The following is a 56,891-nucleotide window of genomic DNA, read 5'->3' on the forward strand; positions in this document are numbered from 1 at the left end:
CTGGTGGTGGGACGTTGGCGGCGCCTGGTACTATTATCCGGAGCGCATGGACGGCCCTCCCGCCTACATCTCCGAAGAGTACATCGATGATGTGCCGGTGGCCTATGCGCCGCCGCCCCCGGCTTATGCACCGCCTCCGCCGCCGCCTGCTCCGGCAGACCCGGGCGCGAGTGCGCTCGGCGGGGCCATCGTCGGTGGCGTGCTCGGCGGGCTGATCTCCGGCAACGCGACGGGAGCTGCCGCCGGCGCCGTGCTTGGCGGCGCAACGGGTGCGATCGCCGGCGCAACGGCCGCATCGCAGCCGGGCTATTATTGGTCGCAGGGCAGTTGCTACTACCGCTATCCGAGCGGCCAGTACGTGCTTGCCGATCGGCGCGCGTGCTACTGATCAGCCGATCGATCACGATCTGACCGAGGCGGGCCCAAGGCCCGCCTCTTTCATTTGAGACGCCGTTTCGGATTGCCGCGCGATCGCGCGGCGGACCTGCCAACAAGCGTTGTTAACTGGCCTCGGCTATCAAGCGCCGATGAGGCCTTGCAAGCGCATTCCTTGGATACTGCACGCCGCGCCGCTCTGTCTGGTGGCTGCGCTGGGGCTCGCGGCCAGTCCAGTGAGCGCTGGCGCAGCGGATGATGCTGCGGCCGACGTCACTGGCGCGGTCACGTCGGACAGTGTCGAGGCTGCATCAGTTGCGGATGCCGAGCCGTTTCCGGCGCGTGCATCCGTGCGCGCGCTGATCGAGAAGGAAGCCGCGAGGACGAAATTGCCGCCCGATATCGCAGAAGCCGTCGTCTTCGTTGAAAGCCGCTACGATTCCACGGTGATCGGCCGCGTCGGCGAGATCGGGCTGATGCAGGTCAGGCCTGAAACGGCGGCCATGCTCGGCTTCAAGGGCACCACGGCCGAACTCGCCAGACCCGAGATCAATATCCACTACGGTGTAACCTATCTCGCCAGGGCCTGGCGGCTGGCGCAGGGCGATCTCTGCCGCGCACTGATGAAATACCGCGCCGGGCACGGCGAAGAGACCATGACGCCGCGCTCCGTGATCTACTGCAATCGCGCGCGAAACCGCCTCATTGCGATGAACTCGCCGTTCGCGACACCTGGTGCGACGACAGCCGTAGCGCCGGATCCCGAGCCCGCGCGGGCGCTCGTGCGCGCGCAACCGCAAGCACGGCCATCGCCGGTCAAGCCGACCGACGTCTATGCGACCTACAAACACGGCACGGCGGCGGCCAGCCGCGCATTCTGGGCCGCGCATGAAGCCCGTGTCCGTGCGATCAAGGCGCGCGTCGAGGCCAAATGGCGGCGCGTGGCGACACGTTAGGCAATCGGCGGAGCTGCCTACGTCTCAATCATTTTCGGGCACGCGGACACGGCCACTCGACGCGCGCTGGGCTTCCTGTGGCGGCGCACAACAACTGCCTGAAATTTTGTCTGGCGCTCCCGGCGCGTTCGCGGTTTTGATCAAAGAAAAAACAATTGAAATTGATTCGCGGGGAAACGGGACATGCTGGACGCTATCCAGATCAGCGTTGCGCTTTGGGGAATGATCGTGTGCGGCAGCATCAAGGCCGCGCAACTGGCGCAACATCTCTTCTAGAAAATCAGCCAACTCACCACTGCTACTCCGGCCCAGATCAGGCCACCGATCCAGGCGACCATGACGACGCCTATGGTCGCGAGATAGGCTACGCCGAGCAGATCGCGGCTCCGGCGCGGCGCCTGTGCGTCCGCGTGCGTGGCTGCTGCTTCGGCGTCGTGCGTCATGGCGGGCAGGGGTGTCGGTTGATGCGTCATTGGCGTGCCCCGCGGCCGCAACATCGCGCGGCCGCACGGCCCGCCTTTTAGCCGAGGAATTGCTCCGCCACTGTGATTAAATTCACATTCGCGGTCGCAATCCGTGAACCGTCGTCCACACGAGCGGCCGGCTTCAGGCGGCCCGGCCCCAGTCGGCCGGGGCAAGGGCCTCGAGCTGCCGTTGCAGGGTCGCAACCGTCGCCTGAAGGTTGTCGCGGCGTCCCCGCAGCGTCTGGGCCAGCATCGGATAGGCGAGGCTGGCGGGATCGAACTCGCCGGCCTTGCGCTCCTCTTCCTTGATATCGGCATCGAGGAGTTGAGCCCTCCATCGCAGGTCGGCGATCAAGGCATGGAGTTGTGTGGCGGCGGTCGCTTCGAAGCGGGACATCGGCTGCATGGCTTGCCTCACTGTGAAACAGACCCACGGCGGGTCTGGCTGATTGGGCATGCCTGAGCAAAGCGAGTGCCAGTCCGACAGAAGGGCCTGACGGCCGCGAGGCGTCATGGCCGAAATCTTGCTGCACCCGGCGTTAACCAAACATACCCAGGAGGCGGAACCCGGGCGGGGACGCAGGCTTATAATCCCTGCCAGTCGCTCTGCGCGGGTCGGCCGCGTTGTGAGCTGGGGGTATGCGTCATGTCCAAGGCCATCGAGCTGATCGTTGAAGGTTTTACGCGAATCAGGGATCGCCAGTCGCTGGAGGATCTGCGGATGCACAGGCGGCGCCTTGTCGTCGATCTCAAGTCCATCAGGGGATTCGACTGTCGCCAGTCGATCGCGCAGATCGACGACGATATCGAGGTGATCGATCGCGGCTTGAGAAGCCTCGACGAGCCCGTCGAGGCGATTGCGAAACAGCTTTAGCCGCCGCGAGGGGCGTCCTGCGCGGCCTCCGACTGTTCCGATTATCCGCAGGATGGCCGCGGCGACCCCGCGTTCATACGGGGGCGAATTGTCACGCTTTGTCCACTTCCTCGGAGCATCATCGCCGTCATGAGTTCGGAGTATGACCCCGAGAGTGAAGCCGCGGCAGCGATGAAGCGCGCTGCGGCCTCCGAAGGTGCCGACCGGCAACGGCTGATCCAGCTGGCGCTGGCCTGGCATCATCTCGCGCGGGAGCGGCGTACGAACGACGCGGCAGAGTAGGGCGCTTCGCCAGCGCCTACCAAAAATCCGGAAAACAACCCCATGCAAAGGAGCGGGCGGCCCCCATCGGCAGCCTCAAGGGCGGGCTCTCGCGCGCTGAGACGCGCGGTCGCGGGCCGGCCCGTTCGGCGCTGTGGAACCGTTGGCTCCTGACCGACTTGCCTTGCTGTGCCGACGACCGCCGACTGTCGGCATACGTGGGAATGGCGGCCTCGGTGTGATGCCCCCCGTACCAGCCGAGGCCGTTTCTGATCGCGACGACGGACGCCGATCATGCGGCGATCTTCAATTCGATCACTCCGCTCAAAGCGGGCGCGCATGAGCGTCGCCTGGATCGCGCTCGTTGCGGTTGCCGGCTTCGTACTCTTCCTGTGCATTCATTTTGGCGAACTGGCGCAGCAGGCGGCGCTCGAACGCCTCTCGACGCATCCTTCGCAATCGGTTGGCCAGCGAAATTGATCCCCGCGCCGTTCGCTCTGCGCAAACGCGCCTGCATCATGTTACCATCGCCAGGGGCTCACCTGGGCGAACGCGACTTCGTCGGCGCGACGTTACCGAAGCGGGTCAAGGCGAAGGGTAGGGTCGAAGCGGAACGAGATCCTGGCGCAGCGGTCATTCGCCACGCGTCGGCTCGTGAAAAACGGCAGGGCTTCCGCCGCCGCGGAAGGGATGCCTGTCGTGGACCTTTCGAAAGTCTCTTGTTCGACGCCTGCGTCCTGTCTGTTTACGCACCGTTCTGTTTACGCACCGTAGAAGATCTTGATTCCCCACAACACGATGACGATACCCAAGACCAAACTGGCTGCCGCCAGTACACTTTCCAAGGAAGCGACTCTCATTTTACTCTCCGCTTCCCAGCCCCGCTTCCGATCTAGGTGATTCGCGGATTCCCCGGCAATTGCGGGAATCTCGGGCTTTGACGTTCTTTCTCGGATCGTTGTTTGCGCGCCACAACCGTATTTTCACGGACCGAAGGCCGCGGCATGCCGCCAGGACCTTGAGGAGGCCGCCGGGCAGGCCCCCCGGGGCGGAGCGCTGGAAAAGCCGCCAACAGCATCAGGCCAAGATTGAGGCCAATCGCCGATGTCGGGGGAGGCGAACGACGCTGATGCAGTCTTGATCACTTCAAATTCCGCTTTTAGTCTGGTGGCTTTCCTCAAGATATTTCAGTCGAGAGCATATTCATGGACACCAAGAATCTGCGCTTGCGCGCGCACCAAAGGAATATCGATCGGTACGAGGGCCTGCTCAAAACCCAGCTAACCGATGCCGAACGAAAATTTGTCGAAAGGCGCTTATCCGAAGAGCGTTTCTCGATTGCAACTTTGGAACATACGGGACCAGCCCCGAGCTGATTTTCCATGTTCAGGTCCCCCGGTCACCACCCGGACACCGGGAGCCCTGCTGGACGGTCGCCGACCGGTGACCGGGCCGAAACCCCATTTGAGCGAGATGGTGACCTGATGTCGTCTGTAGAGGAGACAGACTTGGCTCGGTGATGCGCCTCTAACTTTATCGCGACTGGCTTCCGGCCAGCGGCGAGGAAGCACGCGACTTCCCGATCTATTGCCAGCGGCTGAGCTTGTTCCCGCAGGTGCCGGAGCATGAGGCGGTCGCGGAACTATTTTTGTCGTTGAGATAGCGCGCTCCAACGGCGGCCTGTCCCTTCCGATCGAAAGACACGGACAGCTGCAGCGTCTCTTGCTTCGCTTTAAGCGTCATGGAGTGCGGACCTGTGGAGCTGACGCGTGGCTTTACTGACAAAATTCCGCCCGGGTGTATCCTTCCGCAGGCGGAGCTTGAGTCGTCATGCTGGAAGCCATTCTCATGTTGCTGGGAATCGGGGCCGCAGCTCTTCTGCTGATCGCGTTCTGGGGATTGCACAGACACGTATAGGGCGCCCGAGAATTTCGTTTTGTGCTCGGCTCAGCCAAACCTTACGCGTGAAGCGGGGAATGGTCAGGCCCGGCGTCCATCACCGGACGCGCGCCGCGCCGTGAGCGTTTGATTGCAGATAACCAAACGCCCGTCAGTCAGGCCACGCTGGTGGCCTTGTTTCGCTAGGCCTCAAGACACGGGACGGCGAAGTGTTCGCAGATCGAGGCAAAGGTCTTTTTCGCTTCGGCATCCTCGAAGCAAAAGCGCATCCCCTTGTCAGCCCGCTCGATCGACCAATCAATCTTGCTTCCCCGTGCAATTCGGGACGCCTCGGCACGCAATTGATCTAGCTGCCTTCCGTAAACCCGGACGATGACGCTGTTTTCCATGGTTTGAAACTCATTTGGCTGAAACGTTCCAAGAATTACGCCACCACCACGAAATGAAACTTACCTGGCGACGCTCGATCAAACTGGGCTCCTCTAAATTCCCAGCGACAACAGCTTATCAATCCTGATGCCATGCCCGTGTGAAGAGGATCACAGCGGTCTCGGCCATGCTGGCGAGTCTTGTCGTCCCCAAAAAGGCCGCAGCGACAACCGCGCCGCTGCGGCCCCGCCGGGTCAAAAAAATAGGTGAAGTATTCGCCAGCCCCGGTGTTGCTAAGCCTACGCCGACGTTGCTACCCCGCAAATTAAAACTGCTGTTTCCCTTAACGGAACCGAGTCACCTGTTGCGCACGCACGACAGATCGTTGGGGAATAGCTAGCGGAATACCGCTGCACGTTGCGAGCCTAAGGAGCGCCCCCAGCCCTTGCCCATTTGGTGCGGATAAGTTTGGTTTTGTTATTCACTGTGTCGATCGCGGTACACGGCATCGGCCGGAATCGCTGTAGGTTTCAGATGCGTCTCTCATGGCGCTCCTCCCTGCACTTGAGCCCGCCGGGAATGGCGGGCTCCCTTCGATGCACCAGGACATGGCCCTCGCATTGTGAGGCCGGGATCCGAACGAGCGCAGGACGAGACGCGATCTCGCTCGCTCCTATGTCCGGAATCGAACAGTCAAGGCATCCGTGGTTAGGCTACGCTCTACTTTGCGAGATACTTTTTTGATTCGGAGATTTGACCTTGGCAATGGGTAAAGTGAAGTGGTTCAACGCGACCAAAGGCTATGGCTTCATCCAACCTGATGACGGCGGCTCAGACGTCTTCGTGCACATTAGTGCTGTCGAGAAGGCCGGCTACACGGGCTTGGCCGAGGGCGCGCGGATTAGCTATGAGTTGATGGCGGGGCGCTCCGGTAAGATGTCCGCGGAAAACCTGCGGATCGGCTGATGGGGAGTGCGGCTCTTCGGTAAAGCGCTCCTAGACACGCGGTCTCAGGCTGACGCCCGCTTGGTGCGCAGCGGCCGGTACCACTTTGCGACATACGAACCTCCTCGGGGTTCGAAAAACAATCCCACACCTCTGGCTAGCTCGCGATTGGGGCGGCTCTGGTTCACACCTCGCGCTGAGTCCAGCCAGCGCGAACCGGCCTGCCTCGTTTTCATCGCCTCAGCCGCCGCACATGGTTCCCTCTGGAGCTGTTTAGGACCTTTCGAGCGCGACGAGCGTTGAGACGATAGCACCGGGGCAGGACCGCAATCCCCGGAGTTCGGATCATGAGCACGATCCCTACGGACCTCGAAAGAAAGTTCGAACAACGGTGGGCCGCCAGATTGGCGCGGTCCATTCCACCGGCTCCATTTACGCGCCCCGTCTGTCCGAAGTGCAACGCCCAGATGATGCTCGTCAGCATCGAGCCAGAAAGCCCAAGCGTGGACTTGCAGATGTTTCGATGCGCTGTCTGCAATCACGCACTTACAACCTTCGCGGCCCATGAAGATCCCATGCATTCCAAGGCCCTTGGTCGCTGGCTTCAAGGCGATTTGCACCCACCGAAGTAACCCGCGCTGCAAGTGGTGACCAAAGGCGAGACGCCGCAACTGCCAGAAGGTTTCAGGGGCGAACTCGACAAGGACGGCTGGCGGCACAGACGCGCGCGAAGCGGCGGTAGCCTCAATGCATCTGTCGCTCTAACTGATCTTTCACTACTCCGCCGGCCGGGTATGGCATGACCATGTCCGATGACTGGACCAAACGAGCGACAAACATCCTTCGAGAACTTCATGCTGCTGAGACGGAGCTAATCGGCAGGGGTGTTATCCTGACCGACGGTAAGGCGGGGACGGTTGATCACGTGTTCCTTGACGAGGTGCACGGGCTCCGGATCTCGATCGGTGGCCACGACGGCAGGTGGCCGATTTCGACTGTGAAGCTTCTAACCAGAACCTAGACGTGTCCAGAATTTTCCGACACCACCTAATCCCAAGGGCCTCGCTGCGTGAACCCGGCGGGGTCCTTTTTCTTGCGGTGGGTTGCGTGGACGTGGGCGTCAAGAGTGCGGTTGGCGACCACATCGCCAGCACCTCAACTCACCCGATTATTCTTTGAAGGGCGATGAGGGACGCAAAGACGAGCACGACGACTCCGATAAAGGTGATGCCAAGGAAGACATTGTGCATGACGCCGCATCTCCTCCTAGCGGCTCAGAATGACCGCGAACGGATCGTTGATGTGGATAAGCACCATTGAAAGAGGCCGCCAACTGAGGCGGCAGGGTCAGTGAATTTTGATTTCCTGCAGGGGGAGCCGCAACTCCGTAGCTCGCTCCTCTCTGTCCTTTTTGCGAAACTCAATCTCTCGCCGCTCGAATTCAACTAGTTCCTTCCGAACTGCCTCTAGGATGAGGTCGCGCGGCGTCATTCCTAGTTGATCGCGTTCCGTCATCACTCGCTCCCCGTCTCATACTACAGACTACAAAAGGCCTGGAACCGCAGAAAGGTTCATTTCCGTAAGATTACGGATTTATGACGACGGCCGGATCATCGGCCGAGATAGAGCACAATGACCGTTAGAAGCAGCATCAACCCAATGGCGGGGACAATGATCCAAGCTGCTTCATTCCTCATGAAGCGATCTATGGCAGTTCCTCGCTTTGCGCCGATAGTTATACGTTGGGATGCTTTGACCCGATTGCGCCGACCCAGCGACCGAGAGCCCGAGCCGTTGGAGGATGACATTTGCGCCTGATCGCTGGCCTACGGCTTGCAGCACGCCTGAAAGTTATCCGGCTGAGCTTGTGGCTCAGCAAGCGCATGGCCTCGGTCAGAGCGGTGCTTGGGTTGTGGGCGCACGAGCGGCTGCGAGCGCTGGAAAAGATCTGTAAGGCGGTTGATTGCTCAAAAGATCAAGGCCCCGCCGGTTCACGCTGGCGGGCCTTCTACTCGGCGTGGATCAAAAATGAATACATCGAATGCTCTATTCGCGCCGGCAGTCGCAACTCGCGCGAGCGTGCGGCATAATCGCACCTAGGTTGCTTTTCTTTGCGAAACCTCTGAACAGGGTATGTAATATTGGTTGAACTCTGAAGGTGTAGCATTTGGGGTTTAACGTCATGCGTCACTTTTCGAGACGACGACACCCCCAGAAACCCAAGCCACCCTTCAAGGGGGTCGTCGTGTACGGAGGCATGTCCGTTGAGTGTAGCGACGAGGCCGGCGCGAAGAAATTAGCGACCAAGCTGCGCCGGAAAGGTTACCGGCTGGCGGCTCGAACAGCGGATGGCGTATCGCCCTCTTGGAGAATCGACCCCGAGGAATTGGACGAGTGGCTGAGCCGGGAAACCAAAGCCAGCTGATGTAGCCCAGGCTGGCGCTCCAGCAGGTTGCGACGCTCTATTGGGTCCGCGGTGCCGCCGGTTCACGCTGGTGGGCTTCTGTTTCCGTCGACAGTGTTGCATCCAAGCCCTAGCGGTTCAGTCACGTTGTCGCCATGATTTGCTCCAGCCGGTCGGAATCGACCAGCGCGCTGACATGGCTAGGCTCGGCACACCTTCGGCGGGGGCTATGTGCCGGGCCGCCAGCGTGTTGATAACCCGATGGATATCCGGTGCAAAACTAAAGCGTGAGGGCTTCGGTCCCGCGCTCACGCCCCTGATCACAACGCCGCTGAGGCTTAAGAGACTTAGAGAGACCCGCCTCCGAGTCAGGGGGAGAATGGAGGGGTCAAAGTAGCAATGCCCAACGTTTTGAATGTGTCCGAAGGCAGGACAAGGAGCTTGCCAAATTCGGAACATGGTGTTCTGTTGGAGGAACACCGGGGGAGGGATTTTAGTATTTAAACCTTTTCCGCTGATCCGGTGCGGGGCCGCGGGAAGTGATGCTCCTCTGCGGCCTCCTTTTATTTCCTGCGGTTGAGAGCGCGCATCACACCAATCCTCGCAAGCATCATCCGCACTTGGCAATTGCGCCAAGCAAGAGGGGCAACGAGTAGAGGAACGGCGCGTTGATCTTCTCGATATGGATGCGGCCGTCCTGCACTGGCTCAATGCCGCTGGCGATCTCGATCAGCTTGCGGGCGGCGGCTTCCGGGTTGCCAAGGGACGTTCTGCGGTATGCTTCATCGATATCCCATAGCTGGGACTATAGGCTTATTCCAGTTGAAGTCCGGCCTGACGTCGGCGCCGCGCAGACCGCAGATTCGGCACACAAACCGCGGCTCGATGTCTGACAGCCGTAGATCATCGGGCCAGCGATCTGCGCTCAGCGCAACGTTATGGCTGCAACGATAGTCGGCGCAATAGACCAGGACACCGCGCACGCCCATCTCGCGCATGTCGCCGAAGGTGATCTTTTGAGGCCGCATGATGCGCTGACGCGCTGACTAACCCGGATCTGCCCGTGCGATCAGAAGCGGCGATGCAGGCGATGAATCTTATACCATTCCCACCCGGAGACGGTCGCGCGACCGTCAGTGTAAGGCTGCCCGGGGCCATCGCTGGTGGTGATGCATTGCGGCTCGCCATTGACAGAGTACCCAGCGGATTTGCACGCGCTTGCCGGCCCAGAGAATGCCAGAACCGGCACTACTAGCGTGAGCCAAAGGCACTTCTTCATGTTCGTTCTCCCGTTTGGGCCGCACCGTGCAACTCATGGTGAGGGACGATGACGAAGATGCCTCAATTGATCCGTGATATGGCTAACACAGTGACTCGGGCCTGAACGGGACGGGCGCTATGATCTCGCGCCTGGCCGAATAGGGAGGGCGACTCATGACCGATTTGGTACAACGATTGAAATCCGAGCGGTCCCCGCTTTGCCTGGAGGCAGCACGCGAGATCGAGCGCGCCGCCGCGATGCTGCGCGAGGCAAAGGCCGAGATCATTCGTCTGCGCGATGCCAAACGCCGCGCGATGCAGGTCGCCGACGAGCGCGCGAAAGAGGTGGTCGCCTTGCGCATGGAGCTAGCCAAGAGCTTTGGGGTCGACGCTGCGATGATTTCGCGGCTGAGCCGAAAGTCTACGGATCGTTAAACAGCGGGTCGGCAGCGCGATCACCGCCAGCGGCTCGGTCTTCCTCTCTCGTGATACGCATCACAGCGCCTGCGTTGAGCATCGGGCGAAATTCGGAGCGCCGGGCGGAATGGTCCGCCGCACTCGAAACGAAGGCTGATCCATGACCGCTGCTGCTCCACTGACCTCGCTCGAGGACCAGATCGAGAATGTGCGGCTAAAACTCAAGCGCATGGGCCACATCGCGGAGACCGGCCGCGATTTCGCGGCGATTGCCGATGTCGAGGCCCGTGAGCTGATGCCGCTGCTCACGCAGCGCTCGATAACGCTCAGCGCCCGATTTTCATCCGGCTGAGTCAGTGGTCTGATTCAGCGACCTTACGGGATTGCTCGAACAACCAGCCCAACGCCTGCGCGGGGTTCGACCAGCGCACCTCATCGATCTGTTCGGCGATCGTCAGAGCATGTGAAGTCAGAACCTCTACGTCGTGAGGATTGGCGTGGGCTTTTTCCAGGACCTCTATGCACCGATTGAACGCCGCCAGATCTAGCTGGAGTTGCTCGATATTTGACTCACGACGTTTGGCCCCCAAGACCTTCCATGCTCTTCTCTGTCCGCTCATTTTTCTCCCCCTACGCGGTCACGCATTCGTGAGTTCTGTTTGTGGCGGTAACAGGAGGATGGGGAGACCGAATTAGGGATGTTTGCAGCCAAGGCGCCAAAGGTGGGGCAGGGTCGGTTACCTCAGGCGAGTTATGCGCCCGCGTGGGCCATTCCTCGGCCTCAAAGGGGGCTGCTGTGGCTGATCGGGACTGGGGCGGCCTTTCGATGATCCAATAGAGATTGGCGGCTGCAAGTTGGTGACGCTGCGCGATGCCGGCGAGCACATCGCAGCACTGCCGAAGGCCATGCACGGTCGGCCAGAATTGGCAGGCGGCAATGGGGGCGCCTTCCTGGTGGCCGAGAAAGGCGGGCCAACGGTGCGTGCGCGCGTTGGCGTCATGCGGGCGCTGAACCGTAAGAACCAGGTCAGCATGACCGGCTGGCGTTTCAGACCTTGCAAACTTGTAACGAAGTGAACACCAAGGCGCCGCCGGCTCGGCCAAATGCTGGCAAAATGTGACAGCTTATAAGCGGCTCACCCTGGGCCCACAGAAACCACTCCGATGTTATTTCAAGCCGCAATTGTTTGCCTGATCGTACTCAGCATTAGCATTCTCGTCGCCCACGCGGTCGACGCTCTTAGGACGTAGCGAGCCCGCCGGCGTAAACGGCTTGGTATTGCATTCATCGCCTCAGCCGACGGGCATGCGTTGCCAGATGGGGGAGCCTCATGCCGGCGCTACCGTGTATTTTGAACAAACGCTTGGTCTAACCGCAGCGGACTGAAGCGGCTGGAGAGCCTTGTGCCTGAGGTGAAGCAGGCAGATGGGGGAACGGCACGGCCTCCAGCGCGGACGACGTGGGCAAGCTATTGACTTTCGGGCTGAAAAATTGGCGATCCCGGCAGGACTCGAACCTGCAACCCGCGGAGTAGAAATCCGCTACTCTATCCAGTTGAGCTACGGGACCGTCTGGACGGCCCCGGGGTGGGGCCCGGCGACGTCTTTAACACGCCAAATATGAAAAATCCGCACGTCCGCCAAGTCCGGATCGAACCGTTTTCCTCAAGTCAGCGACAAAGCAAAGCGATGGACTTTTCACGGTCCCGTTCTGCGCTAGCTGCGCTTCAGACGTAGCACCCGCGTCCGGGACCCTGTCCACCGGCTGATTTTGTCCGGTGCTGCCACAGGCTGAGGCGGCGCCAGGGGCGGCACTTCGGAGGCCCATTCGGGCTTGCTTGCCAATGGCGCATGCGACGTTTTGCTATTCTGGTTCCATCGCCTTGAGTCTGTCACCTTTCCGCGCATTTCATCGCGCACGCGGCGCTTGTCCGCGGTCCCGGGAGTCCATCATGATCGGTTTGGTTCGCGCTGTCGCAATCTGCGCAACGCTGGCGCTCGGCCTGGTATCGGCGCAGGCCGCCGACAAGGCCTTCAAACGCGACGATCTCGCTGACGCCGCGATCAAGCTGGAAGCCCAGATCAAGAGCGAGGCGGGGCCGGTCGCCAAGACCAACGCGACCCTGCGCACAGATGCGGATGCCGCCTTCAGGCGCAACGATGGCCGCACGGGCCTGTCGATCCTCGGCCAGATCGCCGCCACCACGCCCGAGGATGCCGGCAACTGGCTGCGTCTTGCGCGCGTCATCTTCCAGATCGTGCCGAAGAGCTCGAGCGAGCAGACTTTCCTGCTCGAGCGCGCCTCGACCGCCGCCTACATCGCTTACATGCGCGCCGGCAATCCGGGCGAGGAGGCCGATGCGCTCGCAGTCCTCGGCAAGTCGCTCGCCCAGCGGCATTTGTTCCGGCCGGCGCTGGATGCGCTGCGGCTGTCGCTCGACATGCGCGAGGTTGCCGATGTCCGCGGCCAATACGAGAAGCTGCGGGACGAGCACGGCTTCCGGCTGCTCGACTACACCGTCGATTCCGACTCGGCGAGCCCGCGCGCCTGCTTCCAGTTCTCCGAGGAATTGGCCAAGCGCACCGATTTCGCGCCGTTCCTGGCGCTCGCAGGCACAGACAAGCCGGCGCTGTCGGCCGAGGGCAAGCAGCTCTGCGTCGACGGCCTGAAGCATGGCGAACGCTACAACATCAATCTGCGCGCCGGGTTGCCGTCGACGGTGAAGGAGGGGCTGCCGAAATCGGCCGAGTTCAACATCTATGTGCGCGACCGCAAGCCGTTCGTGCGCTTCACCAGCCGCGCCTATGTGCTGCCGCGCACGGGCCAGCGCGGCATTCCCGTGGTCAGCGTCAATACGCCGGCGGTCAACGTCAACGTGTTCCGGATCGGCGACCGCAATCTGATCAACACCGTCGTCGACAGCGACTTCCAGAAGACGCTGTCGCGCTACCAGCTCTCCGATCTCGGTGGCGAGCGCGGCGTAAAGGTCTGGTCCGGCGAGCTCGCGACCGCGATGACGCTGAACCAGGACGTCACCACCGCATTCCCGGTCGACCAGGCGCTCGGCGATCTCCAGCCCGGCGTGTACGTGATGACGGCCGCGGCCAAGGGGCCGGGCAGCGACGACGATTCCCAGCTCGCGACGCAATGGTTCATCGTCTCGGATCTCGGCGTCACCGCCTATTCCGGCAATGACGGCATCCATGTCTTCGTGAACTCGCTGGCGTCGACCGATCCGGTGGCGAAGGCCGAGGTGCGGCTGGTCGCCCGCAACAACGAGATCTTGGCGACCCGCAAGACCGACGAGGCCGGCCACGTACTGTTCGAAGCGGGGCTGGCGCGCGGCGAGGGCGGGCTGTCGCCGGCGTTGCTCACCGTCAGTGGCGAGAAGACCGATTATGCCTTCCTCAGCCTCAAGACCTCTGCCTTCGATCTGTCCGATCGCGGCGTGGCGGGACGCGCGGTGCCGGCTGGCGCCGATGCCTTCGTCTATGCCGAGCGCGGTGTCTACCGCTCCAACGAGACCGTGTACCTGACCGCGCTCCTGCGCGACGGGCAGGGCAACGCCGTGACCGGCGGGCCTCTGACTCTGGTGATCGAGCGCCCCGACGGCGTCGAATTCCGCCGCGCCGTGCTGTCGGACCAGGGCGCCGGCGGCCGCACGTTCTCCGTGCCGCTCAACTCCGCGGTCCCGACCGGGACCTGGCGGGTGCGCGCCTTCACCGATCCGAAGGGCTCATCGGTAGGCGAGACCACCTTTATGGTCGAGGATTACGTCCCCGATCGGATCGAGTTCGATCTCACCGCCAAGGACAAGCTGATCAAGGCGAATGCTCCGGTTGAACTGAAGGTCGACGGCCATTTCCTCTATGGCGCGCCGGCCTCGGGCCTCCAGCTCGAAGGCGACATGCTGGTCGCCACCGCCTCCGAGCGGCCAGGCTTTGCCGGCTACCAGTTCGGCGTCGCCGACGAAGAGACCACCAGCAACGAGCGCACCCCGCTCGAAAACCTCCCCGAGGCCGACGCCAATGGCATGGCGACCTTCCCGGTCACGCTCGACAAGCAGCCGGCCTCGAGCCGGCCGCAGGAGGCGCAGATTTTCGTCCGCATGGCGGAGACGGGCGGCCGCGCGGTCGAGCGCAAGCTCGTGCTGCCGGTCGCACCCGCGGCCGCGATGCTCGGCGTCAAGCCGCTGTTCGGCGACCGAAGCGTTGCCGAAGGCGACAAGGCCGAGTTCGACGTCGTGTTCGTTTCGCCCGACGGCAAGACGCTGCCGCGCGACGGCCTGCGTTACGAGCTCCTGAAGTTGGAGTCGCGCTACCAGTGGTATCGCCAGAACAATTACTGGGAGTACGAGCCCGTCAAGTCGACCTCGCGCGTCGCTGACGGCGATCTCACCATTGCCGCCGACAAGCCGTCACGCATTTCGCTGAATCCCCAGCCGGGCCGCTACCGGCTGGACGTGAAGTCGAACGAGGCGGATGGTCCGGTGACGTCGGTGCAGTTCGATGTCGGCTGGTATTCGGACGGCAGCGCCGACACGCCCGACCTCTTGGAGACCTCGATCGACAAGCCGCAATACGCCTCCGGCGACACCATGACGGTGTCGGTGAATGTGCGCAGCGCCGGCAAGCTCACCATCAACGTGCTGGGCGATCGCCTGCTGACCACGCAGACCGTCGACGTCAAGGAAGGCACCGCGCAGGTCACGATTCCCGTCGGCAAGGACTGGGGCACCGGCGCCTATGTCGTAGCGACCTTGCGCCGGCCGCTCGATGCGGCCGCCCAGCGCATGCCGGGCCGGGCGATCGGGCTGAAATGGTTCGGCATCGACAAGCAGACGCGCACGCTCGCCGTGAAGCTGACGCCGTCGGCGCTGATCCGGCCGAATTCGACGCTGAAGATCCCGGTGAAGCTCGACGGGCTCAATCCCGGCGAGGACGCCAAGATCGTCGTCGCGGCGGTCGATGTCGGCATTCTCAACCTCACCAACTACAAGCCGCCGGCGCCCGATGATTACTATCTCGGCCAGCGCCGCCTGACCGCCGAGATCCGCGATCTCTACGGCCAGCTCATCGACGGCATGCAGGGCACGCGCGGCCAGATCAAGTCCGGCGGCGACGCCGGTGGTGCCGAGCTCCAGGGTTCGCCGCCCACGCAAAAGCCGCTCGCGCTCTATTCGGGCATCGTCACGGTTGCCGCTGACGGTACCGCGGAAGTGAGCTTCGACATTCCGGAGTTCGCCGGCACCGCGCGCGTCATGGCGGTGGCGTGGACCGCCACAAAGCTTGGCCGCGCCAATACCGACGTCGTGATCCGCGATCCCGTGGTGCTGACGGCGACCCTGCCGCGCTTCCTGCTCAATGGCGATCACGGCACGGTCAATCTCGAGATCGACAACGTCGAAGGGCAGGCCGGCGACTACACGATCTCCGTGAAGACGGGCGGTCCGGTGAAGATGACCGGCAATCCCGCAACCAGCATCAAGCTCGCCGCCAAGCAGCGCAATTCATTCTCGCTTGCGCTCGATGCGACGGCGGCGGGGCAGGCGACGCTCGACGTCGATATCAAGGGGCCGAACGGGCTGGCGCTCGCGCGGCACTATGCGCTCGACGTCAAGGCGGCCACGCAGGTGCTGGCGCGTCGCTCGATCCGCACCCTGGCGAAGGGCGAGAGCCTGACGCTGACCTCGGACATGTTCTCCGACCTCGTGCCGGGCACAGGCAGCGTCTCGGTCTCGGCAAGCCTGTCGACCGCGCTCGACGCCGCGACGATCCTCAAGGCGCTCGATCGTTATCCCTATGGCTGCTCGGAGCAGATCACCAGCCGCGCCATGCCGCTGCTCTACGTCAACGAGCTCGCGGCCGGCGCCCATCTGGCGATGGATACCGAGATCGACCAGCGCATCCGCGATGCCATCGAGCGGCTCCTGGCGCGCCAGGGCTCGAATGGATCGTTCGGGCTGTGGTCGGCTGGCGGTGACGACGCCTGGTTGGATGCCTACGTGACGGACTTCCTGACCCGCGCCCGTGAAAAGGGCTTTGTGGTGCCGGACGTGCTGTTCAAGAACGCGCTCGACCGCATCCGCAACTCCGTCGTCAATGCCAACGAGCCGGAGAAGGACGGCGGCCGCGATCTCGCCTACGGCCTCTACGTGCTCGCGCGTAACGGTGCGGCTCCAATCGGTGACCTCCGCTATCTTGCCGATACCAAGCTGAACAATCTGGCGACGCCGATCGCCAAGTCGCAGCTTGCGGCGGCACTCGCGCTGGTCGGCGATCGCAACCGCGCGGAACGGGTCTACGGCGCAGCACTCGATAGCCTCGCGCCGAAGCCCGTCCTGGAGTTCGGCCGCAGCGATTACGGCTCGCAGCTCCGCGACGCCGCAGCACTGGTCTCGCTCGCCAGCGAAGGCAACGCGCCGAAGGCGACGCTGACCCAGGCCGTGTCCCGCGTCGAGACCGCGCGCGGACTGACGCCCTACACCTCGACGCAGGAGAATGCGTGGCTGGTGCTGGCGGCGAAGGCGCTGGCGAAAGAGAATATGTCGCTCGATGTCGACGGCCAGCCGGTCAAGACCGCGCTGTACCGCAGCTACAAGGCGGCGACGCTGGAGGGCAAGCCGCTGAAGATCACCAACACCGGTGATGCTCCAATACAGGCCGTGGTCTCGGTCTCGGGCTCGCCGGTCACGCCGGAGCCTGCGGCTTCAGCCGGCTTCAAGATCGAGCGCAACTACTTCACGCTCGACGGCAAGCCCGCCGACATCAGCAAGGTCAAGCAGAACGACCGCTTTGCGGTGGTGCTGAAGATCACCGAGGCGAAACCGGAATATGGGCACATCATGGTGTCTGACTATCTGCCGGCGGGTCTCGAGATCGACAATCCGAAGCTGGTCTCGTCGGGCGACAGCGGCACGCTGGACTGGATCGAGGACGGCGAAGAGCCCGAGAATACCGAATTCCGCGACGACCGCTTCACCGCGGCAGTCGATCGGGCCTCGGACTCCAAGGCGGTCTTCACCGTCGCCTATGTCGTGCGCGCGGTCTCGCCCGGCAAATACGTGCTGCCGCAGGCCTATGTCGAGGACATGTACAATCCCTCGCGCTACGGCCGCACGGGGACGGGGGCGGTCGAGGTGCGGGCGGCGAAGTAGAATGGCTCGAAACCTGAGCTAGGTCTTATGAGCGAAGCGGAGCCACACATACAGTCGTCATGCCCGGGCAAAAGCGCGAAGCGCGTCTTCGCGCAGATGACCCGGGCATCCACGGCCACGCGTGCCGTGGGTGGCGACGTGGATGGCCGGGTCAAGCCCGGCCATGACGGAAGGAGAGGGCAACGCGCCTTTCGCATCCTCTCGGCCTGTGCTTTTGCCTTCATCCTCACCATCTGCGCCTTCGTCGCCTGGGTGATCTCCCTCGGTCCTCTCCCACTCGACGAATCCCGCGCAGTCTCCACCACCATCGTCGACCGCAACGGCAAGCTGCTGCGTGCCTATGCGATGGCCGACGGGCGCTGGCGGTTGCCGGTCGATGCCAAGGCCAACATCGATCCGACTTACGTAAAACTGCTGCTCGCCTATGAAGACCAGCGCTTCTACGCGCATGACGGCGTCGATCCGCTCGCGCTCGGGCGCGCCGCGATCCAGCTTGCGACGCGCGGCCATATCGTTTCGGGCGGCTCGACCATCACGATGCAGCTCGCGCGGCTGATGGAGCCGCGGCGGCAGCGCTCGCTCTATGCAAAGCTTCGGCAGATCGTGCGCGCGATCGAGCTGGAGCGCGGCTTGAGCAAGGAGCAGATCCTAGATCTCTATCTCACGCTGGCGCCCTATGGTGGCAATCTCGAGGGCATTCGCGCAGCGTCCATCGCCTATCTCGGCAAGGAGCCGAAGCGGCTGTCGCTCGCTGAAGCCGCGCTTCTGGTCGCATTGCCGCAATCGCCGGAAACGCGCCGGCTCGACCGCTATCCCGAGGCGGCGCGCATCGCGCGCGACCGCGTGCTGGACCGTATGGTCGAAGAGCATCAGATCAGCGCTGACGACGCCAGGCAGGCGAAGGCCGTGCCCGTGCCGAAGCTGCGCAAGCCGATGCCGGTCCTGGCGCCGCATGCATCCGATACCGCGCTCGCGACGATCAAGGACACGCCGGTCATCAAGCTGACGCTGGACGCCAATCTCCAGAAGGTGCTGGAGCCGCTCGCGCGCGACCGCGCCATTGCGCTGGGTGCGAACATCTCGGTCGGCATCATCGTCGTCGATAATGAGAGCGGCGACGTGCTGGCGCGCGTCGGTTCCGCCGATTATTTCGACGAGAGCCGGGCAGGGCAGGTCGACATGACCCGCGCGCTGCGCTCGCCGGGCTCGACGCTGAAGCCGTTCATCTACGGCCTCGCTTTCGAGGACGGCTTCGTCCACCCCGACAGTCTGATCGACGATCGCCCGGTCCGCTTCGGCTCCTATGCGCCTGAGAATTTCGACATGACGTTCCAGGGCACGGTGCCGGTGAAGAAGGCGCTGCAATTGTCGCTCAACGTGCCGGCGATCGTGCTGCTCGACCGTGTCGGCTCCAGCCGCCTGGCCTCGCGGCTGCGGCAGGCCGGCGGGAACCTGGTGCTGCCCAAGGACGAAGCGCCGGGGCTCGCCATGGGCCTCGGCGGTGTGGGTGTCACGCTCCAGGACCTTGCGCAGCTCTATTCGGGTCTCGCCAGGCTCGGAACCACGCGCCCGCTGCGCGAGGTCATGACCGACAGGGACGCACGCGAGCCGCTGCGGCTGCTCGACCAGGTGGCGGCCTGGCAAGTCGGCAACGTGCTCCTGGGTACGCCGCCACCCGAAAACGCCGCCCACAATCGTATCGCCTTCAAGACCGGAACCTCCTACGGCTATCGCGACGCCTGGTCGGTCGGCTTCGACGGCCGCATGACCATCGCCGTCTGGGTCGGCCGTCCCGACGGCGCGCCGGTTCCAGGCCTGATCGGCCGCACGGCCGCGGCGCCCATCCTGTTCGACGCCTTCGCCCGGAGCGGGAAGTTGCCGGTTCCGCTGCCCAAGCCGCCGAAGGGAACCCTGGTCGCCAGCAACGCCAAGCTGCCGTTACCCCTGAGGCGGTTCCGCCCCGTCGGGGAACTCGTCCGCACCGGTGGTGAGCAGGCTCCCCACATCCAGTTCCCCCTGAACGGCTCCCGGATCGACGTCGACCGCTCGGCCGGCGTGGAGGCGGCCGCCATGCCCGTGAAGGTCGCCGGCGGCGTGCTGCCCATGACCATTCTGGTCAACGGAACCGCGCTCGGCGAGATCGACGGACGGCGCCAGCGCCTGATCGATCCGCCCGGGCCGGGCTTTGCGCGGCTGACCGTGATCGATGCCACTGGCGCCGCCGACACAGTCGTCATTCGAATTCAATGATCCCGGCTTAAGCGGTTGTAGGGGTGGCGGTTTCAGCGTATGCGGAACCAATGGTCGAGACCTATGCCCGCCCCCGTTTCGGAGAGCCGCGCGAGCCGAAAACCCCCGTAAATCCGGGCAACCGGTTCGTGCGCGTGATCGATGCCGCCACCGGCAGCCACGCCCGCGCAATCGGCTTCCTGCTCGTGTGTGCGCTGCTTCTGCTGTTGCCCGGCTTCTTCACGATTCCACCCGTCGACCGCGACGAGGCGCGCTTTGCGCAGGCGACCAAGCAGATGGTCGAGACCGGCGATTACGTCGACATCCGCTTCCAGGACGACGTCCGCTACAAGAAGCCGGTCGGCATCTACTGGCTGCAATCGGCCGCCGTTCATACCGCGTCCGCGCTCGGCCTGCCACGCGCCCAATTGCGCATCTGGGTCTACCGGTTGCCGTCGCTGGTCGGCGCGATCGGTGCCGTGCTGATGACCTATTGGACCGCGCTCGGCTTCGTCACGCGCCGCGCCGCCGTGCTTGCGGCGCTGGTGATGTGCGCATCCGTCCTGCTCGGTGTCGAGGCGCGGCTTGCCAAGACCGATGCGGTGCTGCTCTTCACCGTGGTTGCGGCCATGGGCGCGATGGGGCGGGTTTATCTCGCCTGGCAGCGCGGCGAGGACGAGGCGCATCCGCGGTGGAGCTATCCCGCGATCTTCTGGACCGCGATCGCCGTCGGCATCCTGATCAAGGGGCCGCTGATCCTGATGTTCGCCGCGCTCACCATCATCGTGCTGGCGATCCAGGACCGCGACGCCTCCTGGCTATGGCGGCTGCGCCCGCTCTGGGGCCTGATGTGGGTGCTGGTGCTGGTGCTGCCCTGGTTCATCGCGATCTTCTGGCGCGCGGGCGATGCCTTCTTCGCCGATTCCGTCGGTGGCGACATGCTGAGCAAGCTCGGTGCGCAGGAATCCCACGGCGCGCCTCCGGGTGTCTATCTTGCGCTGTTCTGGATCACCTTCTGGCCCGGCGCACCGCTCGCCGCGATGGCGGCGCCGGCGGTGTGGCGGGCACGGCGCGAGCCCGGCGCGCAATATCTGCTGGCGTGGCTGATCCCGTCCTGGATCGTGTTCGAGGCGGTGCTGACCAAGCTGCCGCATTACGTGCTGCCGTTGTATCCGGCGATCGCTATCCTCACGGCCGGTGCCGTGGAGCGTCGCGTGCTGTCGCGCTCATGGCTGGCGCGCGGCTCGGCCTGGTGGTTCGCTATCCCTGCGGCTGGCTCGATCATCGCCGTGGTTGGTGCCGTGATGCTCACGCGCCAGCCGGCTTTCGCCGCGTGGCCGTTCATCGCGGCGTCGCTGATCTTCGGCCTGTTCGCCTGGTGGCTCTATGACAACAACCGCGCCGAACGCTCGCTGCTCAACGCGCTGGTTGCGGCGCTGATGCTGGCGGTCGTGGTCTACGGCCTGGTTCTGCCGTCGCTGACGCCGCTGTTTCCGAGCGTCGAGATCGCGCGCGCATTGCGCAACGTGCGCTGCGTTGCTCCGAAGGCGGCTTCCGCGGGCTATCACGAGCCGAGCCTGGTCTTCCTGACGGGGACGTCGACACTACTGACCGATGGCTCGGGTGCTGCCGACTTCCTCAGCCAGGGAAGCTGCCGCTTTGCGTTCATCGAGCAGCGTTCTGAGCGCAGCTTCGTCCAGCGTGCCGAGGCGATCGGGCTGCGTTACCGCGTCGGTTCGCGCATCGACGGCTACAACTTCTCGCAAGGGCGCGCGATCTCGATCGCAATCTACCGCTCGGAAGGGTCCGAGTAAGATGCCGGCCGACGTCGCACATCGCTCCGGCTATGGCGCGCAGTTGCTGCTGCTGTCCGGCCGCGCGCTGACACAGCTCGTGCGCGCGCCCTCGCATTCGCGGCGCGCGGAGGCGGCGCGCCGGCTGGCGCGCCATTCACTCTGGCTGAGTGCTGCCGGCGCGGCCGTGATCATCGCGCTGATGCTCGCGTTCGATATGAGCGAGATCCAGATGATGCCGGCGCGCGGCACGCCCGGCCTGTGGCCAATCAAAATCCTCACCGATTTCGGCAAGGACGAGTATGTGCTGACGGCGCTCGCCGCCGCGCTCGTGACGGTAGCGCTGATTGCGGCAGGCCGGCACGGCACCTCGCGGGCGCTGCTGCTCGGCTTCGGCACGCGGCTGCAATTCATCTTCTTGTCCGTGCTGTTCTCGGTGCTGGTCGCCGAAATCCTCAAATTCGTCATCGGCCGCGGCCGGCCCTTCGTCGGCGGCAAGGCCGATCCCTTCAACTTCATTCCGTTCAACGGGACCGAGGCCCATTACAGCCTGCCGTCCGCGCATGCGGTGACGGCGTTCGCGCTGGCGTTTGCGGTGGGCGCGCTCTGGCCGCGGCTGCGCGTGTTCATGTTCACCTACGCCATCGTGATCGCGCTGACGCGGCTGGTGCTGCTCGCCCATCATCCGAGTGACGTCGTGGCCGGCGCCCTGGTCGGCATCGTCGGCGCCATGGCGATGCGCTACTGGTTTGCGGCACGGCGGCTCGGCTTCGCCATCCGCAGCGACGGGGCGATCGTGGCGCTTCCCGGGCCGGTGTTCGCACGCCTCAAAAGGGTTGCCCGCGGGGCATCCGCCCCATAAAAGCGGCTGCCTGCCGACCGGACCGGTTCCCGCCGCGGGCCCATTCCAACCACGAGCATCGATTTGTCGTTCCAGCCCTCGGTTTCCATCGTCGTCCCCGTGCGCAATGAGGCGGACAATATCGCGCCTCTGATCGAGGAGATCGGCGCTGCGCTCGATGGCCGCTGGGCCTATGAGATCGTCTACGTCAATGACGGCTCGACGGATGCAACCGGCGAGCGGCTGTCGGCCATCATGAAGCAACGGGGCAATCTGCGTCAGCTCCGCCATGCCAGGTCGACCGGACAGTCGGCGGCCGTGCGCAGCGGCGTGCGCGCGGCGCGCGGCGCGATCGTGGCCACGCTCGACGGCGACGGCCAGAACAATCCGGCCTTTCTGCCGGACCTCATCGCAGCGGTCGAGAAAAGCGAGGGCATCGGCCTCGTCGCCGGCCAGCGGGTCGGGCGCAAGGACACCGGCTTCAAGAAGTTGCAGTCGCGCATCGCCAACGGCGTGCGCGGCACGATCCTGAAGGATGGCACGCGCGACACCGGGTGCGGTCTGAAGGCCTTTCGCCGCGAGGTGTTTTTGATGCTGCCCTATTTCGACGGGCTGCATCGCTTCCTGCCGGCGTTGGTGCGCCGGGAGGGTTTCGAGATCGCCTATGTCGACGTGATCGACCGGCCGCGCCGCGCCGGCGTTTCAAACTACGGCTTCTTCGACCGGCTATGGATCGGGATCATGGATCTTGCCGGTGTATGGTGGTTGATCCGCCGCAAGAAGCCGACACCAGATGTGACTGAGGTGAAGGCATGATCATCCAATACGGCCAGGCGCTGAGCAACTATCTCTACGACGTCTTCGTCGCCAAGTTCGACTTCTGGCTCGCTTTCGGCCTGGTCGCGCAGCTGTTCTTCACGGCGCGCTTTCTCGTGCAATGGATCGCGAGCGAACGTGCCGGAAACAGCGTGGTGCCGATGGCCTTCTGGTTCTGCTCCATGGGCGGCGGGCTGATGACGCTGGTCTATGGTGTCGTGAAGCGCGAGCCGGTCATCATCCTCGGACAGGCGCTCGCGACCGTGATCTATATTCGCAACATCATGTTGATCTGGAAGAACCGCGGCAGCGCCCCGAAGACGCAGGACCGCTGATCCTTTGGTGCGCCCACCTTCGTTGCGGCGCGTTTGTTGAGCGCGATGCCCAATGCGGAGGCTCACATTGCCGCTTTGAAGGCAGCAAAGCCGCGATCGAGATCGGCCTTGAGGTCCTCAACGCTCTCGAGCCCGATATGCAGACGCAGCGTCGGACCGCCCGGCGCCCACTTCGTTGCCGTGCGATAAGCGTCGCAGTCGAAGGGAATGGCAAGGCTCTCGAAGCCGCCCCATGAATAGCCCATGCCGAACAGCTTGAGGCTATCGAGCATGGCATCGACGGCTTTCTGCGGCGCGGGCCTCAAGACGAGGCTGAACAGGCCCGAGGCGCCGGTGAAGTCGCGCTTCCAGATCGCGTGGCCGGGATCGGTCTCGAGCGCGGGATGGAGCACGCGCGCGACCTCGGGCCGCGTGGCTAGCCAGCGCGCGATCTCAAGCCCCGAGCGATAATGCTGCGCCAGCCGTACCGACAGCGTGCGCATACCACGCAGCGCGAGGAAGACGTCGTCGGGACCGGCGCAGACGCCGAGCAGGCGGATGGCTTCGGTCACGAGCGGCCAGGCTCTGGCATTGGCGGAGATGGTGCCGAACATGATGTCGGAGTGGCCGCCGATATATTTGGTCGCGGCCTGCATGCTGATGTCGACGCCCTGGTCGAGCGAGCGATGATAGAGCGGCGTCGCCCAGGTGTTGTCGTCGATGACGAGCGCGTCGCGGGCATGCGCGACCTCGGCGATCGCGCGAATGTCAGGCATCTCGAAGGACTGCGAGCCCGGCGCTTCCACCAGCACTGCGCGCGTGTTGGGCTTGAACAGCGCCTCGATGCCTGCGCCGATCAGCGGATCGAAATAGGTGGTTTCGACGCCGTAGCGCACGAGCAGGCCGTTGCAGAAATTACGGGAGGGCCGATAGACGTTGTCGCAGACGAGCAGATGATCGCCCGTCTTCAGCACCGCGAGCAGGGTGGTGGTGATCGCAGCGAGGCCCGACGGCGCGATGCCGACGCCGGCGCAGTTCGGTCCCTCCAGCGCCATCAGCGTCTCCTGGAGCGCTTTGGTGGTGGGGGTGCCGTGGCGGCCATACTGGAACTCGCCGCGATGGGCGTGCAGGTCCGCGGCGGTCGGGTAGAGCACGGTCGAACCGTGTACGACCGGCGGATTGACAAAACCCTTCTGCGCCTTGGTGTCGCGGCCGGAGGTCACCAGCCGGGTGTCGGGATGTTGCGAGAAGGGCTTTGCGCCCGCAGATGAATCCATGCGTGTGCTTTCAAAACTGGGATTGTCGGCGCGGAAAGTCCCCGCGCCGGACGGCGGATCGACCGCAACTGGTAATAACAGATCACAGAAGAGTCCCGTCAACCCCTTGACCCGGCACGCCAGTCGTTCTGTGATGCGCAGGTGCTATTCTGTCGCTGCATGTTGAGGGGCTTGCCGCGACCTTCGATCCACCGCGTGAGGGACCATGCCTGACAGCCAGGCGTCCAAAGGTCTTAGGCAGGGGATCAACGGGGTTGGCCCACAGCTTGCACGATGTTCAGCGAAAGACGTTCAGCGAAGGATGTTCGACGAACGTTCCCATACGCCCTTAGAGACGACCGCGCGTCGCCCCCAACGCGACGCCCTTGAAAGGCTTCAGCCCATGAAACGCGTAACTCTGGTTCTCACCCTTGCTCTTGCCGCCGGCCTGTCCGCCTCGGCCGCCCATGCTCAAACGCTCAAGACCATCAAGGACAGGGGCATGCTGTCCTGCGGCGTCAGCCAGGGCTTGCCGGGCTTCTCGTCGCCGGACGACAAGGGCAACTGGACCGGCCTCGACGTCGACCTCTGCCGCGCGGTCGCGGCGGCCATATTCAACGATGCGACGAAAGTCAAATACGTGCCGACGTCCGCCAAGGACCGGTTCACTGCGCTCCAATCCGGAGAGATCGATCTGCTCTCGCGCAACACCACCTGGACGATCTCGCGCGATACCTCGCTCGGCGCCAATTTCGCCGGCGTGAACTACTATGACGGCCAGGGCTTCATGGTGAAGAAGTCGCTCAAGGTGAATTCGGCGCTGGAACTCAACAGCGCCTCGGTCTGCGTCCAGACCGGTACCACCACCGAGCAGAATCTCGCCGACTACTTCAAGGCCAACAACATGAAGTACGAGGTGATCGCGTTCGCCACCAATGACGAGACGGTCAAGGCCTACGAATCCGGGCGCTGCGACGTCTTCACCACGGACCAGTCGGGCCTCTACGCCAACCGCCTGAAGCTCGCCAATCCCAACGACCACATGGTGCTGCCGGAGATCATCTCCAAGGAGCCGCTCGGCCCGATGGTGCGCCACGGCGACGATCAGTGGTTCGACATCGTGAAATGGACCCTGTTCGCGATGGTCACGGCCGAAGAGCTCGGCGTCACCTCGAAGAACGTCGAGGAGAAGGCGAAGTCGGACAATCCGGAATTGAAGCGCGTCCTCGGCAGCGACGGCAATTTCGGCGAGCAGCTCGGCCTGACCAAGGACTGGGTGGTCCGGATCGTGAAGCTGGTCGGCAATTACGGCGAGGTGTTCGACCGCAACGTCGGCGCCGGCTCACCGCTCGGTATCGCCCGCGGCCTCAACGGCCTCTGGAACAAGGGCGGTCTCCAGTACGCGCCGCCGATCCGCTGATTGGCCAAGCCCACGGCTTGCGGCGATGAGCACTGAGGCCCGTAAACCACCGCCGCAGATCGCGCTGAAGCTTCGGCGCGCTCTCGGGGGTAAGGCTGGCTGGAACGGCGTCGCCGTCCAGCTTGCCTTCGCCGCGATCCTGGGCTGGATAGCCTTTGAGATCATCTCCAACGCCCGCACCAACCTGGCAAACCAGCATATTGCGGCCGGTTTCGGATTCCTGAGGAATAATGCGGGCTTTGACGTCAATCAGAGCCTGATCCCCTACACGGGCTCCGACACCTTTCTGCGCGTGTTCGTGGTCGGACTCCTGAACACGCTGGTGGTCTCGGTGGTCGGCATCGTCTTTGCCACCGTGATCGGCTTCATCATCGCGTTGTGCCGGCTCTCGCCCAATTGGCTGTTGTCGCGCGTCGGCGAGATCTATGTCGAGGTCATCCGCAACCTGCCGCTGCTGTTCCAGCTTTTGTTCTGGTACCTCGCGGTGCTTGCAGCCTTGCCCAACCCGCGGCAGAGCATCTCGCTGCTGGGCATCGCTTTCATCAGCAATCGCGGATTGGTCATCCCCAGCCCGATCGGGGAGAGCGGATTCGCGCCGTTCCTGGCGGTGCTGACGTTCGGTATCGTCGCTTCGCTGGCGCTGCGGATCTATGCGCGGCGGGCGCTGTATCAGTACGGTCACATGATCCGCATCTGGCCTTACGTGCTGGGCCTTTTGTTCGGGCTCCCGCTCGTCACGACGCTGATATTCGGGTTGCCCTTCACCTTCGAGCTGCCGCAGCTCAAGGGCTTCAATTTCGCCGGCGGCTCGCGGATCATCCCGGAATTCGTGGCGCTGGCAGTGGCGCTGTCGACCTATACGGCGGCCTTCATCGCCGAGATCGTGCGCGCGGGCATCCTGTCCGTGCACAAGGGACAGATGGAGGCGGGGTCCTCGCTGGGCTTGAGCCGTGGCGCCACGCTGCGGCTGATCGTCGTGCCGCAGGCCATGCGCGTCATCGTCCCGCCGCTGACCAACCAGTACCTCAACCTCACCAAGAACTCCTCGCTGGCGGTCGGCATCGGCTATCCGGACCTGGTTTCCGTGTTCGCCGGCACGTCGCTGAGCCAGACCGGGCAGGCGATCGAGATCATCGCCATGACGATGGCCGTCTATCTCCTGATCTCGCTCCTCACCAGCGCCGTCATGAGCGTCTATGGCTGGCGCATCAACCGGAGCCTGGGAGCATGACGGACATCACCGCGTCATCCTTCGTTCGCCAGGATCTGGTTGCCGAGCGTCCTGCTCCGGTGAGGACCACCGGCTTCATCGGTCTGGTGCGCACGCGTCTGTTGAACTCGCCGACCAACATTCTCTTGACGATCCTCGGGGCATTGCTGCTCTGGTACACCGTCATTCCCGCCCTCAAATTCCTGCTGGTCGACGCCGTCTGGACCGGTACGGATCGAACGGCCTGCCTGCCTGAAAAAGCCGGATTCGTTGTTGGCGCCTGCTGGCCCTATATCCAGGCGAAGCTTCCGCAACTCATCTACGGCTTCTATCCCGAGGCTGAACGTTGGCGGGTCAATCTGACCTTCATTCTGGCGGCGGTGCTGTTGCTCCCACTGCTCATTCCGCGCCTGCCGGCGAAAGGACTCAACTCCGGCCTGTTCTTCTTTGCCTTCCCGGTGATTGCATTCTTCCTGCTGCACGGCGGCGGCATCAACGGTTTCGGCCTGAGCTGGACCGCGGGCCTGCTGCAACTGTTCGACGACAGCGTCATCGGCGCCGGCCAGGGGCTGGTCGGTCTCAGCAAGAGCTCGGCCATCGGACCGCTTCTATGGGTCATCGGCAATTTCATCGTGCTGGTCGGCACCGCGATCCAGTGGCTGATCTTTCCGCTGACCTGGCTGCGCGGTCAGCTCCAGGCCGGTGGCCAATCCATCTGGATCGATTTCGCGATCACGACCATCGTCATCTCACTGATCCTGTTCTACCTCGGCGGCGGAATGCGCACCGGCTGGCGCGCCCTCGCATCGAGCATCGCGACCTTCATCGGCATTGCGATCGTGATCAAGCTGATGGGGCTCGATCACGGCGGCCTGCCGATCGTCACCACGAATCTCTGGGGCGGCCTTCTGGTGACGTTGGTGGTCTCGGTGACCGGCATCGTCACCTCCATGCCGATCGGGATTGCGCTGGCGCTCGGGCGACGCTCCACGATTCCCTTGATCCGGATATTCTCGATCGCCTTCATCGAGTTCTGGCGCGGCGTGCCGCTGATCACAGTGCTGTTCTTTGCCACCTACATGCTGCCCTTGTTCCTGCCGGGCAATTTCAGCGTCGATGGTCTCATGCGCGCGCTGATCGGGATTGCGCTGTTTACTGGCGCCTATCAGGCCGAGAACGTCCGTGGCGGCCTTGCTGCGATACCGCGCGGGCAGGGGGAGGCCGCCTCTGCGCTCGGCCTGTCATGGTGGAAGACCACCTCGCTGATCGTGCTGCCGCAGGCGCTGCGTCACGTCATTCCGAACCTCGTCAACAGCTTCATCTCGCTGTTCAAGGACACCTCGCTGGTCTCGATCGTGGCGCTGTTCGACCTGCTCGGCTCGCTGCGGGCGTCATTCTCCGATCCCGTCTGGTCGACGCCGTCGACGGCGTTCACCGGCTTTGCCTTCGCCGGGATCATCTACTTCATCTTCTGCTTTGGAATGTCGCGCTACTCGCTTTTCGTCGAGAAGCGTCTCAACGTCCATCGCCGCAACTGAACAGGGTCACCATGTCCACTAGCCCGATCGTCAAGATTTCCGGCCTCAACAAATGGTACGGCGACTTTCACGTCCTGCGCGACATTGATCTCGAGGTCGAGAAGGGCGAGCGCATCGTGATCTGCGGCCCCTCGGGTTCGGGCAAGTCGACGCTGATCCGCTGCATCAATGCGCTGGAGGAGTTCCAGGAAGGCGAGATCGTCGTCGACGGTATCGAGCTCGGGCCGAACCTGAAGCACATCGACGCGGTGCGGCGCGAGGTCGGCATGGTGTTCCAGAGCTTCAACCTGTTCCCGCACCTCACAGTGCTCGACAATTGCACGCTGGCGCCGATCTGGGTGCGCAACATCCCGAAGAAGGATGCCGAGGCGACCGCGATGAAATTCCTGGAGCGCGTGAAAATCCCGCACCAGGCCAACAAGTTTCCGGGCCAGATGTCCGGCGGCCAGCAGCAGCGCGTCGCGATCGCGCGGGCGCTCACCATGAATCCAAAGGTGATGCTGTTCGACGAGCCGACCTCGGCGCTCGACCCTGAGATGGTCAAGGAAGTCCTCGACACCATGGTCGACCTCGCCAAGGAGGGCATGACCATGTTGGTCGTCACCCACGAGATGGGCTTTGCGAAGGAAGTCGCCAACCGCGTCGTGTTCATGGACGCCGGTCAGATCATCGAATCCAACACGCCGCAGGAATTCTTCGCCCACCCGCAGCACGCGCGCTCACAGCTGTTTCTGAGCCAGATCTTGCGGTAGGCGCGAATGTGAATGGCGAGTAGCGAATGGGGATTTCTACTCGCTATTCGCTACTCCCTGTTCGCTCGCCTTAGACAAACGGCGGCTTGATGTTGCTGCGCTTCTCCAGCCAGGTCGGCACCGGTAGATTCTTGGCGCGCATGAAGTCCGAATTGAAAAGCTTCGACTGGTAGCGGCTGCCGGAATCGGCGAGCACGGTGACGATGGTCTTGCCGGGGCCGAGCTTCTTCGCAAGACGAATGGCGCCGGCGATGTTGACGCCCGTCGAGCCGCCGAGGCACAGGCCCTCGTGCTGGAGCAGATCGTAGATCAGGTTGACTGCTTCCTCGTCGGGAATGAGGAAGGCATCATCGACCTTCGCGGTCTCCACGATCGCGGTCGCGCGGTTGAGCCCAATGCCCTCGGTGATTGAGCCGCCAGGCGTCGCCTTGGCATCGCCGGTCCGGAAATACTCGTACATTCCCGCACCATGCGGATCGGCGCAGGCGATAGTGACATTCTTGTTCTTGTCCTTCAGATAGCGGCTGACGCCGGCGAGCGTGCCTCCGCTGCCGACCGAGCAGGCGAAGCCGTCGACCTTGCCGCCGGTCTGCTCCCAGATCTCGGGGCCGGTGGATTCGAAATGCGCCTTGGCATTATCGAGGTTGTTCCACTGGTCGGCGAACAGCACGCCGTTCGGCTCGCTCTTGCGCAGCTCGTCCGCGAGCCTGCGGCCGACATGCTGGTAGCTGTTGGGATTGGCGTAAGGCAGCGCCGGCACCTCGACGAGCTCGGCGCCGCATAGCTTCAGGAAATCCTTCTTCTCCTGGCTCTGGGTCTCCGGGATTACGATCAGGGTGCGGTAGCCGCGCGCGCTCGCCACGACGGCAAGGCCAATGCCGGTGTTGCCGGCGGTTGCCTCGACCACGAGGCCGCCCGGTTTCAGCTCACCGCGCTTCTCGGCCTCCAAAATCATCCATTTGCCGGCGCGGTCTTTCACCGACTGGCCCGGGTTCATGAATTCGGCCTTGCCGAGAATGGTGCAGCCGGTCTGTTCGGACGCACGCTTGAGCTTGATGAGGGGGGTGTTGCCGATGGCTTCGACAACGTCGTTATTGATGGTCATGTCAGGCAATTACCGGCTGTTTCTGTGAATTGGACGAAACCCTAAAGTAGGGTCTGCGGCCACACAAGGCGAGGGCGCAAAGTCTTAATGCTGCTTTGCGAAGACGACCTGCCGGACGTCGATATTCCCGGAGAGGAAACCTGCCTCACAATAGGAGAGGTAGTACTCCCAAAGACGCCGGAACCGATCGTCGAAGCCGAGCGGCACGAGGTTCGGCCAGGCGCTGCGGAAGTTATTTCGCCAGGTGGCAAGCGTCTTGGCATAATCTTGCCCAAAGATGCGCTCCCGGATGACAGGCACGCCAAACGTCTCCCCCAGCGACTTGAGCACGGCGGGCGAGGGCAGCATGCCGCCGGGAAACACGTAGCGCTGGATGAAGTCGACCTCGCGCCGATAGGTCTGAAACAGCCCGTCCTGGATGGTGATGGCCTGAATGCCGGCAAGGCCGCCCGGCAGCAGGCGATCACGCAGTTGCGCGAAATATTTCGGCCAGAACTGCTCGCCGACCGCCTCGATCATCTCGATCGAGGCGATGCGGTCATACCGGTCGCGCTCATCGCGGTAGTCCTGAAGGCGGATCTCGACCTTCTCGGCGAGCCCGGCGTCCTGGATGCGCTTCTGCGCAAAGTCGCGCTGCTCGGTCGAGATCGTCAGCCCGACAACACGCGTGCCAAAATTCTTGGCCGCGTATTCGGCAAATCCGCCCCAGCCGCAGCCGATCTCGAGCAGCTTCTGTCCAGGCTTCAGATCGATGGCTTCGGCGAGGCGGCGGTATTTGTTGGTCTGGGCCGCCGTGAGATCGGTGGTGTTCTCTTCGAACAGCGCCGAGGAATAGGTCATGCTCGGATCGAGCCAGGCCGAATAGAAGGCGTTGCCGATGTCGTAATGCGCATGGATGTTCCGCCGCGCCTGTCGCCTGGTGTTGCGGTTGAACCAGTGCTGGACCACCTGGACGAAGCGCATCAGAGGCTTGTCGCGGAGCATGGCCTGGATCAGGTCGTGGTTGACGCAGAAGAGATAGAGGAACTGAGTGAGATCGGGCGTATCCCAATCGCCGGCGAGATAGGCTTCCGCAATTCCGATATCGCCGGCATTGATGAGGCGCGACGCAAAACCGTAATTGTGCAACCCCATCACCGCATTTGGGCCCGGCTCGAGGCCGCCGAGCCGGATGACGCGGCCGTCGGGCAGGATCACGTCGAGCGTCCCGCGCCTCAGGCGTGAGCCGAAGGCGAGCGCGAGGCGAACCAGCCGTGGCAGGTCGGCGAGGACCGTCTCGACATTGTCGGGGGTGACCGGAATCGCGTTCGACATCGGCATCACCTGAACTGGCACTGTCCGACCGCTCAGGGGGCCGCGCCGGTCCCGGTTCTCGCTGGACCCGAGAGCGCCCCCACAGGCAGTCAGCGACGTATAGTATAAGCGCGCGTTTCGGCTGGCGCCAAGCGGGTTTGCAGGCCGGTTTGCAAGGGGGTTTGCAAGGGGGGTTGAACGGCAGGTCCGTCGGCGGGCCGCCCTGGGACATTCGGTCGTGGTATCAGCCGCGCGCCCTTGAACCAGAGCCGCAAGGCTTCCCAATGGATCGCCGCCATCACCTTGAGGGGCACGAGCGGCAGCGCAACCAATGACCGCACCAACGCGCGCGATGTCAGCGCGCGGCGGCGGCCGCTGAAGGTCGCCGCGAGCAGTGGGCCGTCCCGGTCGGTTTCGAGGATACGCAGGCGGACGGTGTCGGACGGCGGACGGAGGCGGAAATGATAGCGCGTCTCCATATCGATGAAGGGTGAGACTTGGAACTGCTTGTCCTGCTGCTGCCGCAGGCCGGCGGCGCTCATCTCGCCTGATACGACCGGCAGGACATAAGGATGGATCTCGCCAAAGGTGTTACGCACCTCGTAGATGACGAGCGCGAGTTCGCCGCCTGCGCGGTAGCAAAAATACACCGACAGCGGATTGAAGCCGTAGCCGAGCAGGCGGGGATAGCAGAGCAGCATCACGCGGCCGCCGGTGAGATCGACATCGTGCCGCACTGCGCAGCGCTGGGCATAGGCGCGCAAGGAGGAACCGTCGCGCTCGCCGTGATCGGCCTCGTGGAAGCTGTAGAGGCCTGCGCGATTGACCCCGAAGAGGGCCGATTGCCGGCCTGCTTCCTCGAGCCGGTCGAGATCGATCAGGAGGCTCATGACGCGATAGCTGAAGCGGTGGCCGATCGGCTTCAACCGCGCATGCATGACATCGCCGACATAGAGCGATGCGGCGTCCTTTGCGGGCAGGGCGGTCTCTGTCGCCATCGCGCTACTCCGCGGCTTGCGCCAGCTCGACCGGCACCTCGCGCCAGGGGGCGACCACGCCAAGCGCCTCGGCGACGCGAAGGCCCGAACGCAGGCCGTCCTCGTGAAAGCCATAGCCGGTCCATGCGCCGCAGAACCAGGTATGCCGGCGTCCCTGGATCTCGCCGAGCCGCTTCTGGGCGGCGAAGGCTTCGGCATTATACTGCGGATGCTCGCAGACATGTTTGCCGAAAGTGAGCTCCGGCGCCGGCGCGAAGGGCGGGTTGAGGCTGACGAACAGCGGCTTGTCGCGATCGATCCCCTGAAGCCGATTCATCCAATAGGTCACGGCGACGTTATTGGCGATCGTGTCCTCGCGCTGCCAGCGCAGGAAATTCCAGGACGCCCAGGCGCGCTTCCGCTTGGGCATCAGCCTGATGTCGCGATGCAGATAGACCGTGTTCGGCGCATAGCCGATCGCGCCGAGGATGTGGCGCTCGTCCGCGTCGGCATCGGACAGCATGGCGAGCGCCTGGTCGCTATGGGCAGCGATCACCACGTGGTCAAAGCTGTCGTGCCGGCCGTGGCTGTCATGGACGATGACACCGTGTGCGGTGCGCTCGATAGCGGTGACGGCGCAGCCAAGCCGGATGTCCGCGTAGGTCGCCGTCAACTTCTCGACATAACGCCGGCAGCCGTCCTTGACGGTGCGCCAGACCGGGCGGTCGTGATGCAGCAGGCGATGATTGTCGAAGAAGGCGACGAAATTCTCGGCGGGAAAGTCGAGCATCTCATCGGCCGGGGTGGACCAGATCGCGGCCCCCATCGGAGCGAGGTAGTCGGCCAGCAGCCGCTGCGAGAAATGGCGTTGCGCGAAATAATCGCCCAGCGTCAACCCGGCGAGGCGCCCGGCATGGTAGTCGGCAACGCTTTGCCGGTTGAACTTCACAATGTCGGCGAGCATCCGGAGATAGGACGGCGAAAGCAGATTGCCGGGCTGGGCGAAGAGTCCTGCACCCGTCGACCACCAGTCGTTGCCGCCCCCGCGCCACTCGAATCGCCCGCTGTCGGCGGATACGGCAAAGCTCATGCAGCTCTCCACCGTCTCGATGCCGAGATGGGCGAACATCGCGGTCAGGTCGGGATAATTGAGCTCGTTGTAGACGATGAAGCCGGTATCGACGGCGATCGGCGTGCCGCCATAATCGACCGTGACGGTGTGGCTGTGCCCGCCGGCGCGCAGCTCGCGCTCATAGACCGTCACCGGGTAGCGTCGTGAGAGCGTCCAGGCCGCCGCGTTGCCGGCAATGCCCGTTCCGATGACCGCGATGCGCATGTGTAATGCCCCTGCCGCTTGGTGTCGGACGAGCTACGGTGCGCTGCGGCGCAAGTTTCAGTGGAGTGAGCTACTCTGTACCCGCCCCGACCCTGCTGTGGCGACAATATCACATGAAATGTTGGTAAGCTTGCCGCCTGCCGGGGAGCACTTCGAAATGCAGAAAGCCCTGTAGAAATAGGCACAATCTGCGCGTTTCGCGACTTCGTGAAGCCTGTTTGCGGGGCGGGCTTCGCAGCTGCGGGACTGTCCGCACCGGTCACGCCCCGCTAATATGCGGCACGGTTCCAGGAAAGCATCACGTGAACGAAACGGAGACCACGCCCCAACTGACGCGCCGCGAATCGGTTAATCCGACCGCGCGGTGGCAGTTGCGTCTGCCCGGCAGGGGGTGGATGTGACCCGAAGATTCCCGATGGTCGCCGTCCGGCGATCGTACGGTCCTCGACCCCGGCTGCTGGGCGCAGCGAGCCGGGTGGTGGCGCTTGGCCTGGCACTGAGCTCCGCCGGCTGCGTGCTGACGCAGGATTTGCCCGATCCGGCACTCGACGTGCCCAGCCAATATAAATACGCCGGAAAGCCTGATGCACCGCCGCCGCTCGACTGGTGGCGCGGCTTCCGATCGGCCGAGCTGACGCAATTGATGGAAGAGGCGCAGACCGTCAACCTGGACATCGCCGCCGCCGTCTCGCGCATCTTCGAGGCCGATGCCCAGGCGCGTCAGGCCGGCGCAGCCCTGCTGCCGAGCCTGTCCGGCTCGGGATCGGAGACCTATTCGCGCACCTCCGGCTCCTCGTCCTCCGGTCTGACCAATGGCGGCCGCGAGGTCGTCAACTACTCGGCATCGCTCAGCGCGAGCTACCAGCTCGATTTCTGGGGCCAGAATCGCGACGCCCTCCAGTCGGCCGAAGAGACCGCCCACGCCAATCGCTTCGATCGCGACGTCGTGGCGCTGACCACACTCGCCAGCGTCGCCAACGCCTATTTCCAGGTCCTGGCCTCGCAGGACCGCCTGCGGACCGCGCAAAGCAACATCGCCAGCGCCCAGCGCATCCTCGATGCCATCAAGGAGCGGCGCAAGGCCGGCACCGGCACCGACCTCGACGTCGCCCAGCAGGAGAGCGTGCTTGCCAACCAGAAGGCGCTGGTGCCACCGCTCCGGCAGACGCTCGACCAAAACATCAACGCGCTGGCTGTGCTGGTGTCGCGCCCGCGGGAGAGCGTGCGCATCTCTGGCGGCTCGCTGAACCAGATCGCGATCCCGCGCGTCACGCCGGGGCTGCCGTCCGAACTCTTGACGCAGCGGCCTGATATTCGCCGGCAGGAAGCGCAGCTTGCGTCCGCCACCGCCAATATCGGCAATGCCCGCGCACAGTTCTTTCCGACCATCCAGCTCACCGGCAATGGCGGCTATCAGAGCTCGGCGCTGGTGTCGCTGTTCCAGCCGCACGCGGCGTTCTTCCAGCTCGTCGGCAGCGCGACGCAGCCGATCTTCGACGGCGGCAAGATTCTGGGCAATTTCGAATTTGCCAAGGCGCGCCAGGACGAGTTGCTGCAGACCTACCGCAAGACGATCGTCCAGGCCTTCGCGGATGTCGACAATGCGCTGTATTCGATCAAGCAGACCACGATCAAGCTGCAGTTGCAGCGCGACGTGGTTGCGTCATCGCGTCGCGCCTTCGAGCTGGCCGAGCAACAGTTGCGCGCCGGCACCGCAGACATCGTGACCGTGCTTAACGTGCAGCAGACACTATTTCAGGCGGAAGATGCGCTGTGGCAGGCGCAACTTGCGCGGCTGCTCGCGATCGTCAGCCTCTATCAGGCTCTTGGCGGCGGTTGGGAGCCAAGAATGGAGAAACCGGTCAATGCTCTTTAAGCCGGACACGAAGGAAGGCGCGAAGGGCGAGGCGGGCAAGCGCGGCTCGTCCCGGCGCGGCCGCCGCTTTGTTTCCACGCTGATCACGCTCGCGATCCTCGGCGGGCTCGGCTATTTCGGCTGGACCGCGTGGCACCAGAAGCCGGCCAATGACCGCAATGCGCGGCCCGACCTGCCCGTGCCGGTGCTGGCGGCGTCCCCGCGCATCCAGGACGTGCCGGTCTATCTCGACGGCGTCGGCGCGATCCGTGCGCTCAACACCGTCACCGTGCGTTCGCAGGTCGACGGCAAGCTGATCGCGGTGAATTTCATCGAAGGCCAGGACGTCAAGAAGGGCGACGTGCTCTGCGAGATCGACCCTGCGATTTACCAGGCCCAATACGACCAGGCCGTCGCCAAGAAGGCGCAGGACCAGGCCCAGCTCGCCAACCAGCGCATCGACCTCACGCGCTACGAGCAGCTCGCTGCCTCCAACGCCGGCTCCAAGCAGCAGGCCGACACCCAGCGCGCGCTGGTCGCGCAGACCGAGGCGCTGGTCAAGGCCGACCAGGCCGCGATCGACAATGCCGCGGCAACGCTGAGCTATACCAAGATCGTAGCCCCACTCTCGGGCCGCGCGGGTCTCCGCCAGGTCGACCAGGGCAATATCATCCATGCCTCCGACACCACGGGCCTCGTCGTCATCACGCAGTTGCAGCCGATCGCGGTGTGGTTCAGCCTGCCGCAGCAGCAGATCATGCGCGTCAACGCCGCCGCGTCAAAGGGCGCGTTGCAGGTCGACGTGTTCGGGAATGACGGCGTCACGGTAATCGACACCGGCAAACTGACCGGAATCGACAACCAGGTCGATCCGACCACCGGCACGCTCAAGCTCAAGGCGGAATTCCCCAACGCCAACTACCAGCTCTGGCCGGGCCAGTTCGTCAATGTCCGCCTCAAGGTCGAGACGCTGCCGAAAGCGCTGGTGGTGCCGACATCGGCCGTGCAGCGCGGCCCGATCGGAACGTTCAGCTATGTGATCGGCGAGGGCGATATCGTCTCGGCAAAACCCGTGACGGTGACGCAGCAGAACGAGCATGACGCCGTCATCGCGAGCGGCCTGTCGCCGACCGATCGCGTCGTCACCACGGGCTTTGCCAATCTCTCCGACGGCTCCAAGGTGATCGTCGGCCGTGACGACCAGACGCCGTCGGCCGATCTTGCGCCGCGCAAGCGCACCCGCGCGCCACAGGGCAAGGAAGGCCAGAAGGACGGGCAGGCCAAGGACGGTCAGGCGAAGGACGGGCAGGGCAAGGATGGCGAGCGCCGCGCCAGGCGGCAGAACGGTGAGGGCGATCAGAAAGGCCAGACCGGACCGGCACAGGGGGCAGATTCATCGGGCAGTGGAGCGAAGCAGCCATGATCCCGACCTCGACCGACTGATCGCGTCATGGGCGTCTCCGAACCCTTCATTCGCCGGCCAATCGCGACCTCGCTGCTCGGCATCGCGCTGCTGATCGGCGGCGCGCTCGGCTATTTTTCGCTTCCGGTCTCGGCGCTGCCGCAGGTCGACTTCCCGACCGTGCAGGTGACGACGCAACTGCCCGGCGCGAGCCCGGACGTCGTCGCCTCGCTCATTACCGCGCCGCTGGAGCGGCAGCTTGGCCAGATCCCGTCGCTGTCGGCGATGAACTCGACGAGCTCGTTCGGCGTCAGCCAGATCTCGCTGCAATTCGATCTCAACCGTGACATCGACGGCGCGACGCAGGACGTGCAGGCTGCGATCAACGCCGCCGCCGGCGTCTTGCCCAAGACGCTGCCTTACCCGCCGACCTACGCCAAGGTGAACCCGGCGGATGCGCCGGTCATGACGCTTGCGCTGCGCTCCGACACGATCTCGCTGCGGGTGATGAGCGACATCGCGGATACGATCCTGGCGCAGCGGCTGAGCCAGATTTCCGGCGTTGGCCGCGTCTCGGTGCTGGGCGGGCTGAAGCCGGCGGTGCGCATCCAGGCCGACCTCGCGCGGCTTGCCGCCTACGGCATCGCCATGGAGGATCTGCGCAACGCGATCGCAGGCGCCAACGTCTCGGGGCCGAAGGGTTCGCTCGACGGCGCGCAGCAGTCCTATTTGATTGCGGCCAACGACCAGATCGCCGCGGCCGATGCCTACCGGCCGATCATCGTGGCCTACCGCAACGGCTCGCCCGTCACCATCGGGGATATCGCGCAGATCGTCGACGGTCTGGAAAACGACCGGACCGGCGGCTGGTACCAGGGCACGCCGGCGGTGATCATCGATATCCAGCGCCAGCCCGGCGCCAACGTAATCGACGTGGTCAGCCAGATCCGGGCGGAGATCCCGAAGGTCCAGCGCGCGATCCCGGCCGGCGTTAACCTGACCGTGGTCTCGGACCGGACCGTCACCATCCGGGCCTCCGTCCATGACGTGCAGTTCACGCTGGTCCTCGCCGTCGTGCTGGTGACGCTGGTCGTGCTGCTGTTCCTGCGCTCGCTGCGCGCGACCGTGATCGCCGGCGTCGCGCTGCCGCTGTCGCTCATCACGAGCTTCGGCATCATGTATTTCGCCGGCTTCAGCCTCGACAATCTGTCGCTGATGGCGCTGACGATCGGCACAGGTTTCGTGGTCGACGACGCCATCGTGATGATCGAGAACATCGTGCGCCATATGGAGAATGGCGAGAGCGCGATGCAGGCTTCGCTCCGGGGCGCGAGTGAGATCGGCTTCACCGTGATCTCGCTGACGGTGTCGCTGATCGCGGTCTTCATCCCGCTTTTGTTCATGTCGGGCCTCGTGGGCCGGATGTTCCGCGAATTCGCGCTGACGCTGACGATTGCGGTCGTGACCTCGGCGGTGGTTTCGCTCACCCTGACGCCGATGATGTGCTCGCGCCTCCTCAAGCACTCCCATGAGGAAATGGCGGTGCCGGGGCTCGCCGCCATCAGCCGCTTCATCGACTGGACCGTCGGCTTCTATCACCGGAGCCTGTTATGGGTGCTGGAGCGCCAGCGCACGACACTGGTCGTGACCTTCGCCACGCTGATCGCGACCCTGGTTCTCTATGTCGTCGCGCCCAAGGGATTCTTGCCGCTGCAGGATACGGCCTCGATCACGGCGGTGACGGAAGCCGGCCCCGACGTCTCCTTTGCCGAGATGCAGAAGCGTCAGACGGAAGCAGCCGATGCCATCAAGGCCGATCCCGACGTGGTCGGCGTCGTCTCGGTGATCGGGGCGGGCTCCGTCAATCCGACCACCAATGTTGGACGCCTCGTGATGACCCTCAAGCCGCGCGGTGAACGGCGCGACGACGTCAGCGTGGTCATCGACAGGCTGAAGAACAGGGTTGCCACGATCCCCGGCATGACCGTGTACTTCCAGCCGGTCCAGGACGTGCAGATCTCGACCCAGTCGAGCCGCTCGCAATATCAGTACACGCTGACCGGCACCGACGCGGCATCCGTCTCGGAATGGTCGCGCAAGCTGGTCGCCGAGATGCGGCGAGATCCGCTGTTCCGCGACGTGTCCTCGGAAGCGCAGGACGGTGGCTTGCGCGCCCAGCTCGACGTCGACCGGACCCGCGCCGGCCAGCTCGGCGTCAACCTGCAAGCCGTCACCGACACGCTGAACGACGCCTTCGCGCAGCGGCAGATTTCCACCATCTACGGCCAGGCCAACCAGTATCGCGTGGTGCTGGAGGCGCTGCCGATGTACCAGCGCGATCCGTCGATCCTGTCGAAGCTGTACTTGCCGGGCGCTGCCAGCGCCACCGTGGGGGCGCCGAACGCCCAAGTGCCGCTGTCGGCCGTGGCAACGCTCACACGGACCACGGCGCCGCTCGCGATCTCGCACCAGGCGCAATTCCCGGCGGTCTCGCTCAGCTTCAACCTGGCGCCGGGCGCTGCTCTCGGCGACGCGGTCGAAGCCGTGAAGGCGATCGAGACCCGCATCGGCATGCCCGGCAACATCGTCGGCGTCTACGCGGGCGATGCCGCCGAATTCGCCAAGGCGCTCGCCGGGCAGCCCTGGCTGCTGCTCGCGGCGGTGATCACGATCTACATTGTGCTGGGCGTGCTCTATGAGAGCTACATCCATCCGATCACGATCCTGTCGACGCTGCCGTCCGCCGGCGTCGGCGCGATCCTCGCGCTGGTGCTGTTCGGACAGGACCTCTCCGTCATCGGCCTGATCGGCATCATCCTTCTGATGGGCATCGTCAAGAAGAACGCCATCATGATGATCGACTTCGCGCTGGAAGCCGAGCGCGGGCAGGGGATGGCGCCGACGGAAGCGATCGTGCAGGCCTGCCTGTTGCGCTTCCGCCCGATCATGATGACGACGCTTGCGGCGCTGTTCGGCGCGCTTCCGCTCGCGATCGAAAGCGGCACGGGCTCGGAGTTGCGCTTTCCGCTCGGCATCTCCATCATCGGCGGCCTTCTGCTCAGCCAGTTGCTGACGCTCTACACCACGCCGGTGATCTATCTCGCGCTCGACCGGATCAATCGCCGCCTCGAGCGCGCGCTGCCCCCGGTCGAGCCGGGAGGCCCGCCGGTTGCGGGCGCAACCGAGGGGATGTGAGATGGCATCGATCTCGGAGCCCTTCATCCGCAGGCCCGTCGCCACCACGCTGCTCTCGATCGGGCTGTTTCTCCTGGGTGTCGTGGCCTACGAGTTCCTGCCGGTCTCGTCGGTGCCCAACGTCGACTTCCCCGCCATCTTCGTGTCCGCGAGCCGCCCCGGCGCGGACCCTTCCGTCATGGCGGCAACCGTCGCCGCGCCGCTGGAGCGGCGTCTTGGCGAGATCGCCGGCGTCAACCAGATCACCTCGACGAGCTCGCTCGGCAACACCAACATCCAGCTCCAGTTCAATATCGGCCGCGACATCGATCGCGCCGCGCGCGACGTGCAGGCCGCGATCAACGCCTCGCTGGTGGACCTGCCGAGCGACTTGCCGGCGCTGCCGCGCTTCCGCAAGGCCAATTCGGCCGCGGCACCCGTCTACGTGCTGGCCCTGACCTCCAAGACCATCTCAACCGCCGCCATCTATGACGTCGCCGACACCGTGCTCGCGCAGCGGATCTCGCAGGTGCCGGGCGTCGGCAATGTCACGATCAGCGGCGCCGATCAGCCGGCGGTGCGCATCCAGCTCAATCCGGTCGCGCTGTCGAATGCCGGCATCGCCACCGACGACGTGCGAACCGCAATCATCAATGCCAATCCGCTCGGTCCGATCGGCATCTTCAACGGCGAACGCCAGAGCGAGACGCTAGCGCTGAACCGGCAGATGCGCACCGCCAAGGAATTCCGCGACGTCGTCATCAAGAGCTCGAACGGCAATTTCGTGCGCCTGGCCGACGTCGCCGATATCGAGGACTCCGTGCGCAACGCGCGCTCCATCGCCTGGTTCAACAAGCAGCCGGCGGTGCTGATCCAGATCACCAAGCAGGGTGATGCCAACGTCATCGACACCGTCGACCGGGTCAAGGCACTGATCCCCGAGCTGAAGCAGTGGATTCCGGCCGGCGTGGAGATCTCGACCCTGGTCGATCGCACCGGCACGATCCGCGCCAGCGTCCAGGACATGCAATGGACGCTGCTTGCCACAGCGATCCTGGTCATGCTCGTGGTGTTCGTGTTCCTGCGGCGGATCACGCCGACGATCGCGGCCGGCATCTCGGTGCCGCTGGCGCTCGCCGGCACCTGCGCCGGGATGTGGCTCGCGGGCTTCTCGATCGACAACCTCTCGCTGATGGCGCTCGCGATCTCCGTCGGCTTTGTGGTCGACGACGCCATCGTGATGATCGAGAACATGTTCCGCAATCTCGAGCACGGCATGCGGCCGTTCCAGGCGGCGCAGGAGGGGGCGAAGCAGATCGGCTTCACCGTGCTCTCGATCAGCCTGTCGCTGATCGCGGCGTTCACGCCGCTGATCTTCATGGACGGCATCGTCGGCCGCCTGTTGCGCGAATTCTCGCTGACGCTGACCTTTGCGATCGTGGTCTCGACGCTTGTCTCGCTCACGGTCACGCCGATGATCTGCGCGCAATATATCCGGCAGACCACGTCGGGGACGGCCACGCTGTTCGACCGCGTGGTCGAGGGGTCGCTGTCGCGGATCGTCAATTTCTACGCGCGCACCCTGCGCGCCGTGCTGGAATTCCCGCTTTCGACGCTCCTGGTCTTCTTTGCCACCATCGCCCTCACGGTGACGCTCTACGCCAAGGTGCCGAAGGGCTATTTCCCGACCGACGATTCCGGCTTCATCATCGGCGCGACGCGGGCTTCCGCCGACATCTCGTTCCAGTCGATGCTGGGCTTGCAGCAACAGCTCGCCGACATCGTGATGGCGGATCCGGCCGTGGCCGGCATCGGCTCGGTGCTCGGCGGCGGCGGGCCCGGCCCGGCCACGTCGAACCGCGGCACCATGTTCATCAGCCTGAAGCCGCCGGAAGAGCGCGACTACGTCGCGACCCAATTGGTCATCGACCGGCTGCGCCGCGCGCTGTTCCGCGTGCCCGGCATCCGCCTCTTCATGTTCGCAGCCCAGGACGTGCGCGCCGGCGGACGCCAGAGCGATTCGGACTACCAGTACACGCTGTCGAGCACCGATCTGGACCTGCTCCAGCAATGGGCGCCGATCGTCGCCAAGCGGATGGAGACGGTCGAGGGCATCACCGACATCTCCAGCGATCGCGATCCCGGCGGACTGCAGCTCACGCTGACCATCGACCGCCAGAGCGCCTCGCGCCTCGGGGTCCGCGTCCAGGACATCGACAACGCGCTCAACAACGCGTTCGCGCAGCGGCAGATCTCAATCATCTACACCCAGCGCAACCAGTACATGATCGTGCTGGAGACCGATCCGAAATTCCAGGTCGATCCGTCCAATCTCGAACGCATCTATGTCGCCGGGGCCAATGATACGCAGGTGCCGCTGTCAGCCGTGGTGCGTGCGCAGCGCGGGCTCGCGGCGCTAGCTGTGTTCCATTCGCAGTCGTTTCCCTCGACCACCGTCTCGTTCAACCTCTTGCCGGACGTGCCGCTTCAGGTCGCGACCCAGAACATCCAGCGCGCGGTCGAGGAGTTGCACATGCCCGAGGGCATTCGCGGCAGCTTCGACGGCAACGCCGGCGATTTCGCCAGGACCAGCGGCCGGCAGCCGCTGCTGATCCTTGGCGCACTGGTCGCGATGTATATCGTGCTCGGCGTGCTCTACGAGAGTCTTGCCCATCCACTCACAATCATCTCGACCTTGCCATCAGCCGGGCTCGGCGCGCTGCTCGCGCTCCAGATCACCAACACGCCGCTGACGGTGATTGCCTTCGTCGGCATCATCCTCTTGATCGGCATCGTCAAGAAGAACGGCATCATGATGGTCGACTTCGCCCTCGACGCCGAGCGGCAGCGCGGCCTGTCGTCGGCGGACGCGATTTTTGAAGCGTGCCGAGCGCGCTTCCGCCCGATCCTGATGACGACGATGGCGGCGCTGTTTGCCGGCATTCCGCTGGTCATCGCGACGGGGCCCGGCACGGAACTGCGGCGCCCGCTCGGCATCACCATCATCGGCGGCCTCTTCGTATCGCAGATCCTGACCCTCTACACGACGCCGGTGATCTATCTCCTGATCGATCGCCTGCGCCGTCGCTCCGAGCCGGACGCCGTGCATGCGCCAGCGGAATAACGGTTGTTGAAGCCCTGGGCCAAGCGTATAGCGGCTGGATGTCGAACCCGCCTGACGTCACCACCGCAGCTCCCGAGCCGATCCCCGAATGTCCGCACTGCCAGAAGCCGATGCCGCTGTGCATCTGCGACAGCGTCACGCCGCTCGGCAGCCGCATCGCGCTCCTGATCCTCCAGCATCCGCAGGAGCAGGACAGGGCGCTCGGCACCGCACGGCTGACGGCGCGGCATTTTGCCGATGCGACGCTGCGGGTCGGGCTGTCGTGGCCGAGCCTTGCCAAGGCGCTCGGCCGGCCGGTCGCGGATCCCGCGCGCTGGGCGGTGCTCTATTTGGGATCGGCGCGCGCCACCGATCTCGATAGCGAGGCCGATATCATCGCGCTCACGCGCAAGGGCGAGATCGCCGACAATCAGCGCGCCATCCTGAGCAGGATCGAGGGCGTTGTGCTGCTCGACGGCACCTGGAGCCAGGCCAAGGCGCTGTGGTGGCGCAATCCCTGGATGCTGAAGTGCCAGCGCGTGATCCTCAATCCCGCAGCCCCCTCGCGTTATGGGCGCTTGCGCCGCGAGCCGCGCCGCGACGGGCTCGCCACCATCGAGGCCGCGGCCATGATGCTCGCAAGCCTCCAGCGGCGGCCCGATATCGCCGAAACGCTGCATGCGAGTTTTGAACGGATGTTAACACGCTATCGCGAAGTGCTGGCCGAGATGCCCGAACTTGCGCCAAAACCCGCAGGCCGAGGCCGCCGGCGCGATTTCCGCCGCAACCGCCGCGGTTGACCTTACCGTCGAGGGCTTGCCCGCTGCGGAGCGGACAGATACAGACCCGAGGGGACATTGCCATCCCGTGATCGGGTCCAGGATTGGAAAGCCAGGAGCGGGATGGAAAATCGCATTCAGGCTGCGGCCAGCGAAATTGTCCGGCAAAGCGCGCAATTCGACCGCTGGGGCACGCTTGCCCTGATGGACATCTCCTTGCGTTATCGCCGCACCGTGATCGGCCCGCTCTGGATCACGTTGACGCTCGCGGCGACCATCGCCAGCGTCGGCACGGTCTATGCGACGCTGTTCAAGCAGGACGTCGCGGTCTTCCTGCCGTCCTTCGCCGTCGGCCTGATCGTCTGGACCCTGATCGCCGCAACGCTCCAGGAAGGCTCCAACGTCTTCGTGGCCTCCGGCCACCTGATCAAGGCGGTGCCGGCGCCGCTGATCGTGCACGTGCTTCAGATGACGGCGCGCAACGTCGTCATCTTCCTGCACCATCTGCTCCTGGTCGTCCTGCTCTATGTCGTGATGCCCTGGCCGCTGCACTGGACCTTGCTGCTCGCCGTTCCCGGCTTTGCGATCCTGCTGGTCACGCTGGTCGGGGCTGCGACTGCGCTCGGGCTGCTCTGCGCGCGCTTTCGCGACATCGGATCGGCGATCGTCAGCGGCCTTCAATTCGTGTTCTTCCTTACGCCGATCATCTGGACCGAGGACGCAGTGCGCGGCACCGCCTTCCACTGGCTGACGCGGGTCAATCCGTTCGCAACCCTGCTCGATCTCGTGCGCAAGCCGCTGTTGTCGCAAGCAACCGATCCGGAGCAATGGCTGCTCGGATCGGTCTACGCGGTCGGCATGGCGATGATCGGCCTCGGCTGCTACGCGAGATATCGCCATCGCGTGGCGTACTGGCTCTAGGTGCGCGCCATGAGCTCGGCTGCCCACATCGTGCTGCGCAATGTCTCGGTCGCGTTTCCCGTGCTGTCGTTTCGCGACCGCTCGCTGCGCAGCCGGTTCGTGCGCGCGGTGACGTTGCGGAGCGCCGGCAACGCGCCGCGCCCGCGCCTTGTCTCCGCGCTGAACGGCGTCGACCTCGAGATCCGCGCCGGCGACCGGCTCGGCATCATCGGCGCCAATGGCGCCGGCAAGACCACGCTGCTCAGGGTGCTGGCCGGCATCTACCATCCGACCGCGGGCACGGTCGATGTCTGCGGCCGCTGCCTGTCGCTGTTCGATCTCGCCGCCGGCTTCGACGAGGAGGCGACCGGTTACGAGAACATCCTGCGGCGCGGGCTGGTGATCGGAGCGCGGCGCACCGAGATCGAGGCGCGACGTGCGGAGATCGCCGAGTTCACCGAGCTCGGCGATCGGCTTGATCTGCCGCTACGCACCTATTCCAGCGGCATGATGCTTCGCCTGATCTTCGCGGTCGCGACCGCGATCGAGGGCGAGATCGTGCTGCTCGATGAGTGGATCGGCGTCGGCGACCAGCAGTTCCGCAAGAAAGCGCGCCAGCGGCTCGATGCAATCGTGGCACGTGCCGGCATCCTCGTGCTCGCCTCGCACGACATCGATCTCATCAAGAACACATGCAACCGTGCGATCCTGTTGCGCGAGGGACGGATCGCCGCCGCGGGTTCGACCGAAGACATCCTCGACCAATATCTGGCTGGCACCGGCGAGGGCAGGGCGTAGCTCCCGGCCTGCTGCCGGCACCCAGAATCGGATGCTACGGCTCAATCGCGTTTGTGACCTGACCAAGGCGAGCGCGGCAAAAAAACGGAAATTATGTGCTGGAGCCCCTGACAGGGTTGAGCGATCGTAGACACTGAGCACTACAGCTTAAAGTGGTGCCACCAGGGAAAACGCTCATGCTCGCCGCGCTCGAGATCAATTTTGCGCTGTGGGGGATGATCATCTGCGCAAGCCTCAAGCTGGTGCAGATGTTTGGATAGCGGCCGCCCCGCCGCAATTTGGACGAGCTTCCACAACTGATCGGGAAGTCGGATGAAGGCGGTTGCCTAAGTCCTTGATCCCCTATATCAGTCCGCCCCTACGGGGCCACGTGGCGGAGTGGTTACGCAGCGGTCTGCAAAACCGTTTACACCAGTTCAATTCTGGTCGTGGCCTCCATCACAAACTCCTGATTTCCCAGCATAAATTACGCCGGCGCGGGAACCCGTTCTCCGCCCCATGAGGCGGCGCGCAGGGAATTCACCCGGATTTGTCCGGGGTTGGCGGTTAACCGCGATTCAGCTGCCTTGGCATGAAGATCGCATCACCTAGATGATGAATGCCTAGCCGAGAAACCTTGGAGCGCACGTGGGCGAGATCGTCCGATTCATTCCAAAGTCCGAGCTCGAGCGGGCCCGTCTGATACGGGAAGCCCGCGCGATCTACGAGAGCATCTTTCCGTCCGCAGATCCCGTCAGGGAGCGGCGCGAGTCGGAAGACCAGTCAGGCACTCAAAGCTGATTGATCGTCTCCGCGGGATGCGAAGCGGCGACCCGTTCTGACGGTCGTAGCGGTGAGAGAGGAGCGCGGGACGTCGCGCTCAGCAGGCGGCGTACCAGCCATCCGGAAACGGCAGCAGCGGCCAGGCGCCCTCGTTGTCGTTGGCGGCTTTGAGCAGCACGTCGAATTTCCACGAGCGGGACACGAATTCCTCCTCCGGCACGGGCTCGATGGCGGCGCGCACGGCATCCAGCAGCAAGTTGAATTCGGCTTCGCTCATCGCACCCTCCGGACCATTCCCGACGGCGCAAATTCGCAAAACCGGCTTTTCTCCCAATTGAGCGGATCGGTCGAATTTTATCGATCCGGCGATTGGCGCTCGATTGGTTAGCGATTTCCTAAGAATCCCCGCGCGGGACCGTATGCGGTTCCATCTCCGCGTCAGTGTGAAGGAGATCACATTCCCAGAGGTTTATTTCCCGCAAGATCTGGCGTGACACCGGTCAACGAAGGCCGGTGCGGGCGAGGCCGACAGGAGGCGCGAGGTCATGAAGGCGAGGTTCCTGAAGTTTGCAGGCGTGAAGAGCCGGGCCCGCCGGGCCTCGACTCTCGGATTGTTCCTGACGCTGTTTGCTTCCGCAGCCTCCGCGCAAGGCACGCAAGAGCAGCGCCGGGCCTGCACCCCCGACGTTTACCGTCTCTGCGCCGGCGAGATCCCCAACGTCCGCGCCATCACCGCGTGCCTGCGCCGCAACAAGCCGAGCCTGAGCGAGGCCTGCCGCGCCGTGTTCGAGCAAGCGGGCGGCTAAGCCAGCTGCCTGTGGGTTCGTGCGCAGCAAGTGTAGCTACGCGCTGTGGAAATCGACACGGCTCGCCTGTGGATATGCTGCGGACGAACTGTGCGTTGAGCCAGGGCCGTCCCCAGTGCTCCCATTTCAATGAAAATTGCAACCGGCGCGTGCAAGAAGTCTTGATCGGCGGTGATCTATCGGTGACCTGGCGCCTTGAACGCCGCCTGTGCCGGCGGCGACTAATCGATACCGTGCATGAGGATCAGTGAAACGTGATCGGCCACCCCCCTTGTAAAGCACCAAAATGGTGCTTTAGTGCTTTCCATGAGCCCGTCGCCCCGACAAGCGCCGTCCGCGCTGCGCTACAGGCTCGCCCCTGAGCCGGCCGTCAAAGCCGCACTGGAGGCGACCTTCGAGGCCTATGACCGCATGATGGAGATCCTGGAGGAGGTCGCCCGTACGCATAATGTGGGCTCCAACGTCGTGCTGCTGCATGCCCACGCCTACGACGCGATCCGGAAACAGACCGGTCTGCCGTCACGCCTGGTAACGCTGGGCCTGCGCGACCGCGCCGACTATCGCGCGGCGAGCGGACGACGGCTGCCGCTCGACGACAAGCTCGCCAAGCTCAAGGGCCCGACCACGATCTCGATCGCCACCGTGCAGGGGCGCTTCAGCGTGCCGTTCGACTACGTCGGCTACGCCGAGGGCTGGGGTCAGAGCGTGCCCGCCCACCTGATCCGCACCGATGACGGTTTCGAAATTCACTACGGCGTCACGCCGAACAATCTGCCAGAGGAGGAGAACGCCATGGATACCATCGCTGCCGCTCCCGAGAACTTCCTGTCCCGGGTCGGGCGCCTGATCGCAGGCATCGCCTATGACGCGATCGAGCAGGCCGAAGGCAAGAACAAGCTGAAGGTCGTGGGCCAGGCCATCCGCGAGATCGAGAACGCCGAGAACGAGGCGCGCGAGGCGCTCGCGGCCGCGCGCGCCGAGGAATATCGGTTGAATGCCCGGCGCAGCGAGATCGAGCGCGCAATGACGGATCTTGCCGCAAAGATCCAGGGCGCGATCGACGATAGCCGTGACGACCTCGCCCGCGCCGGCATCGCGCGGCAGATGGACCTCGAAGCGCAGTTCGAGGTGCTGTCGCGCGCGATCGATGAGAACAACGAGAAGATCGAGCAATGCGTCACCTCGCTGCGCGCGGTGCTCTCGGCACTCCAGGATGCCGAGCAGCGGCGCGCCGATCTCGAGAAAAGCGAGGCGGCCGCGGGCACGCATTCAACCGCAACGTCGAAGAAGCAGGCCGGCAACGCGGCCGCAGCAAAGGCGCTGCGCGCGGGCAGGGCGGTGGCGCGGGCCACCGGCGTACCGACGGGCATTCCGTTCTCGAGCGACATCGACGAGCTCAGCGCGTTGCATCGCGACAAGGAGATTGCGGCGAGGCTCGCGCGGTTGAAGACGCGCTCCTGAGTTCGCGGCCATGAGCACATTGCTCGAACACGTGATGGCGCCTGAGGTCAGGCCGTTCGCGATCGCGGCGGCCATGATCGTCATTCTCGGCTCGGTCGAAGTCGTCTTGATGCTGATCGGGGCTTCCTTAAGCGAGATTCTCGGCATCGCGGTCGACTTCGGCCACGGTCACCCCAGCGACAGCGGCGTCGTCAACGCCATCTCCTGGATCAATCTCGGCGGCGTGCCGCTGTTGATCTTCATCCTGCTGCTGCTCGGCGCCTTCTCCATCACCGGCTTCCTGATCCAGGATATCGCGCGGCTGGTGGCCGGGCCCTTGCCGGCGAGCATCGCCTCGATCGGCGCGCTCGCCGCGTCCATCCCGCTGGTGCGCGTCTCCTCGGGCTTCATCGCAAGGATGATTCCCAAGGACGAAAGCTACGCGGTCGGCCTCGGCGATCTCGTCGGTCGTGTCGGTGAGGTCGTGATCGGTCCTCTCGATCAGGGACCGCCGGGCCGCGTCAGCGTCGCCGATGTCCATGGCAACCGGCATTTCGTCATGGCGGTCGCGGCGCTGGATTCGGCACCTCTGCCGCAGGGAACCCTTGTCCTGCTCGTCGACCGCGTCGGCACCCGCTTCGTGGCGGTGAAAGCCGACGATGAACTCAAACCATCCAAATCCACTCTAAGCAATCAGCAAAGCATTTAGCGGAGAGACCTATGTTCGACATCGCAGTCCCGGCCATGATCGGCGTAGCGCTGATCGTCGTCCTGGGCATCGTTTTCACCATCCTGTACAAGCGAGCCACACGCGACGAGGCGTTCGTCCGCACTGGCCTCGGTGGCAAGAAGGTCGTGCTCGACGGCGGCGCCATGATCCTGCCGATCTTCCACTCCTATGCCAGCGTCAACCTGAAGACGCTGCGGCTCACGGTCGAGCGCAAGGAGCGGGAATCGCTGATCACGAAGGACCGGCTCCGCGTCGACATCGTCGCCGAATTCTACGTCCGCGTTCGCCCGGATGATGAGAGCATTGCGCTCGCAAGCCAGACATTGGGCGCACTGACCAATGACGCCGAAGCCTTGCGTAATCAGGTCGAAGCCAAGTTCGTCGACGGCCTGCGGTCTGTGGCGGCCACCATGACCATCCTGGAATTGCAGGAGAAGCGCAGCGATTTCGTCAAGCACGTGCAGGCGACCGTCGAATCCGACGTCAAATCCAACGGACTTGAACTGGAGTCGGTGTCATTGACGAAACTCGACCAGACCGACGTCAAGTTCTTCAACCCGGAAAACTTCTTCGACGCGGAGGGTCTTACCCAGCTCAAGACCATCACCGAGACCCGCCGGCGCGACCGCAACGCCATCGTGCGCGACAACGAGGTGGCGATCGCGCAAAAGGACCTCGAGGCGCGGCAGCAGACCCTCGGGATCGAGCGGACCAAGAAGGAGGCCGAGCTCTCGCAGGAGCGCGACATCGCCAACAAGACGGCAAGCACGCGTGCCGAAGTAGCCACCGCGACACAGACCGCGCGCCTGACCGAGGAGAATGCCCGTATCGACACCGATCGTGCGGTCGCCGAGAAAGAGGCCGGCGCCAAGCAGATCAAGGAAACGGCGGTGATCGAATCCGATCTCGCGATCAACAAGCGCAAGACCGACGCGCAGCGCGAGATCCAGATCGCAACGCAGGAGAACGAGATCCAGATCGCCGCGAAGAGCAAGCAGACCTCCGAAGCCGTTGCCGAAGCCAAGACGGCGGAAGCCGTGGCGGTGTCCGCGGAGGAAAAGGTCGTGACCGCGCGCGCGGTCGAGGTCGCCGACCGCGCCCGCCTGACCCAGGTGCTCGCCGCGCGCACCGAGGCCGAGCGCAAATCGACCGAGCTGATCGTCGCGGCGGAAGCCGAGAAGAAGGCGGCGCTCGACCGCGCCGAGGCCACCAAGACGCTCGCGAGCGCGGAAGCCGAGGCCAACAAGATCAAGGCGGTCGGCGTCAAGAACATCGGTGAAGCCGAGGCCGCCGTGATCACCATGAAGAACGAGGCGCAGAACAAGCTCGGCAGCAACGTCATCGATTTCGAGATCGCCAAGAAGCGGATCGAGATGACGCCATCGGCGCTCGCCGAGATGGTGAAGCCGATCGCCAACATCAAGGACGTCCGCATCCTGCACACCGGCGGCGCGTTCGGCGGCAACGGCGCAAACGGCAGCAATGCCGGCTTCGGCGAAGGTCTCGCCGGCGAGCTCTTGAAGGTGCATGCACTGCGGCCGATGATCGACGAGATCCTGCGCCAGAGCGGTTTTGCCCCGGGTGAGGATCCCGTGAAGGCGCTGGTCGGCGCCGTCACCGGCAAGAGCAATGGTGCCGCTGTCGAGGTTGCCGCGAGTGTGCCAGCGCCTCAGAAAACCGACGCCGCAGAGTAGGCTGTGAATGCGTCGGCTATGAATGCCCATTCATTGCTGGCGCGAGCCCTAGTCGATAAGAACAGGCCGTACGCTTCTCGCGTGGCGTACCGTTCCGGAGTGCAGGTCGATCGTGTGTTGAGCCTTTCGATCGCTCTCCGAACGAAACCTGGAGGCAACGCCATTGGTTGCCCCGGCACCTGCGCCCGACGTGCAGGCGCCGGATGTTCTTTTGATCGGGGCTCTCTCATGAAGTATTTTCTTGCTGCACTCATTGCGCTCGGTCTCTCGGTCGCAGCCGTGCCGTCGCAGGCCGCGGATTCCCGCAACGTCTCCGTCGTCAACGAGACCGGCTACGCCATCAAGTTTCTCGGCTTCAATTCACCGGACGATGGTCTGGACGAATGGGACAACGAACTCGACAAGGTCTTGCAGAACCAGGCGAGTACTTATGTCGAGTTCGACGACGACGATGAAGGATGCGTCTGGAACATCCGCGTCGACTGGCAGAACTACAACGAGGCCGTGCTGTGGAAGAACGTCAACCTCTGCAAGTTCAACGTGCTGAGGCTGCGCTACGACCCCGGCACCAAGACGACCTCGTTCGTCGCGGAGTGAGTAACTGATCGCAAATTCGCCAACGCCTGTGACCGGGCAGAGGAGGGGTGTATGCTCTTCCTCACACAGGTGCGGAATGTGACGAATTCGTCCTTTGCAAGCGCCGGAGGCTTTGTTATACGCAGCCCCGCGCGAACGCAGGTTCGCCCTTTTCCTCGGTAGCTCAGCGGTAGAGCATCCGACTGTTAATCGGATGGTCGCTGGTTCGAATCCAGCCCGGGGAGCCAAATTTATCATCAAATTCAATATCTTGCCGCGCGCTCCTGTGAGCCGTTCACGCGGTCGTGCACATCGTCTGCCGCGACGACATCGGAACGACGCCAAATCGACTCAATTGAAATCGAGGTTCCCTGACGCCGGGCTTACGCGGAGCTGATTCCGATGCCGAACGTTCAGGTCGACCATTCCCAAATGGCCCCCTCGATTCTGCCCAACGACATCCCCGATCTCAGCGACGACGAATGTCTCGCGCTGCTCGCGCGTGCGGTCGAGGCACGCGATTCGACCCGGCTCGACGAAGTCGCAGCCTTGATCGGCCGGCTCGCCGTCGCGATCGAATAGGGCGCAAGGCGTCAACCCTGTGTGACGGGGCCCGAGGCTGCCCGCCTTCGGGTAATCGTCGTGTTGCGTTTTGGCGGGGCATGTTCCAAAGATGCCGTCACGTTTTCCCGCGGCGCCGTCCGCATTCCAGGGTTCCCCAATGTCCGGTTTTGCGACCGCGCGCCAAAAGATGGTCGATGGCCAGGTGCGCACCAGTGACGTCACCGATCGCCGCATCCTCGATGCCATGCTCGCGGTTCCCCGCGAGGCTTTCGTGCCCGCAAGCCGGCAGGCGCTGGCCTATCTCGACCTCGATCTCGACGTGGCCGAAGGCGGATCGGCCAAGCGGTATCTGATCAAGCCAGCGCTCACCGCCAAGCTGCTTCAGGCGGCCGAGATCGGCGAGGCTGATCATGTCCTGGTGGTCGGCTGCGCCACCGGTTACGTCGCGGCCCTTGCCGCCAGGCTCGCTGCGCAGGTCACGGCTACCGAAAGCGATTCGGCACTTGCCGCAAAGGCGAAGAGCAATCTGGCCGCCCTGGGATTTGCGAACGTGGCGTGCGCAGCGGCGCCCTGCGCGGATGGGGACCCGGCGGCCGCTCCGTACGATGTGATCATCGTGAACGGGGCGACCGAAGTGACGCCCAGCACGCTCTTCGAGCAGCTCAAGGAGGGTGGGCGGCTGATCGGCGTGTCGGCCGAGACGACGCCCCAGCGGGCCATGATCGTGACCCGCGCCCACGGCGAATTTGGCCACCGTGCACTGTTCGACGCGGCAGCCCCGGTGCTTCCGGGCCTCACGCGGGCACCCGCCTTCGTCTTTTGACGGTGGAACCCGTTAAAAATACCGTTCTGAATCAGAAGTGTGGCAGGGATGCTGCACGTGAAGAGTTTCCGCTTCGAACAACCGTCAGGTAGTTCCGTCCGGCCGGTCCGCGTCCTATGGTAGGGCGGGGGCAACGACTCTCTGTCACCCGGCTCGCGGGCACGAGCCGGCGATAAGAATGAAACGGAATTTCTGGATGCATGGGGTGAAGCTCTTCACCGGAGCTGCGGTTTCGGTCCTCCTGATGGCGCTCGCCGGGCAGTCGCCTGCCTTGGCTGAGACGATCGAAGGCGCATTGGTGCGCGCCTATCAGGACAATCCGCAGCTCAACGCGCAGCGCGCATTTGTCCGCACGACAGACGAAAACGTGCCCCAAGCATTGTCGGGCTATCGGCCCAAAGTCTCGCTGAGTGCGAGCGCCGGCGTTCAATACTTACACACCGACTCGACGGCGGCCAGTGGATCTGGCCGTGTGATACACCAGATCCTAAGTGGCAATAATGCACCGCGTGCGGCCGGGCTCACCGTGTCCCAGACGCTGTTCAACGGCAACCAGACCGCTAACCGGACCCGGGCCGCGGAGAATCAGGTTTCTGGCGCTCGCGAGGGATTGCGCAATCTCGAGCAGCAGGTGCTGTTCTCGGCAGCGCAGGCCTATATGGACTACCTGCGTGATTCGGCGACGGTCGAGGTCAACAAGAGCAACGTGCGCGTGCTCGAGCAGACGCTGAAGCAGACGCGAGACCGCTTCAACGTCGGCGAAGTCACCCGCACCGACGTGGCACAGTCCGAGGCACAACTGGCCGCGGGTCGCACCCTCGAGCAGCAGTCCGAGGCCACGCTGACGGCGACACGCGCGAACTATCGGCGCATCATCGGCAACGAGCCCGTCAATCTCGCGCCCGGCTCGCCGGTGGATCGCTTGCTCCCGCAATCGCTGCCAAAAGCGGTCGAGCTCTCGCTCATCGAAAACCCGACGGTGACGGCGGCGATGTACGGCATCGATGTTGCGTTCATGAACGTCAAAGTGAACGAAGGCGCGCTGCTGCCGACGCTCTCGCTCCAAGCCTCGGTCAATCAATCCTATGAGCAAACTCTGATCACTCCAAGCTCGTTCAACGCTGCCGCGATCGCACAGGCCTCGATGCCACTGTATCAAGGCGGCGCAGAATATTCGCTGATCAGGCAGTCCAAGGAGACGCTGGCGCAGCAGCGCCTCACGCTCGATCAAACGCGCGACCAGGCTCGGTCCGACACCGTATCGGCCTGGGGCCAGCTCGAAGCGTCCAAGGCGCAGGTGCAATCGGCGCAGGCCCAGGTGACGGCATCCGAGATCGCACTGAACGGTGTGCGCGAGGAGGCGAAGGCCGGCCAGCGCACCACGCTCGACGTCCTCAACGCACAGCAGGCACTGGTCAACGCCCGCATCAATCTCGTGAACGCGCAGCACGATCGCGTCGTGAACTCCTATCGCGTTCTCAGCTCGGTCGGCCGCCTGTCGCCGATCGTGCTCGGCCTGAAGACCAACGTCTACGATGCCAGCGTGCACTACCAGCAGGTGCGCGATAGCTGGGTCGGCGTGCGCACGCCCGACGGACGCTGATCTCCGCAACGAGGTCGGCGTCGTCCAAGAGCGATGCCGACCTGCGATACCGACCCGCGGTTTGCTTGCAATCATCAAACGCCCTGACATAGCCTTTCACTGAGGTGAGGGCGCGATTCGCATCGCACCTCCTGTTGTTTGCGTACGGCTTCGGTGAAGTGGGCAGGGGACGCACCGCCGCGCGATGAGTCGCAATCGCCTTGACTTGGGGACAAGTCGGGCTGTCGCGGCGAAAATCTCGAGCCACCTGTTCGGAACCGGCCAATCCTGTCGTGCTTGGTGTAAAACAACGCATGCGAGGGCGTTGATCATGTGGAGTCGGAGATGACGCAGCCTGCAAAGGTCCAAGAGCCCTCGATGGAGGAGATTCTGGCCTCGATCCGGCGCATCATTGCCGACGATGAGGCCAAGCCTCCGCTGGCCGAGAAGGCCGCTGAACCCGCCAGGCCCGCAGCCGCGCCGGCGCCCAAGCCGGCCGCGATGAATGACATTCCGCCGTCCAAGATCGCGCCGGCAAAGCCCGCCGCCGAAAAACCTGCTGCGCCACCAGCGGCTGCAAAGCCTGCGGCTCCGCCGCCGCCAGCACCGGCCGCAAGCAACAACCAGGACGATATCGACGCGCTGCTGGCGGGGCTGGACGAGGCGACCCCCGCGCCCGAGATGCGGGCACCGGAACCCGAGCCCGAACCCGACGTGCTCGAGCTGACGGACGAGATGGCGGTGGAAACGCCAGCGCCTCCGCCACCGAGCTTTCGCAAGGTCGAGCCGGGCGATGATATCGAATTCGCCGAAGCCGCGGCGCCGCCGTCCCGGTCGGCTCCTCCGCCACCGTCCTACCAGCCGGTCGATTTCAACGCGCCGCCGCTGCCGCCGCAGCAGCCGATCCTGGCGCAGACGACGATCTCGGCCGTCGAATCCGCCTTCAATTCCCTGGCCCATACCGTCCTGAGCTCGAATGCGCGGACGCTGGAGGATCTGGTCAAGGAGATGCTGCGGCCGATGCTGAAATCCTGGCTCGACGACAACCTGCCGGGCCTCGTTGAACGCATCGTGAAGGCGGAAATCGAGCGGGTCTCGCGCGGCGGCCGGTAAGGCCCCCGGCCGCGCGGTCCTGATAAAGCCCAGCTTTTATGTCCCATTCGGCCTGGTGACCGGGCCGGAAAGCCGCTTTGCCGCCGGGCTTTCCATAAACCATTCCGTTGACACTTTCCGTTGACTTGGCCCCCGTGCACGGCTTTTTAGCAGCCCCATGATCGAGAAAAACTACCAGCCCGCCGATATCGAAGCCCGCATGTCCGTCGTCTGGGAGGACAGCCTTGCCTTCAAGGCAGGCCGTCCCGACCGGCGCGACGCCACCCCCTTCACCATCGTGATCCCGCCGCCGAACGTGACGGGCTCGCTGCACATGGGCCACGCGCTCAACAACACGCTTCAGGACGTGCTGTGCCGCTTCGAGCGCATGCGCGGCCGCGACGTGCTGTGGCAGCCGGGCACCGACCACGCCGGGATCGCCACCCAGATGGTGGTCGAGCGGCAGCTGATGGAGCGTCAGCAGCCGGGCCGCCGCGAGATGGGCCGCGAGAAATTCCTGGAGCGGGTCTGGGAGTGGAAGGCCGAGAGC

General features: G+C 64.2%; 50 protein-coding genes, 3 tRNA genes and 2 pseudogenes (1 of these 55 running past the window's edge). 42 read left to right on the forward strand and 13 right to left on the reverse strand.

Annotated features, from left to right (window positions below):
* Both QQL28_RS39715 and QQL28_RS39720 read left to right on the forward strand, forming a co-directional pair.
* Positions 1 to 388 (forward strand): annotated as a pseudogene (locus QQL28_RS39715) (hypothetical protein); the annotation flags it as partial.
* A gap of 223 nt (positions 389 to 611) precedes the next feature.
* On the forward strand, positions 612 to 1,331 hold the full coding sequence (locus QQL28_RS39720) for a transglycosylase SLT domain-containing protein (RefSeq protein ID WP_284274453.1): 720 nt from the start codon (positions 612 to 614) through the stop codon (positions 1,329 to 1,331).
* A gap of 24 nt (positions 1,332 to 1,355) precedes the next feature.
* Here the strand turns inward: QQL28_RS39720 and QQL28_RS39725 are convergent, their stop codons facing one another.
* The 3 genes from QQL28_RS39725 to QQL28_RS39735 all read right to left on the reverse strand — a co-directional run bounded on the left by QQL28_RS39725 (position 1,356) and on the right by QQL28_RS39735 (position 2,201).
* The gene (locus tag QQL28_RS39725) at positions 1,356 to 1,619 is read right to left on the reverse strand and encodes a hypothetical protein (RefSeq protein ID WP_284274454.1); all 264 of its coding nucleotides are present in this window, start codon (positions 1,617 to 1,619) and stop codon (positions 1,356 to 1,358) included.
* Positions 1,604 to 1,804 (reverse strand): hypothetical protein, encoded by a 201-nt coding sequence (locus QQL28_RS39730; protein ID WP_284274455.1) that lies wholly within the window; start codon positions 1,802 to 1,804, stop codon positions 1,604 to 1,606. Before QQL28_RS39730 ends, QQL28_RS39725 begins: the two co-directional genes overlap by 16 nt.
* A 133-nt stretch (positions 1,805 to 1,937) precedes the next feature.
* Positions 1,938 to 2,201, reverse strand: a complete 264-nt coding sequence (locus QQL28_RS39735; protein WP_284274456.1) for a hypothetical protein — start codon at positions 2,199 to 2,201, stop codon at positions 1,938 to 1,940.
* 240 nt (positions 2,202 to 2,441) lie between these two features.
* On the opposite strand from QQL28_RS39735, the gene QQL28_RS39740 reads away from it, so the two are divergent.
* The 5 genes and pseudogenes from QQL28_RS39740 to QQL28_RS39760 form a co-directional block, all read left to right on the forward strand.
* Complete coding sequence (locus QQL28_RS39740) at positions 2,442 to 2,669, forward strand: hypothetical protein (RefSeq protein ID WP_284274457.1); 228 nt, start codon at positions 2,442 to 2,444, stop codon at positions 2,667 to 2,669.
* A gap of 129 nt (positions 2,670 to 2,798) precedes the next feature.
* Positions 2,799 to 2,951, forward strand: a complete 153-nt coding sequence (locus QQL28_RS39745) for a hypothetical protein (RefSeq protein ID WP_284274458.1) — start codon at positions 2,799 to 2,801, stop codon at positions 2,949 to 2,951.
* Between the two features lie 318 nt (positions 2,952 to 3,269).
* Positions 3,270 to 3,410 carry a hypothetical protein gene (locus QQL28_RS39750; RefSeq protein ID WP_284274459.1) on the forward strand — a complete coding sequence of 47 codons (141 nt, stop codon included), beginning with the start codon at positions 3,270 to 3,272 and terminating at the stop codon, positions 3,408 to 3,410.
* Between the two features lie 725 nt (positions 3,411 to 4,135).
* Complete coding sequence (locus QQL28_RS39755) at positions 4,136 to 4,306, forward strand: hypothetical protein (protein WP_284274460.1); 171 nt, start codon at positions 4,136 to 4,138, stop codon at positions 4,304 to 4,306.
* 155 nt (positions 4,307 to 4,461) lie between these two features.
* Positions 4,462 to 4,593: pseudogene (locus QQL28_RS39760) on the forward strand (GyrI-like domain-containing protein); the annotation flags it as partial.
* A gap of 418 nt (positions 4,594 to 5,011) precedes the next feature.
* Here QQL28_RS39760 and QQL28_RS39765 read toward each other — a convergent pair.
* Positions 5,012 to 5,218 carry a hypothetical protein gene (locus QQL28_RS39765; protein ID WP_284274461.1) on the reverse strand — a complete coding sequence of 69 codons (207 nt, stop codon included), beginning with the start codon at positions 5,216 to 5,218 and terminating at the stop codon, positions 5,012 to 5,014.
* A gap of 739 nt (positions 5,219 to 5,957) precedes the next feature.
* Here QQL28_RS39765 and QQL28_RS39770 point away from each other — a divergent pair.
* Together QQL28_RS39770 and QQL28_RS39775 are read left to right on the forward strand one after the other, a co-directional pair.
* Positions 5,958 to 6,164, forward strand: a complete 207-nt coding sequence (locus QQL28_RS39770; protein ID WP_284274462.1) for a cold-shock protein — start codon at positions 5,958 to 5,960, stop codon at positions 6,162 to 6,164.
* 778 nt (positions 6,165 to 6,942) lie between these two features.
* Entirely contained in the window at positions 6,943 to 7,164 is a 222-nt protein-coding gene (locus tag QQL28_RS39775; protein ID WP_284274463.1) for a PRC-barrel domain containing protein, read from the forward strand.
* Positions 7,165 to 7,490: 326 nt separating this feature from the next.
* On the opposite strand, the gene QQL28_RS39780 is transcribed toward QQL28_RS39775, so the two are convergent.
* On the reverse strand, positions 7,491 to 7,658 hold the full coding sequence (locus QQL28_RS39780; RefSeq protein WP_284274464.1) for a hypothetical protein: 168 nt from the start codon (positions 7,656 to 7,658) through the stop codon (positions 7,491 to 7,493).
* Positions 7,659 to 7,951: 293 nt separating this feature from the next.
* Here QQL28_RS39780 and QQL28_RS39785 point away from each other — a divergent pair, with 293 nt between their 5' ends.
* From QQL28_RS39785 to QQL28_RS39800, 3 genes are all read left to right on the forward strand, one after another.
* Entirely contained in the window at positions 7,952 to 8,233 is a 282-nt protein-coding gene (locus QQL28_RS39785; RefSeq protein WP_284274465.1) for a hypothetical protein, read from the forward strand.
* Positions 8,234 to 9,981: 1,748 nt separating this feature from the next.
* Complete coding sequence (locus QQL28_RS39795; RefSeq protein WP_284274467.1) at positions 9,982 to 10,242, forward strand: hypothetical protein; 261 nt, start codon at positions 9,982 to 9,984, stop codon at positions 10,240 to 10,242.
* 142 nt (positions 10,243 to 10,384) lie between these two features.
* Positions 10,385 to 10,576, forward strand: a complete 192-nt coding sequence (locus tag QQL28_RS39800) for a hypothetical protein (RefSeq protein WP_284274468.1) — start codon at positions 10,385 to 10,387, stop codon at positions 10,574 to 10,576.
* A gap of 1 nt (position 10,577) precedes the next feature.
* On the opposite strand, the gene QQL28_RS39805 is transcribed toward QQL28_RS39800, so the two are convergent.
* Positions 10,578 to 10,844, reverse strand: coding sequence for a hypothetical protein (locus QQL28_RS39805; protein ID WP_284274469.1), 267 nt, complete (start codon positions 10,842 to 10,844; stop codon positions 10,578 to 10,580).
* Between the two features lie 235 nt (positions 10,845 to 11,079).
* On the opposite strand from QQL28_RS39805, the gene QQL28_RS39810 reads away from it, so the two are divergent.
* Positions 11,080 to 11,301 (forward strand): hypothetical protein, encoded by a 222-nt coding sequence (locus tag QQL28_RS39810; RefSeq protein WP_284274470.1) that lies wholly within the window; start codon positions 11,080 to 11,082, stop codon positions 11,299 to 11,301.
* A gap of 416 nt (positions 11,302 to 11,717) precedes the next feature.
* On the opposite strand, the gene QQL28_RS39815 is transcribed toward QQL28_RS39810, so the two are convergent.
* Positions 11,718 to 11,794 (reverse strand) — tRNA-Arg (locus QQL28_RS39815).
* Between the two features lie 382 nt (positions 11,795 to 12,176).
* On the opposite strand from QQL28_RS39815, the gene QQL28_RS39820 reads away from it, so the two are divergent.
* The 6 genes from QQL28_RS39820 to QQL28_RS39845 all read left to right on the forward strand — a co-directional run bounded on the left by QQL28_RS39820 (position 12,177) and on the right by QQL28_RS39845 (position 23,395).
* On the forward strand, positions 12,177 to 17,381 hold the full coding sequence (locus QQL28_RS39820; protein WP_284274471.1) for an alpha-2-macroglobulin family protein: 5,205 nt from the start codon (positions 12,177 to 12,179) through the stop codon (positions 17,379 to 17,381).
* Positions 17,382 to 17,477: 96 nt separating this feature from the next.
* Positions 17,478 to 19,631 carry a penicillin-binding protein 1C gene (pbpC, locus tag QQL28_RS39825; protein ID WP_284274472.1) on the forward strand — a complete coding sequence of 718 codons (2,154 nt, stop codon included), beginning with the start codon at positions 17,478 to 17,480 and terminating at the stop codon, positions 19,629 to 19,631.
* Between the two features lie 50 nt (positions 19,632 to 19,681).
* Complete coding sequence (locus QQL28_RS39830; RefSeq protein WP_284274473.1) at positions 19,682 to 21,424, forward strand: ArnT family glycosyltransferase; 1,743 nt, start codon at positions 19,682 to 19,684, stop codon at positions 21,422 to 21,424.
* A gap of 1 nt (position 21,425) precedes the next feature.
* Positions 21,426 to 22,265 (forward strand): phosphatase PAP2 family protein, encoded by an 840-nt coding sequence (locus QQL28_RS39835; protein WP_284274474.1) that lies wholly within the window; start codon positions 21,426 to 21,428, stop codon positions 22,263 to 22,265.
* 63 nt (positions 22,266 to 22,328) lie between these two features.
* Positions 22,329 to 23,060, forward strand: coding sequence for a glycosyltransferase family 2 protein (locus QQL28_RS39840; protein ID WP_284274476.1), 732 nt, complete (start codon positions 22,329 to 22,331; stop codon positions 23,058 to 23,060).
* A complete protein-coding gene (locus QQL28_RS39845) occupies positions 23,057 to 23,395 on the forward strand; it encodes a lipid-A-disaccharide synthase N-terminal domain-containing protein (RefSeq protein ID WP_284274478.1) in 339 nt (112 codons plus the stop codon). Before QQL28_RS39840 ends, QQL28_RS39845 begins: the two co-directional genes overlap by 4 nt.
* Positions 23,396 to 23,457: 62 nt before the next feature.
* Here the strand turns inward: QQL28_RS39845 and metC are convergent, their stop codons facing one another.
* On the reverse strand, positions 23,458 to 24,651 hold the full coding sequence (gene metC / locus QQL28_RS39850; protein ID WP_284274480.1) for a cystathionine beta-lyase: 1,194 nt from the start codon (positions 24,649 to 24,651) through the stop codon (positions 23,458 to 23,460).
* Positions 24,652 to 25,033: 382 nt separating this feature from the next.
* On the opposite strand from metC, the gene QQL28_RS39855 reads away from it, so the two are divergent.
* The 4 genes from QQL28_RS39855 to QQL28_RS39870 are packed head-to-tail and all read left to right on the forward strand — an operon-like array spanning position 25,034 to position 29,550.
* Positions 25,034 to 26,050, forward strand: coding sequence for an amino acid ABC transporter substrate-binding protein (locus QQL28_RS39855; RefSeq protein WP_284274483.1), 1,017 nt, complete (start codon positions 25,034 to 25,036; stop codon positions 26,048 to 26,050).
* 25 nt (positions 26,051 to 26,075) lie between these two features.
* Positions 26,076 to 27,281, forward strand: coding sequence for an amino acid ABC transporter permease (locus QQL28_RS39860; RefSeq protein WP_284274485.1), 1,206 nt, complete (start codon positions 26,076 to 26,078; stop codon positions 27,279 to 27,281).
* Positions 27,278 to 28,798 carry an amino acid ABC transporter permease gene (locus tag QQL28_RS39865; protein WP_284274486.1) on the forward strand — a complete coding sequence of 507 codons (1,521 nt, stop codon included), beginning with the start codon at positions 27,278 to 27,280 and terminating at the stop codon, positions 28,796 to 28,798. Before QQL28_RS39860 ends, QQL28_RS39865 begins: the two co-directional genes overlap by 4 nt.
* An 11-nt stretch (positions 28,799 to 28,809) precedes the next feature.
* Positions 28,810 to 29,550, forward strand: coding sequence for an amino acid ABC transporter ATP-binding protein (locus tag QQL28_RS39870; RefSeq protein ID WP_284274488.1), 741 nt, complete (start codon positions 28,810 to 28,812; stop codon positions 29,548 to 29,550).
* Positions 29,551 to 29,620: 70 nt separating this feature from the next.
* Here the strand turns inward: QQL28_RS39870 and QQL28_RS39875 are convergent, their stop codons facing one another.
* From QQL28_RS39875 to QQL28_RS39890, 4 genes are all read right to left on the reverse strand, one after another.
* Positions 29,621 to 30,655, reverse strand: a complete 1,035-nt coding sequence (locus QQL28_RS39875) for a cysteine synthase A (RefSeq protein WP_284274491.1) — start codon at positions 30,653 to 30,655, stop codon at positions 29,621 to 29,623.
* Positions 30,656 to 30,739: 84 nt separating this feature from the next.
* Entirely contained in the window at positions 30,740 to 31,969 is a 1,230-nt protein-coding gene (locus QQL28_RS39880; protein WP_284274493.1) for an SAM-dependent methyltransferase, read from the reverse strand.
* Between the two features lie 89 nt (positions 31,970 to 32,058).
* A complete protein-coding gene (locus tag QQL28_RS39885) occupies positions 32,059 to 32,946 on the reverse strand; it encodes a DUF1365 domain-containing protein (protein WP_284274494.1) in 888 nt (295 codons plus the stop codon).
* Positions 32,947 to 32,950: 4 nt separating this feature from the next.
* A complete protein-coding gene (locus tag QQL28_RS39890; RefSeq protein ID WP_284274495.1) occupies positions 32,951 to 34,261 on the reverse strand; it encodes an NAD(P)/FAD-dependent oxidoreductase in 1,311 nt (436 codons plus the stop codon).
* Positions 34,262 to 34,676: 415 nt separating this feature from the next.
* Between QQL28_RS39890 and QQL28_RS39895 the strand changes: the two genes are divergently transcribed.
* From QQL28_RS39895 to QQL28_RS39930, 8 genes are all read left to right on the forward strand, one after another.
* A complete protein-coding gene (locus QQL28_RS39895; RefSeq protein WP_431309720.1) occupies positions 34,677 to 36,137 on the forward strand; it encodes an efflux transporter outer membrane subunit in 1,461 nt (486 codons plus the stop codon).
* On the forward strand, positions 36,127 to 37,539 hold the full coding sequence (locus QQL28_RS39900) for an efflux RND transporter periplasmic adaptor subunit (protein ID WP_284274496.1): 1,413 nt from the start codon (positions 36,127 to 36,129) through the stop codon (positions 37,537 to 37,539). Before QQL28_RS39895 ends, QQL28_RS39900 begins: the two co-directional genes overlap by 11 nt.
* A 27-nt stretch (positions 37,540 to 37,566) precedes the next feature.
* Entirely contained in the window at positions 37,567 to 40,713 is a 3,147-nt protein-coding gene (locus QQL28_RS39905) for an efflux RND transporter permease subunit (protein WP_284274498.1), read from the forward strand.
* A 1-nt stretch (position 40,714) separates the two neighbouring features.
* A complete protein-coding gene (locus QQL28_RS39910) occupies positions 40,715 to 43,816 on the forward strand; it encodes an efflux RND transporter permease subunit (RefSeq protein WP_284274500.1) in 3,102 nt (1,033 codons plus the stop codon).
* A gap of 38 nt (positions 43,817 to 43,854) precedes the next feature.
* Positions 43,855 to 44,595 (forward strand): tRNA-uridine aminocarboxypropyltransferase, encoded by a 741-nt coding sequence (locus QQL28_RS39915; protein WP_284274502.1) that lies wholly within the window; start codon positions 43,855 to 43,857, stop codon positions 44,593 to 44,595.
* Positions 44,596 to 44,697: 102 nt separating this feature from the next.
* Positions 44,698 to 45,495 carry an ABC transporter permease gene (locus QQL28_RS39920; RefSeq protein WP_284274504.1) on the forward strand — a complete coding sequence of 266 codons (798 nt, stop codon included), beginning with the start codon at positions 44,698 to 44,700 and terminating at the stop codon, positions 45,493 to 45,495.
* Positions 45,496 to 45,504: 9 nt separating this feature from the next.
* Complete coding sequence (locus QQL28_RS39925; RefSeq protein WP_284274505.1) at positions 45,505 to 46,272, forward strand: ABC transporter ATP-binding protein; 768 nt, start codon at positions 45,505 to 45,507, stop codon at positions 46,270 to 46,272.
* Positions 46,273 to 46,636: 364 nt separating this feature from the next.
* Positions 46,637 to 46,710, forward strand: a tRNA-Cys gene (locus tag QQL28_RS39930).
* 421 nt (positions 46,711 to 47,131) lie between these two features.
* Here the strand turns inward: QQL28_RS39930 and QQL28_RS39935 are convergent.
* The gene (locus QQL28_RS39935) at positions 47,132 to 47,311 is read right to left on the reverse strand and encodes a hypothetical protein (RefSeq protein ID WP_284274506.1); all 180 of its coding nucleotides are present in this window, start codon (positions 47,309 to 47,311) and stop codon (positions 47,132 to 47,134) included.
* 268 nt (positions 47,312 to 47,579) lie between these two features.
* Here QQL28_RS39935 and QQL28_RS39940 point away from each other — a divergent pair, with 268 nt between their 5' ends.
* The 11 genes from QQL28_RS39940 to QQL28_RS39990 form a co-directional block, all read left to right on the forward strand.
* Positions 47,580 to 47,840, forward strand: coding sequence for a hypothetical protein (locus QQL28_RS39940; protein ID WP_284274508.1), 261 nt, complete (start codon positions 47,580 to 47,582; stop codon positions 47,838 to 47,840).
* A gap of 297 nt (positions 47,841 to 48,137) precedes the next feature.
* Entirely contained in the window at positions 48,138 to 49,301 is a 1,164-nt protein-coding gene (locus QQL28_RS39945) for a PspA/IM30 family protein (RefSeq protein ID WP_284274510.1), read from the forward strand.
* A 10-nt stretch (positions 49,302 to 49,311) separates the two neighbouring features.
* Positions 49,312 to 49,989 carry an OB-fold-containig protein gene (locus QQL28_RS39950; protein WP_284274512.1) on the forward strand — a complete coding sequence of 226 codons (678 nt, stop codon included), beginning with the start codon at positions 49,312 to 49,314 and terminating at the stop codon, positions 49,987 to 49,989.
* An 11-nt stretch (positions 49,990 to 50,000) separates the two neighbouring features.
* Positions 50,001 to 51,704, forward strand: a complete 1,704-nt coding sequence (locus tag QQL28_RS39955) for a flotillin family protein (RefSeq protein WP_284274514.1) — start codon at positions 50,001 to 50,003, stop codon at positions 51,702 to 51,704.
* Between the two features lie 228 nt (positions 51,705 to 51,932).
* Positions 51,933 to 52,301 (forward strand): hypothetical protein, encoded by a 369-nt coding sequence (locus QQL28_RS39960; RefSeq protein WP_284274516.1) that lies wholly within the window; start codon positions 51,933 to 51,935, stop codon positions 52,299 to 52,301.
* 152 nt (positions 52,302 to 52,453) lie between these two features.
* Positions 52,454 to 52,528, forward strand: a tRNA-Asn gene (locus QQL28_RS39965).
* A gap of 154 nt (positions 52,529 to 52,682) precedes the next feature.
* Positions 52,683 to 52,862 carry a hypothetical protein gene (locus tag QQL28_RS39970; RefSeq protein WP_284274517.1) on the forward strand — a complete coding sequence of 60 codons (180 nt, stop codon included), beginning with the start codon at positions 52,683 to 52,685 and terminating at the stop codon, positions 52,860 to 52,862.
* Positions 52,863 to 53,001: 139 nt separating this feature from the next.
* A complete protein-coding gene (locus tag QQL28_RS39975) occupies positions 53,002 to 53,667 on the forward strand; it encodes a protein-L-isoaspartate O-methyltransferase family protein (RefSeq protein WP_284274518.1) in 666 nt (221 codons plus the stop codon).
* A gap of 196 nt (positions 53,668 to 53,863) precedes the next feature.
* Positions 53,864 to 55,270, forward strand: coding sequence for a TolC family outer membrane protein (locus QQL28_RS39980; RefSeq protein ID WP_284274526.1), 1,407 nt, complete (start codon positions 53,864 to 53,866; stop codon positions 55,268 to 55,270).
* Between the two features lie 324 nt (positions 55,271 to 55,594).
* Positions 55,595 to 56,362, forward strand: coding sequence for a PopZ family protein (locus QQL28_RS39985; RefSeq protein WP_284274519.1), 768 nt, complete (start codon positions 55,595 to 55,597; stop codon positions 56,360 to 56,362).
* Positions 56,363 to 56,519: 157 nt separating this feature from the next.
* Positions 56,520 to 56,891: the 5' portion of a valine--tRNA ligase gene (locus QQL28_RS39990; RefSeq protein ID WP_284274520.1), read on the forward strand. It continues 2,502 nt past the right edge of the window; only the first 372 of its 2,874 coding nucleotides appear in the window; the start codon lies at positions 56,520 to 56,522; the stop codon falls past the right edge of the window.

Origin of the sequence: Bradyrhizobium iriomotense, assembly GCF_030160715.1 — a bacterium.
GTDB lineage: Bacteria > Pseudomonadota > Alphaproteobacteria > Rhizobiales > Xanthobacteraceae > Bradyrhizobium > Bradyrhizobium iriomotense.

What these genes read in the sequence shown, in the direction of transcription:
- QQL28_RS39890 (WP_284274495.1), bottom strand. Translation starts at nt 34,261, where the DNA reads ATGCGCATCGCGGTCATCGGAACGGGCATTGCCGGCAACGCGGCGGCC.
- QQL28_RS39935 (WP_284274506.1), bottom strand. Translation starts at nt 47,311, where the DNA reads ATGAGCGAAGCCGAATTCAACTTGCTGCTGGATGCCGTGCGCGCCGCC.
- QQL28_RS39745 (WP_284274458.1), top strand. Translation starts at nt 2,799, where the DNA reads ATGAGTTCGGAGTATGACCCCGAGAGTGAAGCCGCGGCAGCGATGAAG.
- QQL28_RS39755 (WP_284274460.1), top strand. Translation starts at nt 4,136, where the DNA reads ATGGACACCAAGAATCTGCGCTTGCGCGCGCACCAAAGGAATATCGAT.
- QQL28_RS39875 (WP_284274491.1), bottom strand. Translation starts at nt 30,655, where the DNA reads ATGACCATCAATAACGACGTTGTCGAAGCCATCGGCAACACCCCCCTC.
- QQL28_RS39765 (WP_284274461.1), bottom strand. Translation starts at nt 5,218, where the DNA reads ATGGAAAACAGCGTCATCGTCCGGGTTTACGGAAGGCAGCTAGATCAA.
- QQL28_RS39905 (WP_284274498.1), top strand. Translation starts at nt 37,567, where the DNA reads ATGGGCGTCTCCGAACCCTTCATTCGCCGGCCAATCGCGACCTCGCTG.
- QQL28_RS39910 (WP_284274500.1), top strand. Translation starts at nt 40,715, where the DNA reads ATGGCATCGATCTCGGAGCCCTTCATCCGCAGGCCCGTCGCCACCACG.
- QQL28_RS39855 (WP_284274483.1), top strand. Translation starts at nt 25,034, where the DNA reads ATGAAACGCGTAACTCTGGTTCTCACCCTTGCTCTTGCCGCCGGCCTG.
- QQL28_RS39970 (WP_284274517.1), top strand. Translation starts at nt 52,683, where the DNA reads ATGCCGAACGTTCAGGTCGACCATTCCCAAATGGCCCCCTCGATTCTG.
- QQL28_RS39950 (WP_284274512.1), top strand. Translation starts at nt 49,312, where the DNA reads ATGAGCACATTGCTCGAACACGTGATGGCGCCTGAGGTCAGGCCGTTC.
- QQL28_RS39750 (WP_284274459.1), top strand. Translation starts at nt 3,270, where the DNA reads ATGAGCGTCGCCTGGATCGCGCTCGTTGCGGTTGCCGGCTTCGTACTC.
- QQL28_RS39915 (WP_284274502.1), top strand. Translation starts at nt 43,855, where the DNA reads ATGTCGAACCCGCCTGACGTCACCACCGCAGCTCCCGAGCCGATCCCC.
- QQL28_RS39900 (WP_284274496.1), top strand. Translation starts at nt 36,127, where the DNA reads ATGCTCTTTAAGCCGGACACGAAGGAAGGCGCGAAGGGCGAGGCGGGC.
- QQL28_RS39920 (WP_284274504.1), top strand. Translation starts at nt 44,698, where the DNA reads ATGGAAAATCGCATTCAGGCTGCGGCCAGCGAAATTGTCCGGCAAAGC.
- QQL28_RS39925 (WP_284274505.1), top strand. Translation starts at nt 45,505, where the DNA reads ATGAGCTCGGCTGCCCACATCGTGCTGCGCAATGTCTCGGTCGCGTTT.
- QQL28_RS39870 (WP_284274488.1), top strand. Translation starts at nt 28,810, where the DNA reads ATGTCCACTAGCCCGATCGTCAAGATTTCCGGCCTCAACAAATGGTAC.
- QQL28_RS39805 (WP_284274469.1), bottom strand. Translation starts at nt 10,844, where the DNA reads ATGAGCGGACAGAGAAGAGCATGGAAGGTCTTGGGGGCCAAACGTCGT.
- QQL28_RS39865 (WP_284274486.1), top strand. Translation starts at nt 27,278, where the DNA reads ATGACGGACATCACCGCGTCATCCTTCGTTCGCCAGGATCTGGTTGCC.
- metC (WP_284274480.1), bottom strand. Translation starts at nt 24,651, where the DNA reads ATGGATTCATCTGCGGGCGCAAAGCCCTTCTCGCAACATCCCGACACC.
- QQL28_RS39820 (WP_284274471.1), top strand. Translation starts at nt 12,177, where the DNA reads ATGATCGGTTTGGTTCGCGCTGTCGCAATCTGCGCAACGCTGGCGCTC.
- QQL28_RS39740 (WP_284274457.1), top strand. Translation starts at nt 2,442, where the DNA reads ATGTCCAAGGCCATCGAGCTGATCGTTGAAGGTTTTACGCGAATCAGG.
- QQL28_RS39735 (WP_284274456.1), bottom strand. Translation starts at nt 2,201, where the DNA reads ATGCAGCCGATGTCCCGCTTCGAAGCGACCGCCGCCACACAACTCCAT.
- QQL28_RS39980 (WP_284274526.1), top strand. Translation starts at nt 53,864, where the DNA reads ATGCATGGGGTGAAGCTCTTCACCGGAGCTGCGGTTTCGGTCCTCCTG.
- QQL28_RS39975 (WP_284274518.1), top strand. Translation starts at nt 53,002, where the DNA reads ATGTCCGGTTTTGCGACCGCGCGCCAAAAGATGGTCGATGGCCAGGTG.
- QQL28_RS39775 (WP_284274463.1), top strand. Translation starts at nt 6,943, where the DNA reads ATGACCATGTCCGATGACTGGACCAAACGAGCGACAAACATCCTTCGA.
- QQL28_RS39960 (WP_284274516.1), top strand. Translation starts at nt 51,933, where the DNA reads ATGAAGTATTTTCTTGCTGCACTCATTGCGCTCGGTCTCTCGGTCGCA.
- QQL28_RS39985 (WP_284274519.1), top strand. Translation starts at nt 55,595, where the DNA reads ATGACGCAGCCTGCAAAGGTCCAAGAGCCCTCGATGGAGGAGATTCTG.
- QQL28_RS39955 (WP_284274514.1), top strand. Translation starts at nt 50,001, where the DNA reads ATGTTCGACATCGCAGTCCCGGCCATGATCGGCGTAGCGCTGATCGTC.
- pbpC (WP_284274472.1), top strand. Translation starts at nt 17,478, where the DNA reads ATGACCCGGGCATCCACGGCCACGCGTGCCGTGGGTGGCGACGTGGAT.
- QQL28_RS39830 (WP_284274473.1), top strand. Translation starts at nt 19,682, where the DNA reads ATGGTCGAGACCTATGCCCGCCCCCGTTTCGGAGAGCCGCGCGAGCCG.
- QQL28_RS39795 (WP_284274467.1), top strand. Translation starts at nt 9,982, where the DNA reads ATGACCGATTTGGTACAACGATTGAAATCCGAGCGGTCCCCGCTTTGC.
- QQL28_RS39860 (WP_284274485.1), top strand. Translation starts at nt 26,076, where the DNA reads ATGAGCACTGAGGCCCGTAAACCACCGCCGCAGATCGCGCTGAAGCTT.
- QQL28_RS39885 (WP_284274494.1), bottom strand. Translation starts at nt 32,946, where the DNA reads ATGGCGACAGAGACCGCCCTGCCCGCAAAGGACGCCGCATCGCTCTAT.
- QQL28_RS39780 (WP_284274464.1), bottom strand. Translation starts at nt 7,658, where the DNA reads ATGACGGAACGCGATCAACTAGGAATGACGCCGCGCGACCTCATCCTA.
- QQL28_RS39835 (WP_284274474.1), top strand. Translation starts at nt 21,426, where the DNA reads ATGCCGGCCGACGTCGCACATCGCTCCGGCTATGGCGCGCAGTTGCTG.
- QQL28_RS39800 (WP_284274468.1), top strand. Translation starts at nt 10,385, where the DNA reads ATGACCGCTGCTGCTCCACTGACCTCGCTCGAGGACCAGATCGAGAAT.
- QQL28_RS39845 (WP_284274478.1), top strand. Translation starts at nt 23,057, where the DNA reads ATGATCATCCAATACGGCCAGGCGCTGAGCAACTATCTCTACGACGTC.
- QQL28_RS39940 (WP_284274508.1), top strand. Translation starts at nt 47,580, where the DNA reads ATGAAGGCGAGGTTCCTGAAGTTTGCAGGCGTGAAGAGCCGGGCCCGC.
- QQL28_RS39880 (WP_284274493.1), bottom strand. Translation starts at nt 31,969, where the DNA reads ATGTCGAACGCGATTCCGGTCACCCCCGACAATGTCGAGACGGTCCTC.
- QQL28_RS39730 (WP_284274455.1), bottom strand. Translation starts at nt 1,804, where the DNA reads ATGACGCATCAACCGACACCCCTGCCCGCCATGACGCACGACGCCGAA.
- QQL28_RS39895 (WP_431309720.1), top strand. Translation starts at nt 34,677, where the DNA reads ATGGTCGCCGTCCGGCGATCGTACGGTCCTCGACCCCGGCTGCTGGGC.